The 57,671-nt window shown below is 44.9% G+C and carries 55 protein-coding genes and 1 tRNA gene (1 of these 56 running past the window's edge); 28 read left to right on the top strand and 28 right to left on the bottom strand.

Annotated elements, in window-relative coordinates:
- The 3 genes in view from R7Z78_RS19980 to tldD are tightly spaced (at most 33 nt apart) and all read left to right on the top strand, a layout consistent with a single transcriptional unit that may run on beyond the window.
- A protein-coding gene (locus R7Z78_RS19980; protein WP_104975638.1) for a YhdP family protein crosses the window boundary here: on the top strand, positions 1 to 2,477 show its 3' portion. It extends 1,405 nt beyond the left edge of the window; only the last 2,477 of its 3,882 coding nucleotides appear in the window; its start codon lies off the left edge, out of view; its stop codon occupies positions 2,475 to 2,477.
- 33 nt (positions 2,478 to 2,510) lie between these two features.
- Complete coding sequence (locus R7Z78_RS19975; protein ID WP_005381136.1) at positions 2,511 to 3,332, top strand: carbon-nitrogen hydrolase family protein; 822 nt, start codon at positions 2,511 to 2,513, stop codon at positions 3,330 to 3,332.
- 11 nt (positions 3,333 to 3,343) lie between these two features.
- A complete protein-coding gene (gene tldD / locus R7Z78_RS19970) occupies positions 3,344 to 4,789 on the top strand; it encodes a metalloprotease TldD (RefSeq protein WP_005381134.1) in 1,446 nt (481 codons plus the stop codon).
- Positions 4,790 to 4,855: 66 nt separating this feature from the next.
- Here tldD and R7Z78_RS19965 read toward each other — a convergent pair whose 3' ends face one another.
- Positions 4,856 to 6,232, bottom strand: a complete 1,377-nt coding sequence (locus R7Z78_RS19965) for a PhoH family protein (protein WP_005381133.1) — start codon at positions 6,230 to 6,232, stop codon at positions 4,856 to 4,858.
- 561 nt (positions 6,233 to 6,793) lie between these two features.
- On the opposite strand from R7Z78_RS19965, the gene rapA reads away from it, so the two are divergent.
- Positions 6,794 to 9,703, top strand: coding sequence for an RNA polymerase-associated protein RapA (rapA, locus tag R7Z78_RS19960; protein WP_104975637.1), 2,910 nt, complete (start codon positions 6,794 to 6,796; stop codon positions 9,701 to 9,703).
- 108 nt (positions 9,704 to 9,811) lie between these two features.
- Here the strand turns inward: rapA and R7Z78_RS19955 are convergent, their stop codons facing one another.
- Entirely contained in the window at positions 9,812 to 11,077 is a 1,266-nt protein-coding gene (locus tag R7Z78_RS19955) for an NRAMP family divalent metal transporter (protein ID WP_005381130.1), read from the bottom strand.
- 342 nt (positions 11,078 to 11,419) lie between these two features.
- Here R7Z78_RS19955 and R7Z78_RS19950 point away from each other — a divergent pair, with 342 nt between their 5' ends.
- Together R7Z78_RS19950 and R7Z78_RS19945 are read left to right on the top strand one after the other, a co-directional pair.
- Entirely contained in the window at positions 11,420 to 12,172 is a 753-nt protein-coding gene (locus tag R7Z78_RS19950) for a pseudouridine synthase (protein ID WP_053303451.1), read from the top strand.
- Positions 12,173 to 12,274: 102 nt separating this feature from the next.
- Complete coding sequence (locus tag R7Z78_RS19945; protein ID WP_104975636.1) at positions 12,275 to 13,237, top strand: D-2-hydroxyacid dehydrogenase; 963 nt, start codon at positions 12,275 to 12,277, stop codon at positions 13,235 to 13,237.
- 89 nt (positions 13,238 to 13,326) lie between these two features.
- On the opposite strand, the gene yjgA is transcribed toward R7Z78_RS19945, so the two are convergent.
- Positions 13,327 to 13,854 carry a ribosome biogenesis factor YjgA gene (gene yjgA / locus R7Z78_RS19940; protein WP_005381124.1) on the bottom strand — a complete coding sequence of 176 codons (528 nt, stop codon included), beginning with the start codon at positions 13,852 to 13,854 and terminating at the stop codon, positions 13,327 to 13,329.
- Positions 13,855 to 13,964: 110 nt separating this feature from the next.
- Here yjgA and pmbA point away from each other — a divergent pair, with 110 nt between their 5' ends.
- Positions 13,965 to 15,308: a metalloprotease PmbA gene (gene pmbA / locus R7Z78_RS19935; protein WP_054577139.1), complete on the top strand. Its 1,344-nt coding sequence runs from the start codon at positions 13,965 to 13,967 to the stop codon at positions 15,306 to 15,308.
- A 64-nt stretch (positions 15,309 to 15,372) separates the two neighbouring features.
- On the opposite strand, the gene mgtE is transcribed toward pmbA, so the two are convergent.
- From mgtE to R7Z78_RS19880, 11 genes are all read right to left on the bottom strand, one after another.
- Positions 15,373 to 16,731: a magnesium transporter gene (gene mgtE / locus R7Z78_RS19930; protein WP_005381121.1), complete on the bottom strand. Its 1,359-nt coding sequence runs from the start codon at positions 16,729 to 16,731 to the stop codon at positions 15,373 to 15,375.
- Positions 16,732 to 16,879: 148 nt separating this feature from the next.
- Positions 16,880 to 17,155, bottom strand: coding sequence for an HPr family phosphocarrier protein (locus tag R7Z78_RS19925; protein WP_005381120.1), 276 nt, complete (start codon positions 17,153 to 17,155; stop codon positions 16,880 to 16,882).
- Positions 17,156 to 17,157: 2 nt separating this feature from the next.
- Positions 17,158 to 18,021, bottom strand: a complete 864-nt coding sequence (gene rapZ / locus R7Z78_RS19920; RefSeq protein ID WP_005388424.1) for an RNase adapter RapZ — start codon at positions 18,019 to 18,021, stop codon at positions 17,158 to 17,160.
- A gap of 14 nt (positions 18,022 to 18,035) precedes the next feature.
- A complete protein-coding gene (ptsN, locus tag R7Z78_RS19915; RefSeq protein ID WP_005381116.1) occupies positions 18,036 to 18,482 on the bottom strand; it encodes a PTS IIA-like nitrogen regulatory protein PtsN in 447 nt (148 codons plus the stop codon).
- Between the two features lie 2 nt (positions 18,483 to 18,484).
- The gene (gene hpf, locus R7Z78_RS19910; RefSeq protein ID WP_005381114.1) at positions 18,485 to 18,772 is read right to left on the bottom strand and encodes a ribosome hibernation promoting factor; all 288 of its coding nucleotides are present in this window, start codon (positions 18,770 to 18,772) and stop codon (positions 18,485 to 18,487) included.
- A gap of 24 nt (positions 18,773 to 18,796) precedes the next feature.
- The gene (locus tag R7Z78_RS19905) at positions 18,797 to 20,266 is read right to left on the bottom strand and encodes an RNA polymerase factor sigma-54 (RefSeq protein WP_005381112.1); all 1,470 of its coding nucleotides are present in this window, start codon (positions 20,264 to 20,266) and stop codon (positions 18,797 to 18,799) included.
- A 50-nt stretch (positions 20,267 to 20,316) separates the two neighbouring features.
- Entirely contained in the window at positions 20,317 to 21,042 is a 726-nt protein-coding gene (gene lptB / locus R7Z78_RS19900; protein WP_005381111.1) for an LPS export ABC transporter ATP-binding protein, read from the bottom strand.
- A 1-nt stretch (position 21,043) separates the two neighbouring features.
- The gene (gene lptA, locus R7Z78_RS19895; RefSeq protein ID WP_005381109.1) at positions 21,044 to 21,538 is read right to left on the bottom strand and encodes a lipopolysaccharide transport periplasmic protein LptA; all 495 of its coding nucleotides are present in this window, start codon (positions 21,536 to 21,538) and stop codon (positions 21,044 to 21,046) included.
- Positions 21,519 to 22,082 (bottom strand): LPS export ABC transporter periplasmic protein LptC, encoded by a 564-nt coding sequence (gene lptC, locus R7Z78_RS19890; RefSeq protein WP_005381106.1) that lies wholly within the window; start codon positions 22,080 to 22,082, stop codon positions 21,519 to 21,521. The genes lptA and lptC overlap by 20 nt, the downstream gene beginning before the upstream one ends.
- Positions 22,083 to 22,168: 86 nt before the next feature.
- Complete coding sequence (gene kdsD / locus R7Z78_RS19885) at positions 22,169 to 23,140, bottom strand: arabinose-5-phosphate isomerase KdsD (protein ID WP_005381104.1); 972 nt, start codon at positions 23,138 to 23,140, stop codon at positions 22,169 to 22,171.
- A 29-nt stretch (positions 23,141 to 23,169) separates the two neighbouring features.
- A complete protein-coding gene (locus R7Z78_RS19880) occupies positions 23,170 to 24,135 on the bottom strand; it encodes a calcium/sodium antiporter (protein ID WP_005381102.1) in 966 nt (321 codons plus the stop codon).
- Between the two features lie 374 nt (positions 24,136 to 24,509).
- Between R7Z78_RS19880 and mlaF the strand changes: the two genes are divergently transcribed.
- The 8 genes from mlaF to R7Z78_RS19840 all read left to right on the top strand — a co-directional run bounded on the left by mlaF (position 24,510) and on the right by R7Z78_RS19840 (position 29,951).
- Positions 24,510 to 25,313, top strand: coding sequence for a phospholipid ABC transporter ATP-binding protein MlaF (gene mlaF, locus R7Z78_RS19875; RefSeq protein ID WP_005388422.1), 804 nt, complete (start codon positions 24,510 to 24,512; stop codon positions 25,311 to 25,313).
- Positions 25,303 to 26,094 (top strand): lipid asymmetry maintenance ABC transporter permease subunit MlaE, encoded by a 792-nt coding sequence (gene mlaE / locus R7Z78_RS19870; protein WP_005381100.1) that lies wholly within the window; start codon positions 25,303 to 25,305, stop codon positions 26,092 to 26,094. Before mlaF ends, mlaE begins: the two co-directional genes overlap by 11 nt.
- A 2-nt stretch (positions 26,095 to 26,096) precedes the next feature.
- Positions 26,097 to 26,585: an outer membrane lipid asymmetry maintenance protein MlaD gene (mlaD, locus tag R7Z78_RS19865; protein WP_005381099.1), complete on the top strand. Its 489-nt coding sequence runs from the start codon at positions 26,097 to 26,099 to the stop codon at positions 26,583 to 26,585.
- 2 nt (positions 26,586 to 26,587) lie between these two features.
- Complete coding sequence (mlaC, locus tag R7Z78_RS19860) at positions 26,588 to 27,226, top strand: phospholipid-binding protein MlaC (protein ID WP_017821301.1); 639 nt, start codon at positions 26,588 to 26,590, stop codon at positions 27,224 to 27,226.
- Complete coding sequence (locus R7Z78_RS19855) at positions 27,226 to 27,546, top strand: lipid asymmetry maintenance protein MlaB (protein WP_005381093.1); 321 nt, start codon at positions 27,226 to 27,228, stop codon at positions 27,544 to 27,546. Before mlaC ends, R7Z78_RS19855 begins: the two co-directional genes overlap by 1 nt.
- A gap of 3 nt (positions 27,547 to 27,549) precedes the next feature.
- Positions 27,550 to 27,804 carry a BolA family iron metabolism protein IbaG gene (gene ibaG, locus R7Z78_RS19850; protein ID WP_005381092.1) on the top strand — a complete coding sequence of 85 codons (255 nt, stop codon included), beginning with the start codon at positions 27,550 to 27,552 and terminating at the stop codon, positions 27,802 to 27,804.
- A gap of 9 nt (positions 27,805 to 27,813) precedes the next feature.
- Positions 27,814 to 29,070, top strand: a complete 1,257-nt coding sequence (gene murA, locus R7Z78_RS19845) for a UDP-N-acetylglucosamine 1-carboxyvinyltransferase (RefSeq protein WP_005388419.1) — start codon at positions 27,814 to 27,816, stop codon at positions 29,068 to 29,070.
- Between the two features lie 155 nt (positions 29,071 to 29,225).
- Positions 29,226 to 29,951 (top strand): 1-acylglycerol-3-phosphate O-acyltransferase, encoded by a 726-nt coding sequence (locus tag R7Z78_RS19840; protein ID WP_005381088.1) that lies wholly within the window; start codon positions 29,226 to 29,228, stop codon positions 29,949 to 29,951.
- Between the two features lie 85 nt (positions 29,952 to 30,036).
- Here R7Z78_RS19840 and R7Z78_RS19835 read toward each other — a convergent pair whose 3' ends face one another.
- From R7Z78_RS19835 to arcA, 6 genes are all read right to left on the bottom strand, one after another.
- The gene (locus R7Z78_RS19835) at positions 30,037 to 30,426 is read right to left on the bottom strand and encodes a RidA family protein (protein ID WP_005381087.1); all 390 of its coding nucleotides are present in this window, start codon (positions 30,424 to 30,426) and stop codon (positions 30,037 to 30,039) included.
- 130 nt (positions 30,427 to 30,556) lie between these two features.
- Complete coding sequence (pyrI, locus tag R7Z78_RS19830; RefSeq protein ID WP_005381086.1) at positions 30,557 to 31,018, bottom strand: aspartate carbamoyltransferase regulatory subunit; 462 nt, start codon at positions 31,016 to 31,018, stop codon at positions 30,557 to 30,559.
- Positions 31,019 to 31,033: 15 nt separating this feature from the next.
- Positions 31,034 to 31,963, bottom strand: a complete 930-nt coding sequence (gene pyrB / locus R7Z78_RS19825; protein ID WP_104975635.1) for an aspartate carbamoyltransferase — start codon at positions 31,961 to 31,963, stop codon at positions 31,034 to 31,036.
- 86 nt (positions 31,964 to 32,049) lie between these two features.
- Complete coding sequence (locus R7Z78_RS19820; RefSeq protein WP_005381084.1) at positions 32,050 to 32,145, bottom strand: hypothetical protein; 96 nt, start codon at positions 32,143 to 32,145, stop codon at positions 32,050 to 32,052.
- Positions 32,146 to 32,244: 99 nt separating this feature from the next.
- The gene (locus R7Z78_RS19815; protein WP_104975634.1) at positions 32,245 to 33,249 is read right to left on the bottom strand and encodes an ornithine carbamoyltransferase; all 1,005 of its coding nucleotides are present in this window, start codon (positions 33,247 to 33,249) and stop codon (positions 32,245 to 32,247) included.
- A 156-nt stretch (positions 33,250 to 33,405) separates the two neighbouring features.
- Positions 33,406 to 34,626, bottom strand: coding sequence for an arginine deiminase (gene arcA / locus R7Z78_RS19810; RefSeq protein WP_005381082.1), 1,221 nt, complete (start codon positions 34,624 to 34,626; stop codon positions 33,406 to 33,408).
- 583 nt (positions 34,627 to 35,209) lie between these two features.
- Here arcA and rraB point away from each other — a divergent pair.
- Together rraB and R7Z78_RS19800 are read left to right on the top strand one after the other, a co-directional pair.
- Positions 35,210 to 35,623: a ribonuclease E inhibitor RraB gene (rraB, locus tag R7Z78_RS19805; RefSeq protein ID WP_005381081.1), complete on the top strand. Its 414-nt coding sequence runs from the start codon at positions 35,210 to 35,212 to the stop codon at positions 35,621 to 35,623.
- A gap of 154 nt (positions 35,624 to 35,777) precedes the next feature.
- A complete protein-coding gene (locus tag R7Z78_RS19800; RefSeq protein WP_104975633.1) occupies positions 35,778 to 36,578 on the top strand; it encodes a glycosyl hydrolase 2 galactose-binding domain-containing protein in 801 nt (266 codons plus the stop codon).
- A gap of 19 nt (positions 36,579 to 36,597) precedes the next feature.
- Here R7Z78_RS19800 and R7Z78_RS19795 read toward each other — a convergent pair whose 3' ends face one another.
- The 5 genes from R7Z78_RS19795 to pepA form a co-directional block, all read right to left on the bottom strand.
- Positions 36,598 to 37,503, bottom strand: coding sequence for a bifunctional helix-turn-helix transcriptional regulator/GNAT family N-acetyltransferase (locus R7Z78_RS19795; RefSeq protein ID WP_104975632.1), 906 nt, complete (start codon positions 37,501 to 37,503; stop codon positions 36,598 to 36,600).
- A gap of 115 nt (positions 37,504 to 37,618) precedes the next feature.
- Complete coding sequence (locus R7Z78_RS19790) at positions 37,619 to 38,023, bottom strand: DUF2061 domain-containing protein (RefSeq protein WP_005381078.1); 405 nt, start codon at positions 38,021 to 38,023, stop codon at positions 37,619 to 37,621.
- Positions 38,024 to 38,225: 202 nt separating this feature from the next.
- On the bottom strand, positions 38,226 to 41,084 hold the full coding sequence (locus R7Z78_RS19785) for a valine--tRNA ligase (RefSeq protein WP_104975631.1): 2,859 nt from the start codon (positions 41,082 to 41,084) through the stop codon (positions 38,226 to 38,228).
- A gap of 96 nt (positions 41,085 to 41,180) precedes the next feature.
- Positions 41,181 to 41,630 carry a DNA polymerase III subunit chi gene (locus R7Z78_RS19780; protein ID WP_031777270.1) on the bottom strand — a complete coding sequence of 150 codons (450 nt, stop codon included), beginning with the start codon at positions 41,628 to 41,630 and terminating at the stop codon, positions 41,181 to 41,183.
- Positions 41,631 to 41,745: 115 nt separating this feature from the next.
- Positions 41,746 to 43,254, bottom strand: coding sequence for a leucyl aminopeptidase (gene pepA / locus R7Z78_RS19775; RefSeq protein ID WP_005381073.1), 1,509 nt, complete (start codon positions 43,252 to 43,254; stop codon positions 41,746 to 41,748).
- A 200-nt stretch (positions 43,255 to 43,454) separates the two neighbouring features.
- Between pepA and lptF the strand changes: the two genes are divergently transcribed.
- Together lptF and lptG are read left to right on the top strand one after the other, a co-directional pair.
- The gene (gene lptF, locus R7Z78_RS19770; protein WP_005381072.1) at positions 43,455 to 44,555 is read left to right on the top strand and encodes an LPS export ABC transporter permease LptF; all 1,101 of its coding nucleotides are present in this window, start codon (positions 43,455 to 43,457) and stop codon (positions 44,553 to 44,555) included.
- 3 nt (positions 44,556 to 44,558) lie between these two features.
- Positions 44,559 to 45,629 carry an LPS export ABC transporter permease LptG gene (lptG, locus tag R7Z78_RS19765; RefSeq protein WP_005381071.1) on the top strand — a complete coding sequence of 357 codons (1,071 nt, stop codon included), beginning with the start codon at positions 44,559 to 44,561 and terminating at the stop codon, positions 45,627 to 45,629.
- Between the two features lie 87 nt (positions 45,630 to 45,716).
- On the opposite strand, the gene R7Z78_RS19760 is transcribed toward lptG, so the two are convergent.
- A complete protein-coding gene (locus tag R7Z78_RS19760; protein WP_005381070.1) occupies positions 45,717 to 46,196 on the bottom strand; it encodes an RDD family protein in 480 nt (159 codons plus the stop codon).
- Between the two features lie 184 nt (positions 46,197 to 46,380).
- Entirely contained in the window at positions 46,381 to 47,649 is a 1,269-nt protein-coding gene (locus tag R7Z78_RS19755; RefSeq protein ID WP_005381069.1) for a DUF2254 domain-containing protein, read from the bottom strand.
- A 227-nt stretch (positions 47,650 to 47,876) separates the two neighbouring features.
- Here R7Z78_RS19755 and R7Z78_RS19750 point away from each other — a divergent pair, with 227 nt between their 5' ends.
- Positions 47,877 to 48,542 (top strand): SDR family NAD(P)-dependent oxidoreductase, encoded by a 666-nt coding sequence (locus tag R7Z78_RS19750; protein ID WP_005381068.1) that lies wholly within the window; start codon positions 47,877 to 47,879, stop codon positions 48,540 to 48,542.
- A gap of 190 nt (positions 48,543 to 48,732) precedes the next feature.
- Positions 48,733 to 48,817: transfer RNA gene (locus R7Z78_RS19745), tRNA-Leu, on the top strand.
- Between the two features lie 246 nt (positions 48,818 to 49,063).
- Here R7Z78_RS19745 and R7Z78_RS19740 read toward each other — a convergent pair.
- A complete protein-coding gene (locus R7Z78_RS19740) occupies positions 49,064 to 50,347 on the bottom strand; it encodes a carbohydrate-binding protein (RefSeq protein WP_005381066.1) in 1,284 nt (427 codons plus the stop codon).
- A 247-nt stretch (positions 50,348 to 50,594) separates the two neighbouring features.
- Between R7Z78_RS19740 and R7Z78_RS19735 the strand changes: the two genes are divergently transcribed.
- The 7 genes from R7Z78_RS19735 to R7Z78_RS19705 all read left to right on the top strand — a co-directional run bounded on the left by R7Z78_RS19735 (position 50,595) and on the right by R7Z78_RS19705 (position 57,281).
- Positions 50,595 to 50,900 carry a PTS sugar transporter subunit IIB gene (locus tag R7Z78_RS19735; protein ID WP_025767645.1) on the top strand — a complete coding sequence of 102 codons (306 nt, stop codon included), beginning with the start codon at positions 50,595 to 50,597 and terminating at the stop codon, positions 50,898 to 50,900.
- Positions 50,901 to 50,987: 87 nt separating this feature from the next.
- Entirely contained in the window at positions 50,988 to 52,322 is a 1,335-nt protein-coding gene (locus R7Z78_RS19730; RefSeq protein WP_005381064.1) for a PTS sugar transporter subunit IIC, read from the top strand.
- 51 nt (positions 52,323 to 52,373) lie between these two features.
- Positions 52,374 to 52,685: a PTS lactose/cellobiose transporter subunit IIA gene (locus tag R7Z78_RS19725; RefSeq protein WP_104976030.1), complete on the top strand. Its 312-nt coding sequence runs from the start codon at positions 52,374 to 52,376 to the stop codon at positions 52,683 to 52,685.
- A gap of 12 nt (positions 52,686 to 52,697) precedes the next feature.
- Positions 52,698 to 54,020 carry a 6-phospho-beta-glucosidase gene (locus R7Z78_RS19720; protein WP_005381048.1) on the top strand — a complete coding sequence of 441 codons (1,323 nt, stop codon included), beginning with the start codon at positions 52,698 to 52,700 and terminating at the stop codon, positions 54,018 to 54,020.
- An 18-nt stretch (positions 54,021 to 54,038) separates the two neighbouring features.
- Positions 54,039 to 54,794 (top strand): chitin disaccharide deacetylase, encoded by a 756-nt coding sequence (gene chbG / locus R7Z78_RS19715; protein ID WP_104975630.1) that lies wholly within the window; start codon positions 54,039 to 54,041, stop codon positions 54,792 to 54,794.
- A gap of 104 nt (positions 54,795 to 54,898) precedes the next feature.
- On the top strand, positions 54,899 to 55,897 hold the full coding sequence (locus R7Z78_RS19710) for a LacI family DNA-binding transcriptional regulator (protein ID WP_005381031.1): 999 nt from the start codon (positions 54,899 to 54,901) through the stop codon (positions 55,895 to 55,897).
- A gap of 130 nt (positions 55,898 to 56,027) precedes the next feature.
- Positions 56,028 to 57,281, top strand: a complete 1,254-nt coding sequence (locus R7Z78_RS19705; RefSeq protein WP_104975629.1) for an HD-GYP domain-containing protein — start codon at positions 56,028 to 56,030, stop codon at positions 57,279 to 57,281.
- Positions 57,282 to 57,671 lie beyond the last annotated feature (390 nt).

The raw sequence follows: 57,671 nt of genomic DNA, 5'->3' as shown, positions 1-57,671 counted from the left end.
CGGATAAAGTGACGGCAGCAACGCCTGATCTTCAAGTCTTGGGGGCATTCCGTCTTGATTTTCCAAAAGAACAAAGCCCATTTTTATCGTTCTATGCCGAAGCGGATCTCTACAACGCGGGTGAAACATGGCGCTATCTACCGACTCTGGCACTTGGACAAGACTTGACCGACTATCTTTCGACCGCGATTCAGGGCGGTAAAGTGAACACAGCGAAATTGTTGTGGTATGGCGAGTTAGGTGATTTTCCTTACAAAGAACATAATGGCATGTTCCAAGCTTGGGTTGGATTAAAAGACGCGAAATTTAGCTTTGATACGGCATGGCCAACCATCACGGATTTGCAGCTAGACTTGCTGTTTGAAAATGATGCCATGTATTTGGATTCAAAATCAGCCACACTAAATGGCGTTCATGCCAAGCGTATCACTGGGCGAATCCCTGAGTTGGCAGAAGGTGGACACATCGAGATTGAAGCGAAAGCAAGCGCGCCGGGTAATGAAGTCCGTGACTACATGATGGCGACGCCATTAGTGGATTCAGTCGGTGCCGCATTGACAGCGCTGCAAGTGAGTGGGCCCGTTTACTCTGAGTTTCAACTCAACATACCGTTTGATTTTGAGAAAGACTCTCGCGCTTGGGGTTATGCCGATTTAACAGAAAATCGTGTTGATATTGAAGCGCCGCCAATGACGCTTGAAAACGCCACAGGACGTATCACCTTCGACAATGATGTGGTTACCACATCGGGTTTGTCGGCCGAATTATTACAACAGCCTATCTCTCTTGATTTCCATGGAGAGAGTGCAGAGCAAGGCTACAACGTGACAATTAATACACTAGGAGATTGGGATGTCGAGCCGCTCAAACCCTATGTCGGTGAGCGTTGGTTAAACCTTGTTTCTGGCCATGCGCCGTGGCAAATGGATATTGACTTGCAACTCAATGATGTTGGTTTCACTTATCAGCTTGAAGTGCTGGCGCAGCTAAATCGTCTGGCTAGTCAATATCCTTATCCTTTAGCGAAAAAAATTGGTGAGTCTGGGCAAGCGAAACTGCAAGCATCCGGCAACCAAGAGAGTATTTCAGCACGACTACAGATCCCAAATGTGAAGTATCAAACTGAGATAGATATCGCTGGCGATGTCCCGGTTCTGACTGCGACTCATTTAATGGTTGGCAAAGGTGGCTTCCGGATTAGTCCTATTGTCGGGCACGATGCTTCGGTGCGTGTCGAAGAACTGAATTTAGACCAATGGGCGGAGCTTGCGCAGGTCTCTGAGAGCAAGCCTTCATCGTCTGTTTTGGCAAGCATGAAAACGCCGACCATTCCATTGCCGACACGCATTGAAGTTGAAACGCCAAACTTACAGCTCGGTGGGATTGAGTTTCATGATGTGGATTTTTCAGCAAGCAAGAAAAATTTGAGTTGGCAACTCGATGTGGACAGTCAAGAGGTTAAAGGGAAAGCTAACTATCTGAAACCCTATGATCTATCGGTCTCTCTAGAGCACTTGCATCTGTACATCCCAGGGTTTGAAGAGATGACCAAAGAGCGCAGTTCAATCTTTGCGAGTGAAGATCAAAACGCACCTTTGATTACCAATTTTGACCGCAAGTTTCACGCAGAGATGCCAAACTTAACTTTGAACATCGATGATTTTTGGCTGCAAGGTTACAAAGTGGGCAAAGTTAATGTTGATTTGCAGCGTCGCGAGAACCGCTTGGAGTGGAAAAATATCACCTTTAGTAGCGGCAAAAACCGCATTGATATGAGTGGTTGGTGGGACCTGACGAAAGAGAGTAGTCATTCCAACTTAACCATGAAAATGAAAGGTGATAACAACACCGATCTTATGGAGCGCTTTGGTATTACATCAGGCATTCAACAAGCACCATTTGAGATCAATGCCAATATGGAGTGGGACGGCGCACCTTGGTCAATGAAGACACAAACCTTGCAAGGAAACGTCTCAACGGAATTTGGTAAAGGCGTGATCAGTGAAGTTAGTGGTGCGGCACGCTTGTTAGGCTTGTTCAGCTTGGATTCTATCATCCGTAAGATGCAGCTCGACTTTACCGACGTATTCGATAAAGGCATGGCATTCAACTCGATCACGGGAACGGGCAAAATCCAAGACGGTGTGTTTATCACCAATGATATCGTAATGGATGCGTTAGCAGGGGAAATGCAAATCCGCGGCATCGCTAATATGAACAGCAGAATGGTTGATGCGGAAGTGAAATTCACACCAGACATCACATCAGGCCTACCAATGCTGACCGCGTTTGCCGTTGCGCCTCAAACTGCTTTGTATGTCTTGGCCATCTCTACGGTGATATCTCCGGTGGTTGAGGTCTTCACTCAAGTCAATTATGAAGTGAAAGGCCCACTAGATTCACCAACGGTGAAAGAAATTTCGCGAAGTAAAGGTGAATATAAGCTGCCAGAAAAACTGCGTGAACAGGCCAAATAACTCACCGAATATAATGGAATAGGGAGGAAACACATGGAGCGTGTTGGCATTATTCAAATGACTTCGGGTCCGGATATTAACGCGAATTTGGACTTCATTGAAAAACAGTGTGCTTTAGCGAGCAAGCAAGGTGCCAAACTTGTTCTTACTCCTGAAAATACAGTGCTATTTTCCAGTCGCGAAGCTTATCATCAACATGCAGAGCCACTTGGCAGTGGCATGATTCAACAGCGGCTCTGTGAAATCGCTAGAAAGAACCAGTTAACGCTAATTGTCGGAAGCATGCCCATTCAAACCGCAAAAGGTGTCACCACCACAACACTTGTATTTCCGCCGCACGGTAAATGCATTGCTCACTATGACAAACTGCATATGTTTGATGTCGACGTAGCCGATGGTTATGGTAGTTATCGTGAGTCGGATACGTTTATGGCGGGTAATCAAATAGTCGTTGCGGAAACTGATATCGGCAGTGTTGGATTGAGTATTTGTTATGATTTACGTTTCCCAGAACTTTATAAAGTATTGCGTCAAGAAGGGGCGGATATCATTGTGGTGCCCGCTGCGTTTACCGCTGTGACGGGGCAAGCTCACTGGGAAGTATTATTGCGAGCTAGAGCGATTGAGACACAATGTTGGATTTTGGCAAGCGGACAAACTGGAACGCATCCATGTGGACGAAAAACATGGGGACACTCAATGGTCGTTGACCCTTGGGGACGTATCCATAAACAGCTTCAGGATGAAGTAGGTTTATTGGTGACTGAGATAGATTTGTCACAAAGCCAACAAGTAAGGCAGAATATGCCGCTGACTCAACACAGTCGCTTTCAAAATGAATTGAGACGGAAATAAAAGAGCTAACTATGAGCACAAACCAAATAGAACAGGCACTCCTTGCCCCAAATGGTCTGACAGAACAAGACATTGCTGACACGCTTGCCAGCATTGCGACGCGCCAGATCGATTATGCGGACATTTACTTTCAGTCCAGCTGGCATGAGTCTCTGGTTCTAGAAGACAGCATCATCAAAGATGGCTCTTTTAACATTGATTGTGGTGTTGGTGTCCGTGCAGTAACTGGCGAGAAAACCGGCTTTGCCTACTCTGATCAAATCCAGCCTGAAGGCCTGAAGCAGAGTGCAATGGCGGCGCGCGGTATTGCTCAGCAAGGGCAGAATGGTAAAGTCCAAGCGTTTAAACGCACCGAAAACCAAGCGTACTACGCCGCTGTGAATCCACTAGCTGAATGGGAAAAGCAGCAAAAAACAGAATTGCTCAAATCTCTAGATGCTTACATCCGCACTAAAGAACCATTGATTAAAGAAGTCTCGATCAGCATCAGCGGTGTGCATGAGCAGATGCTTGTTGCGGCAACAGACGGTACTTATGCAGGCGATATTCGTCCTTTGGTGCGTTTGTCTATTAGCGTGCTCGCACAAAAAGGTGAACGACGTGAACGCGGTAGCGCTGGTGGCGGCGGCCGTTTCGGTTACGATTTCTTTTTAACGGAAAGCAATGGTGTGAAACAAGCTTTTCATTACGCAGACGAAGCGATTCGCATGGCGTTAATCAACCTTGAAGCAGAAGCAGCACCAGCTGGCATGATGCCAGTAGTATTGGGTTCTGGCTGGCCTGGCGTGTTGCTACACGAAGCGGTAGGTCATGGCCTAGAAGGTGATTTTAACCGGAAGGAATCTTCGGTTTTCTCTGGCAAAATGGGTCAACAAGTGACGTCTTCGCTGTGTACCATCGTCGATGATGGCACGTTAAAAGACCTTCGTGGTTCACTGAATGTGGATGATGAAGGGGTAAACGGCCAGTACAACACGCTTATCGAAAATGGTGTGCTGAAAGGTTACATGCAAGACAAGCTAAACGCGCGGTTAATGGGTGTGAACCCAACAGGTAACGGTCGTCGTGAGTCTTATGCACATTTACCAATGCCGCGTATGACCAACACCTACATGCTACCAGGTGAACATACGCCAGAAGAAATAATCTCGACGGTCGAGAAAGGGTTGTATGCGCCAAACTTTGGTGGCGGTCAGGTGGACATTACTTCGGGTAAGTTTGTGTTCTCTGCATCCGAAGCATACTTGATTGAAAACGGTAAAATTACGCGCCCTGTTAAAGGTGCGACGTTGATTGGATCAGGTATCGAAGCAATGCAGCAAGTCTCTATGGTCGGTAACGACCTAAGTATCGACAAGGGCGTTGGCGTATGTGGTAAAGCAGGTCAAAGTGTGCCAGTTGGGGTTGGTCAGCCGACCTTGAAACTGGACTCACTGACAGTAGGTGGCACTGAGTAACTCAGTTGAATCGTTATAAAAAGAGCGCTCATTAGAGCGCTCTTTTGCTTTGTGAGTCGGTGTCAATTACAGGTTTTCTTCAGCAAATTCCGCCAAGCGGCTACGAACCACGCCGTTGAGGTGAATATTCGCGCTGCCTTCAAAGTTCTTGAAGCGTTCAACCATGTACGTCAATCCTGATGTCACTGGGGTGAGGTAATGAGAGTCAATCTGCGCCAAGTTACCGGAGCAGACGATTTTGGTTCCTTCACCACAGCGGGTAATGATGGTTTTGATTTGTGATGCAGTGAGGTTTTGACACTCATCAAGCAGTACAAACGCATTTTGAATTGAACGGCCACGCATAAAGTTGATCGATTTAAATTGAATGTTGGCTTTATCGCAGATGTACTTCAATGAGCCTTCAGTGCAGTGATCGTGTTTATGTAGCGCTTCCAAGGTATCGGTCACCGCCGCTAACCACGGCATCATTTTCTCCTCTTCGGAGCCGGGTAAGAAGCCGATGGATTCACCGATATCTGGCGTGTTACGTGTTACGATAATTTTATCGAACATGCTTTTTTCAATGGTTTGCTCCAATGCTGCTGCCATTGCCAGTAATGTCTTACCACTACCCGCCGCACCCGTTAGAATCACCAAGTCAATTTCTGGATCGAGTAAGGCATCTAACGCCATTCCCTGGTAGATATTTTTAGGTGTGATGTCCCAAGCCTTACGATGCATTAGACGTTCGCGGCTCAGGTCGAGAAGCGTTAGCTTGTCTTCATTGATGGTTTCTACGCGACCAGCAAAGTCACTGTCTTCATCAATAACGTATTGGTTGATAAAGGTTGGGTCGAAGGGTTCGCGACTGAGTTTGTGGTAAGTTTTTCCGCCCAGTGCATAGCTTTCTACTTCCTCAATACCGCTCCAGAAATCACCTTCACGCAATTGAAAGCCTTTGGTTAGGTATTGAATGTCGTCAATCAGTTGGTCGGTTCTATAGTCCTCAACAAAGCGTACACCAGCCCCTTTGGCTCGCAGACGCATGTTGATGTCTTTCGTGATCAGTACCACTTCACGTGGTGCACGTTTATTTTGCAGATAAAGCACCGCGTTGAGAATACGGTTGTCACCGGCTTTGTCGGCGAAGGCTTTGACGGTTTCCTGCAGTTCAAAATCCGCCAAAATGGAAATAGTACCTTGGTCGGGGTTGTCTTTAGAAACAGGAATGCCTTCAGAGATTTCATCTGGCGTTGCTTCTTTAAACAAATCTTCCAAGGTGCGAATAGCCACGCGCGCATCTCTTGCAACGTCGCGCTTGCTGTCTTTGATTCGGTCGAGTTCTTCCAACACGGTCATGGGGATAACGACATCGTGTTCTTGGAAAGAGAAGATGGCAAAGGGTTCATGAAGAAGAATGTTGGTATCGAGTACAAACAGTTTCCGATCGGTATCGCCCATAGCGTCTCCTTGCCGTAGTACGGCTCTGCATGCGAGTTGTTAGGTCGTTTCCAAATAGGTGTGAAGTGACCTAACTCTGATTGCTTGCAATAGAGGTTGTCGGGCTGATGTCGGCTAGTGTGCAACCGAGTAGCAAGACAACTTACTGCAAACCCGTGTTGATCCTAATCGTGTACTAACGCGCTTAAATCATATGCAATGGTTTTAAACGCCCCTCATTAGAAGTATACGTAATATTTACGTTCTACAACTTAATAATTGGCATGAGTATTTTACAATTTGATTGCATTTAGAGTTTGGGAAAAAAAGTTTCTGCTTGGTGCGGTTTCGGCGTGACCTAAATCACAGCTTCAAGTAAGATTAGCGACCTTTTTCTGCGTATAGGCTACGTCCGATTTATCATGTTGAGCTGGCTTAAAAAATACTCAGTTCATACTGAAATGACGAATGCTATCGGCATAGCAGAAGCCAGAATCAGATCTAAACTATTATCCATGCCCACGGGCATGAGTAGACCAACAAGAAATACGAATCAAGAACTAATAACGAGGTAGTCAATTCATGACATTTGCTTTGGGGCAGCGCTGGATTAGCGATACGGAAAGCGATTTAGGTTTAGGTACCGTTGTAGCAATGGATGCTCGTACTGTGACATTGATGTTTGCAGCGTCAGAGGAAAACCGAGTTTACGCACGTAACGATGCACCTGTTACCCGAGTCACCTTTAATGTTGGGGATGTCATCGATTGCCAAGAAGGTTGGTCTCTAAAAGTAGAAGAAGTACTGGAAGATGAAGGTCTTTACACCTATTTCGGTACTCGTGAAGACACGCAAGAAACCGCTGTTGTTCTGCGTGAGATTTTCCTTAGCAACCAAATTCGTTTTAACAAACCTCAAGATAAGTTGTACGCCGGTCAAATCGACCGTATGGACAACTTTGTTCTGCGTTACCGTGCGCTAACCAACCAGTTTGAGCAGCATAAGAGCCCAATGCGTGGCCTATGTGGTATGCGTGCAGGTTTGATCCCTCATCAGCTTTACATCGCGCACGAAGTTGGCCGTCGTCACGCGCCACGCGTCTTGTTGGCGGATGAGGTAGGTTTGGGTAAAACCATCGAAGCGGGCATGATCATCCACCAACAAGTTCTGTCTGGTCGTGCCGAACGCATTTTGATTGTGGTGCCTGAAACACTACAGCATCAATGGTTGGTTGAGATGATGCGTCGTTTCAATCTGCATTTCTCTATCTTTGACGAAGAGCGCTGTATCGAAGCTTTTGCGGATGCAGAAAACCCATTTGATACTCAGCAATATGTGCTGTGTTCTTTGGATTTCCTACGCAAGAGCCGCAAGCGTTTTGAACAAGCACTGGAAGGTGAATGGGACCTACTGGTTGTCGATGAAGCGCATCACCTTGAATGGAGTCAAGATAAACCGAGCCGTGAATATCAAGTGGTAGAAGGTTTGGCTGAACGTGCTCCAGGTGTGTTGTTACTGACTGCAACGCCAGAGCAACTTGGTCGTGAGAGCCACTTTGCTCGTCTGCGTTTGTTGGATCCAGACCGCTTCTATGATTACGAAGCATTCGTTGAGGAAGAAGATCAATACGCGCCCGTAGCGGATGCGATTACTTCACTCTTTTCCGGTGAAAAGCTACCTAATGAAGCAAAAAACCAGATCACTGAGTTGTTGTCTGAACAAGACGTAGAACCACTTTTCCGTATTATCGAAAGTGAAGCGGACGAAGAAGCTAAAGCGTCGGCACGCCAAGAGTTGATCGATAACTTGATGGATCGTCATGGTACAGGGCGTGTTCTGTTCCGTAACACGCGCGCGGCCATCAAAGGCTTCCCTACGCGTAACGTGCATCTGATGCCAATGGATATTCCACCGCAATACACTACATCAATGCGTGTTGCTGGGATGATTGGCGGTAAGATGAGTTCTGAAGCACGTGCGATGAAGAACCTTTACCCGGAAGAAATTTTCCAAGAATTTGAAGGCGATGACGCGAGCTGGTGGCAGTTTGACTCGCGTGTGAATTGGTTGCTTGAAAAAGTAAAAGAGAAGCGCAGCGAGAAAATCCTCGTGATTGCTTCTCGTGCGAGTACCGCACTGCAATTGGAGCAAGCACTGCGTGAGCGTGAAGGTATCCGCGCCACCGTTTTCCACGAAGGTATGTCGATTCTTGAACGTGACAAAGCGGCGGCTTACTTTGCGCAAGAAGAAGGTGGAGCACAAGTTCTTATCTGTAGCGAAATCGGCTCTGAAGGTCGTAACTTCCAGTTTGCCAACCAACTTGTCATGTTCGACTTGCCATTTAACCCAGACTTGCTTGAGCAACGTATTGGTCGTTTGGACCGTATCGGTCAAAATCGCGATATCGACATTCATGTTCCTTACCTGAAAGGCACATCGCAAGCGATCCTAGCACGTTGGTTCGATGAAGGCCTGAACGCTTTTGCGGAAACCTGCCCAACAGGCCGTGCTGTTTACGATAAGTACTCCGATGATCTGATTGAAATTCTTGCCTCCGGTGATACCAGCACGCTAGATGAGATCATTGAAGCGTCAGCAAAAATGAATAAAGAGCTGAAATCCCAATTGGAGCAAGGCCGTGATCGCCTATTAGAAATGCATTCAAATGGCGGGGAAAAAGCACAACAAATCGTTGAGAAAATTGAATCAACTGACGGCGATACCAATCTGGTCACCTTCGCACTTTCTCTTTTTGACACGATTGGCTTGAATCAAGACGATAAAGGTGAAAACGCCCTGATTGTGACCCCATCTGAGCACATGATGGTGCCAAGCTATCCAGGTCTGCCATACGAAGGAGCGACGATCACGTTTGATCGTGATACGGCTTTATCTCGTGAAGATATGCACTTTATCAGTTGGGAACACCCAATGATCCAGGGTGGTATCGATCTTCTTATGAGTGAAGGGGTGGGGACGTCTGCGGTATCTCTATTGAAAAACAAAGCGTTACCAGTCGGGACTATTCTTCTTGAGTTGATTTACGCGGTAGATGCGCAAGCGCCAAAACGCAGTGGTATCGCGCGCTTCTTACCGAAAACGCCAATCCGTTTAATGATGGACTCGCGTGGTAATGATTTGTCTGCTCAAGTGGAGTTTGAAAGCTTTAACCGCCAGCTCAGCCCTGTAAACCGTCACTTAGGTAGCAAGTTGGTTACGTCGGTACAGAAAGACGTACACCGCTTAATTGAAGCCGGTGATGTTCTTATTGAAGAGAAGGTCGAAGAAGTACGCAAACAAGCTCATCAAGATATGCAGCACAGTTTGAATGCAGAGCTTGAGCGTTTGCAAGCACTGAAAGCGGTGAACCCAAATATTCGTGACGAAGAAATTGAAGCTATCGACGCACAAATTAAAGAGCTTACTGGTTATATCAACCAAGCTCAGGTTCAGCTCGACTCGCTGCGTTTGATTGTGGTGAGCCACAACTAAGTAAGTATTTATTGCTCATTAAAAAAGGTCTTCAGTTGAAGACCTTTTTCTTTATTTACGGTTTAGTTTCTTTATGCGGAATGCATTAATCACTGATAGCTATCTCATTTACATCAACCACTTCCACCAGATAAATACAGCCAAGAAGCCAAACAAGTAAATCAGGCCTGCAATCGACAACCACTTTAGTTTAGGTCCAACAGCCAAAGGCTCAGGTAACTCAGTTTTGCTCACTAAGGTGTAATTTAGCAGAGCAAAGAATGGCGTGGTCATAAAGGCGAGAATCATCGCAAAGTTCAGCATAGGCAATAACGCAGAAGCCCAGAAAACCACAATACCTAATGCAAGTAAGGAGACTACCAGCATGATCGCTGAAGTGGTTTTAGGGTTAGTGTCTGGTTGTGAGCGCAGTAGGCGTTGAGAATCCGAAATAACGCGCGAATAGCCATCAATAACGGTAATCGTGCTGCCAAAGATACAGAAAAACGCAATTACCGCGATTAAGTAACGAGACCATTCGCCAATCGTTGCCGCATATAAGCCAACCAATTGGTGGGAGAAGCCAACGCCAGAGCTTTCAAGCGCAACGCCAGAACCATAAAGCATCAAAGAGCCTAGCGATACAAAGATAATGGCAAGAAACGCCGTGCCAATATAACCGACATTAAAGTCAAATAGAGCAGAGCGGTATGTTACTTCTTGCTGGCTTGATTGGCGTTTTAGCCATGCTGAGGTTAAACAGGAGATCTCTATCGGTGCAGGCATCCACCCCATTGTCACAACGATAAAACCAATAGCCGCAATAGACCAAGGTGACGGCGGCTCGAAGTTGGCCACTTGTTCAACAGGGTTACCAAAGGCGATAGAAACAGCGAGTAAAGTCGCGATGGTTAACACCGACATGATCACTTTAGATAGCGTATCGAGCGCTTTGTAATGGCCAGCAAATAATATGATCAGGCAGGTGACAATCACAATGATGCTGAGTGATGCCATTGATAGTGAAAACGGAATGAAGTAGCCCAGCAAGCTAGCGCTAAACATCAACAAAGCGGCGGTATTGATGACGGCCGATACCACGCTCAGAAATAGAAATAGCCATAGATAAGGCCGACCTAATTTCGCGTAGCCCTCAACCAAGGTCAGCCCTGTCCCCATGGTGTACTGTACGCCCGCTCGGAAAAAAGGGTATTTAAACAGGTTTACGAGCAGAATCAGTGCAGCCAATTGCCAACCATAAATCGCACCAGCCTTGGTTGATGCCACGAGGTGAGAGCCACCGACCGCAGCAGATGCCATTAATATGCCGGGGCCTAGCGAACGAAAAAATAAGGAAAGTTTGGATTGGGGTTTATCTATAACGGCGGAGTCCATTGCTTATTGTCCTTTTTATCTTATGTATCTTTCTAAAGAGATACATACCGCAGTACATGACAAGCTGAGCGATCGCCCTATACTGCGCAACGGTAATGTCTTTTAAATGCTGTGTTTTGATGTATTTATTTTAAGTATTCTTTGCGAATATCATGCTGTGTGCATCTAGCACTCTATTCAGTTATGCGTCTTGTTGTCAAACTAAATTTACAACGTGCTATTTTTAGTTTTTATGCTAAAGGATTGACTTTGTTTTATTGGGTTGAACTTTTCTTCAGAATCCTGCATCTGGGTGCTATTTGGGTATATAATCGCGGCGTTTTTATTTTGTAGAGATCTCCCATGGCAATGCTTGAATATACCCCTCCCACCGACCCTTGGGTTGATATCGTTTTTGAGGATGACGACATTCTGGCAGTGAATAAGCCATCAGGGCTGCTGTCTGTCCCTGGTCGCCTTGCAGAGCATTACGACAGCATGTGGAGCCGCCTCAAAGAGTTGCATCCAGAAATTCAAGTTGTGCATCGCTTGGATATGTCGACATCAGGGTTGATGTTGCTGGCGAAAAACAAACCCGCGGAGCGAGCATTAAAAAAGCAGTTCCAATATCGCCTCACTCACAAGGTGTATTACGCACGTGTTTGGGGGCATGTTGAGTCGCAAGAAGGGAATATTGATCTTCCATTAAATTGTGATTGGCCAAATCGTCCACGACAAAAAGTATGTTTTGACGACGGCAAACCATCTCAAACTTTATTCCAAGTAGTGAAGCGTGAAGTGCACCCTGATGGCACCCATACGACCGTTGTGCGGTTACTCCCCATTACTGGTCGATCGCATCAGTTACGCGTGCATTTGATGGCGATTGGTCATGCGATTGTGGGTGATGAGTTTTATGCAAGCGAAGAGGCGTATCAGTTTTCAGAACGTTTAGAGTTGCACGCTGCGGAGCTAAGTTTTTATCATCCAGCTACGGATCAGCTGAGCAGTATTTTTGTACCCTGTGACTTTTATTCTGAAGCCGAGGCGATGATCTTTAACTATTTTTCGCCAGAGCGTACATTGCCTGATTATAAAACGTTGCCACACCCTTAATGCCAATTGCACTAACAGCGGTTCTTTCTAGTTCGCTATTTTTGGCTATTTCGTTACTGTGGTTGATGTATCCTGTCTTTCAGCCGTGAACAAGGAGTTGTTATGTCTTTGCCAAGCATCGTATTTTTAGATCGAGCGACCATCCCAGAACATATTGAGATCCCACGACCTAGCTTTCCGCACCACTGGCGTGAGTACGACCTAACTGCGCCTGGGCAGGTAATAGAAAGGTTAGCCGATGCCGATATCGTGATTAGCAATAAAGTCCTGCTTGACCAACATGTATTAGAGCAACTACCAAAATTACGGATGATCGCGGTTGCCGCAACTGGTTTTAACAACGTCGATGTGAACTACTGTGCTAATCATGATATTGCGGTTGCTAATGTACGTGGTTACGCGACGCGTTCGGTGCCCGAGCACGTGATGGCAATGTTATTCGCTTTAAGACGGAATTTATTTGGGTACCACCAAGATATTGCCGCAGGTGAGTGGCAGCGTAACCAGCAGTTTTGTTTTTTTACTCACCCAATCGGGGATATTGGTGGTAGCACGTTAGGTGTTGTTGGTAGTGGGTCACTAGGGCAAGCGACGGCGAATCTGGCTCAAGCGTTAGGAATGACCGTCTTGTTTTCTGAGCGTAAAGGGGCGGCAGAATGTAGACCAGGTTATGTGTCGTTTGAGGAAGTATTAAAACGCTCCGATGCGCTGACCTTGCATTGCTCGCTCAACGATCATACTCAGAATTTAATTGGTCAAGCAGAGTTGCAACAAATGAAGTCCAACGCCATTTTGATTAATACAGGGCGTGGAGGTTTGGTGGATGAGAGCGCGCTGGTGGATGCCTTAAAACAGCAAGAAATTGCAGCGGCTGGTTTTGATGTTTTTACACAAGAACCGGCAGATGAGAGCAATCCGCTGATTGCCAATATGAGTTTACCTAATTTGTTACTGACACCGCATGTTGCATGGGGCAGCGACTCATCTATCCAACGTTTAGCGGAAATCCTGATTGAGAACATTAACGCTTTCGAGCGCGGAGACCGCGTTAATCGCTTAGTGTAACGCTGACTGTAAAATCAAAGATAAAAAAAGCAGACATTGACGTCTGCTTTTTGCGTTTAAATCGAATGCTCATTGCGTGAGCCCTCGAATTAAAACTCTTCTTCGTTTAGACCTTTAAGGATCTGAAAGATTTCGCGGTACGCTTTTGCTGGTTTCCCAGCTTTTTTCTCTTTCGCTGCTTGGCGAGCAAGTTGGCGTAGACGCTGACGATCCGCTTCTGGGTACATTTCCATTACGTCATCAATGGCTTTGTCACCTTCTTCCACTACGCGATCACGCAACGCTTCAAGTTTGTGGAATACCGCCGTTAATTGAGAGTGCTTATTACGAATTTTATCCAGTGCGGCTTGGATTGGCTCTGGATCTTCGTAACGCATCAATTTACCGATACGTTGTAATTGGCGACGACGCGCTTCATTTTTAAAGCGTTGCGCGTCAGCAATTGCTTCTCGCAAATCTTCGCTCAATGGAAACTTTTCTAGAACTGAAGGTTTGAGGCCGACAAGCTCCTCACCTAGCTTTTGCAGTTCTTCCATGTCTCGCTTCATCTCGGATTTACTTACCCAGATGATCTCTTCTTCTGGTTCCCATGGCGCTTTTTGATTCTTACGTGCCATTTCAGTTGCCTGTGTTTTGATTAATATTATGACTATTTTAACAAGAATCATGGGGAGAAAGCGAAATTCTTGTTATCCTATTGTTCATCAAAGACAAGATGTGAAAGACAATGGATATTAAACAGCAGGTTGCTGAGCAACGTACCGAGCTAGAGCAAGCCGTCGCAAGAGCTTTAAAGCTTGCATCGGCAAAATCTGACGCCGCCGAAGTCGCAATTACTAAAAGCACTGGTTTAAGTGTTTCAACTCGTATGGGTGAAGTAGAAAATGTCGAGTTCAACAGCGATGGTGCGCTGGGCATTACCGTTTACCGAGGTCAACGCAAAGGCAGTGCTTCCACGTCTGATTTAAGTGAAGCTGCAATCGAGCAAACCGTTATAGCGGCGCTAGATATTGCACATTACACATCTGAAGACCCATTTGCAGGCCCTGCAGCAAAAGAATACATGGTGCAAGAGATACCTGAGCTTGATCTTTTCCACCCAGACGCACCCGATCCAGACTATGCTGCCAATGTGGCGATTGCAGCAGAAAAAGAGGCGCTAAGTTATAACAATGCAATCAAGCAAAGTGATGGCGCGAGTTATGATAGTCATTACGGCGTGAAAGTGTATGGCAATAGCCATGGCTTATTAGCTAGTTATGCGTCTAGCCGCCATAGTACTAGCTGTTGTGTAATTGGCGTTGGTCAAAACGGCGAGATGGAACGTGATTACAGCTACACCGTGGCACGTCATCGTGATGACTTATGGACCCCAGAAACGGTGGGTCGTAAGGCGGCAGAGAATACGGTTAACCGCCTAGATGCGCAGCGTCTAAAAACAGGTCAATACCCAATCATGTTTGCGGCTGATGTTGCGACAGGCTTGATTGGCCATCTCGTTATGGCGATCAGCGGTGGTAACCTGTACCGAAAATCTTCTTTCTTACTTGACCATCTAGGCAAACAAGTGCTTCCTGAATGGTTCAATATCTCAGAACGTCCGCATGTATTGCGTGGTTTGGCATCAAGTCCATTCGATAGTGAAGGTGTGTACACTCAAGACCGTGAGATCATTACCGACGGTGTGCTAGCAACTTATCTGTTAACCAGTTATGCCGCACGTAAAATGAAGATGACGCCGACAGGTCACGCTGGTGGGATTCATAACTGGTACGTGAAGTCGACAGGCCAAAACTTCGAACAAATGCTTAAAGAGCTCGGTACTGGTCTTCTAGTGACAGAAGTCATGGGACAAGGTGTGAACGTGGTAACGGGGGATTACTCTCGCGGTGCCGCAGGCTTCTGGGTTGAGAATGGTGAAATCCAATACCCAGTATCAGAAATTACCATCGCAGGTAATCTAAAAGACATGTTCACCAAGATTGTGGCGGTTGGTAGTGATATTGAAACGCGCTCACAAATCCAAACGGGCTCTATCCTACTGGATACCATGAAAGTGGCGGGTGAATAAGCTTTTCTAGCAATTCAGAATCAAAAAAGCCTGATGTGTTCATCAGGCTTTTTCGTTTTTTCTGTTAGGTAATCAGTATTGTGGCAAGCCCTAAGAAGACAGATAAACCAATCACATCCGTCACTGTTGTTAATGCCATACCACCAGCTAAAGCGGGATCGATGTTCATTTTTTTCAATAGGATTGGAATCGTTACTCCGGCAATACCTGCGACCAATAAGTTGGTCAGCATGGCGGCGGAAATGATTCCTCCGAGCATCCAGTTACCTTTCCAAGCAACAACAATACCACCAATAATTAGCGCCCACATGATGCCGTTAAGTAAGCCGATCGAGGCTTCTTTCATTAACAGTTCGCGTTTGTTTGAGTCTCCGATATGACCAAGAGCAAGACCACGAATCACTAGTGCGACGGTTTGGTTACCAGCGACACCACCCATGGACGGAACAATCGTCATCAATACCGCAATGGCGGCCATTTGGTCTAATGTGGCCTCAAACATGTTAGAAACGGAAGCAGCAGCAAGGGCGGCTAATACGTTAGCGCCAAGCCAGATACTGCGTTTGCGAGCTGATTTTACAACAGGCGCGAAAGTATCTTCGTCATCGTCCATACCCGCCATACTCATCATCGAGTGTTCCGCGTCTTCACGAATAACGTCAACCACGTCATCGATGGTGATACGACCGACCAAATGCAAGTTTTCATCAACAACAGGTGCAGATACCCAATTACGGCGTTCGAACAGACTCGCAACATCTGAGTCGCTAGTATCGACGGTGATGGCCTCGTCCGCGTCTTCCATTACATCAATGATTTTTACGTCTGGCTGAGTGGTAATAAGCGTCGTGATCGGCAGTTCACCGATGAGCTTACTCTCTTCATCGATCACATACAGGGCATCCGTAGCTTCTGGAAGCTCGCCTTTCATACGTAGATAACGCAAAACTACGTCCACATCTACGTCACCACGAATTGTGATGACGTCGGTGTTCATCAGCCCACCCGCGGTGTCTTCTGGGTAGGATAGGGCGGTTTCGACCCGTAGGCGGTCAGATGAGTCCATTTGCGACAGGACTTCGCGTGACAGGTTGTCAGGCAAGCTACGCAGTACGTAAGCCACGTCATCGGTATCCATGCCTTCTGTCGCTTCTGCAAGCGCTTCTGGTGCCATTTTGGATACGAGGCTGTCTTTGACGTCTTCGTTCAGCTCGTCAAGGATTTCACCATAATCTTCAGGGTCGGTGAGTTGCCAAAGAACTTCACGGCTCTTACGTGGGGAGGCTTCTAAAAGGTGAGCGATATCCTCAGGTTCCATGTCCTGTAATTGACGACGAACATGGACGAAGCGGCCATTTTCTAGCGCTTCTGTGACTTCTTGGAGGGCTTGGTGAGCTTGGTCGAATTCAATTTGCTCTGCCATTCATTCCTCCCAATTCCTGATATTTACAATGCGTTGAATAATAACTTAATTCTAGGCGCCTTTTAATAACAACTTATGATACTAAGCAAATTTATTTATTAGGTCAGGGAAGAGAAAGATAATGGGAGGTAAGAAAAAAGCGAGTAAACTACTCGCCTTCATCAAATTTATCTTCGATCAAATGGCAAACGGCATCCAGTGCTTCTTCCGCTTGCCCACCCGTTGCGTGGATCGTGACGTATTGTCCTTGAGCGGACTCTAGCATTAACAGGCCCATTACGCTGTCTGCTGTGGCGGTTTTGTCTTCTTCATTGTCGATGGTGATGACCGCTTCAAAGCTCTGTGCCAGTTCGACCAGTTTGACTGCTGCACGAGCATGTAAGCCAAGGCGGTTTTGAATCAATACTTTACGACTTAACTCCACGGCTACTCCTTAGCGTTTTTCTCTAGTGAGGTATGGCGAATTTGTACTTGGTGTCCTTTGTTGGCGAAGTATTCACCGATTTGCTGAGTTAAGTACACCGAGCGGTGCTTACCACCAGTACAACCGATTGCAACGGTCAGGTAGCTGCGGTTGTTTTTCTCAAGCAGAGGTAACCAATTCTCTATAAAGCTTTCAATTTGATATTTCAAACTTAACACCGATTGGTGTTGCTCTAAAAATGCGGCGATAGGAGCATCCAGACCTGTAAGCGGGCGTAGTGCTGGTTCCCAATGTGGGTTAGGTAAGAAGCGAACGTCAAATACGTAATCGGCATCGGAAGGCAGGCCGTATTTAAAACCAAAAGACTCAAATACCATAACGAGCCCTTTGCGATCTCTGCCTTCAACGCGCATACGCACGGTTTCACTCAATTCATGCAAAGACTGCCCACTACTATTTAGGACCAGATCTGCATGCGCTTTGAGTGGCGTCAAAATTTGTTTCTCACGCTCGATGGCTTGATCGAGCGAGAGGGAGGTGCCACCTAAAGATAACGGGTGAATTCGGCGTGTTTCGCTGTAGCGTTTGAGTAGCGTTTCTTTATTGGCGTCCAAGAAAAGCATGGTCACATCAAGCTCAGTTTTTAACTGTTCTAGTGTACTCGTCAGTTCTTTTAGCTTTTTAGGAATATTACGAATATCAATGCTGACTGCAACATTCTGTTTGCTGTCAGCAACAGAATGAACAAATGCGTCTAGCAAGTTAACTGGCAGGTTATCAACACAGTAGTAACCTAAGTCTTCCAGTACACGAAGCGCAATACTTTTACCGGCACCTGAGTGCCCGCTAACAACGATTAGTCGCATGGAGTTAGTCCTGCTTATTGGTGAATCATGATGTCGTAAAGTTCTTCATCACTCTGAGCATTACGCAGTAGTTTTAATACTTGCTTATCGCTCAGACGTTCTGCCATAGAGGATAGAGTCTTGAGGTGCTCTTTGCACTGTTCTTCTGGTACAAGGAGCGCAAAAAGAAGATCGACAGGTCGATTGTCAATCGCATCAAATTCGATTGCTTCATCACATTGCAGTAAGACAGCAATGGCCTTGTCGCTTGATTGCATTCTCGCGTGAGGGATCGCAATACCGTTTCCGATACCGGTACTGCCCATTTTTTCTCTATTGAGCATGCATTCGAACAGCTCGGTAGAATCTTGGCCCGTTTGATCAGCCACGATACGGCTGATCATTTCAAGGGCGCGTTTTTTACTCGTGCAGTGGACCGCACTTTTGGTGCAGTCCAATGACAGTATTTCGCTCAGTTGCATGATTAATGACTGTTTAGTTTTTCTTTGTGCTTATTAAGTTGGCGAACCAATTTATCTACCAGCGAATCGATCGCGGCATACATATTTTCGTCATCGGCTGATGCGTGGATTTCGCCTTGATTTATGTGAAGCGTAGCTTCCGCGATTTGAGTAATTTTTTCAACTTTTAGTACAACATGCACTTGATTGATGTGGTCGAAGAACCTTTCGAGCTTCTGAAACTTAGAATTTACATAGTCTTGCATTGAATCGGTAAGATCAACGTGATGGCCTTGAATATTGATTTGCATAGACTTTCCTTTTCAGTTAGTGCCTTATAATAGGCGTTTACGCTGACTTGAAGGGGCAATTCCCAAGGATTCGCGATATTTGGCTATCGTACGTCTTGCGACCTGAATCCCTTGGTCAGCCAGAAGAGCAGCAATCTTACTATCACTCAGTGGTTTGGCAGTATTCTCTGCTGCGACCAGTTTTTTAATGAGTGCACGAATTGCTGTTGACGAACATTCTCCGCCGTTGTCAGTACTAACATGGCTAGAGAAGAAGTACTTCAATTCAAAAATACCACGTGGTGTATGCATAAATTTTTGCGTTGTTACACGAGAAATCGTGGATTCATGCATGTCCACAGCCAAAGCGACATCATTGAGCACCATTGGCTTCATGGCTTCCTCACCATACTCGAAGAAATCTTGTTGATGTTCAACAATACATCTTGCAACTTTGAGTAGCGTCTCGTTTCTACTCTCTAAGCTCTTAATTAACCATTTGGCCTCTTGCAAATTGCTGCGGATGTACTGGCTATCCGCGCTATTACCTTTGCCTAATTGAGCATATTGTTGATTTACTTTTAATTTTGGCACGCTATCCGGGTTTATAGAAACGGTCCATTTGCCATTGTCTTTAAAAACGGATACGTCTGGAATTACGTACTCGGTATCATCAGGAGTGATGCGACTACCTGGACGAGGATCTAACTGTTGGATAAGCTTTAAGACTTCACGAAGATCGGCTTCTTTCAGCTTAGTCTCTTTGATGACGAGCTTGTAGTCTCGGTTGCCTAGGTGATCAATATGATCCGCAAGTATCATTTTGGCTTCAGCAAGCCACGGCGTGTCTTCTGGGAAGGTCGTCAGTTGCAGTAACAAACATTCTTGTAAGTTACGCGATGCAACGCCAAGAGGATCGAATTGTTGAATGCGTTTACGAACAGCTTCTACTTCGTCTAACTCTATCTCTTCATTATCGAAGCTCTCATGAATCTCTTCAGGCGACAAAGTTAAATAGCCGTAGTCGTCAACAGCGTCAATAATCGCTAATGCAATCGTGCGGTCGGTTTCACTGAATGGTGTTAGGTCAAGCTGCCACATGAGGTAATCATGTAATGATTCAGTGGTTTCGCCCTGGTAGACGGGCATATCATCATCAAGAGCTAAGCCAGTGCTACCAGTATTCGCGCTGTAGACGTCATCCCAAGTCGTGTCGATTTCAAGTTCAGAGCTAATTTCTGATTTCTCTATCACATCGGAGCTATCTGGAACGTCAATTTCTGTTGGTTCGCTAGCACTGTTGCTATCAGCAGCCTCGACCGCTGACTTATCTTCACCGTTTGCTAGAGGCTCGTCTTGGCCTTCTTCAACTTCCAATAATGGGTTTGAGTCCAACGCTTCTTGGATTTCTTGTTGAAGATCGAGTGTCGACAATTGCAATAAGCGAATCGCTTGCTGCAACTGTGGCGTCATGGCTAACTGCTGACCTAGCTTGAGTTGTAATGAAGGTTTCATTCAGTGTTACTTACCTTGTAATGCTCAGAATCTTACCGTTCCTAATATAATCATAGACGGAATTGTTCGCCGAGATAAACTTGTTTCACCTGTTCATTATTGAGAACTTCTGCCGGAGTTCCCGATGCAATTAGGTGCCCTTGGCTCACGATATAGGCTTTTTCACATACGTCCAGTGTTTCACGTACATTATGGTCAGTGATTAACACTCCGAGACCACGATCGCGCAGATGCTCAATGATTTTCTTGATGTCATTAACCGAAATTGGGTCAACACCAGCGAAAGGTTCATCCAATAAAATGAACTGAGGGTTAGCCGCTAAAGCTCGAGCGATTTCCACCCTGCGTCGTTCACCCCCTGATAGTGCCATACCAGCACTGGTTCTGATGTGCTGGATGTGGAATTCTTCCAACAAATCTTCCAGTTTATCTTGGCGCTCTTCCCTCGTCATTTCTTGACGAGTTTCAAGTACGGCCATGATGTTATCTTCTACTGAAAGCTTACGGAAAATCGACGCTTCTTGCGGAAGATAGCCAATGCCAAGGCGTGAACGGCTATGCATCGGTAAAATACTGATGTCATTGTCGTCAATGGTAATGGTGCCCTCATCACGAGGTACTAAGCCGACAATCATGTAAAACGAGGTGGTTTTACCCGCACCGTTTGGACCGAGTAGCCCAACAATCTGACCAGATTCAACTTCTAAGCTAACATCAGTGACGACTTTGCGTTTTTTGTAGCTTTTCGCCAAGTTTTTCGCACTCAGTACTGCCATATTAGTTCTCTATCTGATTGGGTTGCAAAATGGTCGTAACGCGCTCTTCCTTAGAGCTATCTGCGACTAGCTTTTGTTTACCAATTTGGTAACGAATCGAAGAACCTTTGATGGTGTTGTTGTCTTGTGCCAGCTGCGCTTGACCTTTCATGGTCAGTTCGTCTGTAGAAATACGGTAATCCAACTCCGTAGCTTGACCACTAAGTGTTTTACCATCGTCCATCAGCTGAGAAAACTTCGCAGGTTTACCAAATGCTTGAATCTGTTTAATTGCTTCGGTTTTAGGATCGCGAGTTACCACGATTCTATCAGCATCGATATTGATGCTCCCTTGCTTAAGAGATACATCGCCTTCAAAAACAACCTGGTTACTCTTCATATCCACCTGTTGGGTGTCAGAGTTTATGTAAACCGGCTGTTGAGTATCCGACTTGAGTGCCAGCGCTTGAGGCGCCGCCAATACCAGTGCCAGTAGGCTAAGGTGTAACGGTTTCATATCGACCTTGAACTTCATCTGTCAGAGTCGCAGTATGCTGTTTTAAGTTGCCTTGCATTGCGCCTCCAGTAGTTTCAAATTGTGGTCCAACCAACATCACTTGTTGGTCAGCTTTAAAATCACGATTGGTTAGATTAATGACCAATTTGTCTGTTGCCATGGTATCAAAACTCGCACCAGGCAGAAGATTTTGCATTAAGACTTTGTCATATAAAGTCAAAACTTGGTCTTCATCTAACACTGCTCTTGTGGCAGTCACCTTCCATTCAATGACGCTACCTTCACGGTAAACCATCAAAGTCGGGTTATTAAAAATAGTATCTCCACTCTTAGCATAATGGTCTAAGTTAGTGGAGCGAATGATGTAACTGCGGACACCATCTTCACCGTAGGTGATGTTTTCTAATCCAGAACCACTGAACATGGGCAGTTCAGAATCTGGTGCTACTTGAATTGCGTCGTTGCCTTTAGGGGTTAGTAGGTAATAACCGCACCACGCTACAACGAAGATCAAGAGCAAATAAATAAGGCGAGTAAAACTCATATAATGAAGGCCTATCGTTTAGCTCAGTACTTCCCTGACCATTGCCTTTATTCGTCTAATAAATGATTTAAATGTTTGTGCTGATATTACATCACGCCAGCTTTTAGTAAATCGTGCATGTTCAGTGCACCCACAATTTTTTCGTCTTTACATAAAATCAGAGCGTTAATGTTTTTATTCTGCATCAAGTTCAAACCTTCAACCGCCAGCATATCAGGGTGTGCTGTGGTTGGGTTTGTCGTCATGACCTCGCCAATTGCCGTCGTATGAATATCGATACGCTTGTCTAAGGTACGACGTAAATCACCATCGGTGAATATACCAAGCATAGCATCGTGCTCATCGACGATGGCTGTCATGCCTAACCCCTTTTCTGAAATTTCAAGCAGGGCATCGCGAATTAATGCGTCAGGAGAAACTTTAGGTAACGCTTCTCCAAAGTGCATAATATCAGACAACTTAAGTAGCAGTTTTCTCCCCAGTGCACCACCTGGGTGAGATAGGGCAAAATCTTCGGCAGAAAAACCACGAGCTTGAAGCAGAGCTACGGCTAATGCATCTCCCATCACTAATGTGGCAGTCGTACTGCTAGTTGGCGCCAGGCCTAACGGACAAGCTTCTTGAGGTACCGTAATTTGCAGGTGTAAGTCAGACAGCTTGGCCATATTTGATTCTGGCTTACCTGTCATGCTGATGATCTTAATATTCAGGCGCTTTAATACTGGAAATAGAGACAGAATTTCGTTTGATTCACCAGAGTTAGAAATTGCCAGCACAATGTCACCAGGGCTAATCATACCCAAGTCACCATGTGCGGCTTCGCCTGGATGAACGAAAAACGCCGAAGTCCCAGTGCTTGCCAGAGTGGCGGCAATCTTGTTACCAATATGGCCTGACTTGCCAATACCCATAACGACAACTTTGCCGTTGTTGGAAAGGATAAGTTCACACGCTTTTTCAAATTGATCATCAAAGTAGGTATCTAGCTCTTGCAGAGCAGCAACTTCGATATCAAGAACTTGTTTAGCAGCAGCGCGAAAATCAAATTGATTGGACATATCAGATCTCTACTTATTGATCGTGGTAATTAAGCGGTCATGTTTGCGAATAAGTACACTTGGTAACCTAAGAAGCACACAAACAAGATGGCACCTTCAATACGGTTAATACTGCGTGATTTACCCAAACACATCGCGACAAGTAACAATGAAACGCCTAACATGACCCAGAAGTCACGGCCCATCGCGTACTCACTGAGCACCGATGGATTAATGATGCCAGGAATCCCCATTACCGCCAGAATGTTAAACACATTCGACCCGATAATGTTACCGACAGCCATGTCGTCTTCACCCTTTAAAACTCCCGCAAGTGATGCGGCTAGTTCTGGCAGGCTAGTGCCAATGGCGATAATAGTTAGGCCGATAACAAGGTCGCTCATACCAAAGTGTTTAGCAATGATTACCGCGTTATCAACCAGCATGCTGGCTGCCAAAGGAAGCAGTATCAAGCCAATAACCACCCACATGATTGCTTTAGGGTTGCTGACGCCTTCTGGGATCTCTGACTCTTGGTCATCAAGAAAAACATCACCTGATTTTTGCTCTTTGCGGCTGATTTGCAACATAGCAAATAAAAATGCCCCAAAGAGTACAAACAATAAGACACCCTCATAAAAACCGAGATGGCTATTCCAAAGCAGAATACCAGCGAGTACGGTTACGGCTATCATGAGTGGAAGTTCTCGGCGTATGACGGCGGAGCTAATCGACAAAGGCTTGATCAGCGCTGTAATACCTAGGATTAACGCAATGTTCGCTATGTTTGAGCCTAATACGTTACCCACAGCTGTATCTGTTTTACCATCCCAAGCAGCGGTTGCAGATACCATCATCTCAGGGGCAGATGAGCCCATCGCAAGGATTGTCATGCCGATGACAAGCGGGGAAATACCGACGTTGCGGGCTATCGCTGCAGAGCCAAAAACAAGTTTATCTGCACTCCAAACAAGCAAAACAAGACCGACTATAAGCAACGCAACGGCTTCGAGCATGAGAATTCCTAAGTATTAAATAAGTAAAATGAATAACCGCTAATTTTGACCTTTTGCGGCCTAAAATGGAAGATAAACGAAGAATAAATTAAAGGTTAGTAACGAAAATGTATGTAAATCTCACTCATTTAAATGAGCAATTCTGGTCTAGGATTTAAACACTTCGTGCTAATTAGGTCATAAACCATGAGAAATTGCAGGGATATAGTCGACTTTATTTAATTGAACAGTGCTTTAAATTCAACGCCAATGTGCTTATGATTGCAGCCTAATAAATATACCGACGTTACTTTATTAAACGTAGAATTCAACTCCGATGAGTATCTGCTTGATGATTCCGTGAGTTGCAACGCTCCTACAGTAGAAGAGATGATATGTCGAACAACGATTTAGTCACCGTGAACAACCTCACTTTTTCACGGGGAGAACGCATGATCTTTGATGATATTGATCTGCATGTTCCTGAGGGCAAAGTGACGGCCATTATGGGACCATCGGGAATTGGTAAAACAACACTGCTGCGTTTGATTGGTGGTCAGTTGTATCCCGAGCAAGGAGAGATCTGGTTTGATGGCGACAATATTCCCTCTCTCTCGCGTAAAAAACTCTACCATGCTCGAAAGAAAATGAGCATGTTGTTCCAGTCAGGGGCTTTATTCACTGATTTGAATGTTTTTGATAATGTCGCCTTTCCATTGAGAGAGCATACCGATTTATCGGAAGATTTGATTCGCACCATGGTGTTACTCAAGCTCGAAGCTGTCGGTCTACGCGGCGCGGCGCAATTAATGCCGAGTGAGCTTTCAGGTGGTATGGCAAGACGCGCTGCTTTGGCTCGTGCAATCGCACTTGATCCTGACCTGATCATGTACGATGAGCCGTTTGTGGGGCAAGACCCAATCACTATGGGCGTTTTGGTTGAGCTAATTAGCAATCTAAACCAAGCGTTAGGTTTGACCTCTATTGTGGTTTCTCACGACGTACCTGAAGTCATGAGTATTGCTGACTGGGTATACCTGATGGCCGATGGAAAAATCATCGCCTATGGTACGCCAGAAGAGCTGACTCAAAACTCTGATCCTCGTGTCCAGCAGTTCTTACAAGGTGATGCCGACGGTCCTGTACCGTTTCGTTTCCCTTCTCAAAGTATCGAAAAGGACTTATTTGATGGTCGATAACTTCATTCACTTTGTCGCATCGTTGGGTCGACGCACGCTTTCTATTTGCGGAGCATTTGGTCGTGCGACTTTCATGTTGATTGGGGCGCTATTTTCTAAGCCACAACCGATCAGAAGCTTTCCTCTGCTTGTTAAGCAACTTTATTCTGTTGGTGTTCAGTCGCTGGCGATCATCGTCGTATCTGGTCTGTTCATTGGAATGGTTTTGAGTCTACAAGGCTATGTTGTGTTGGTGGATTACGGCGCAGAAGGCAGTTTGGGGCAAATGGTAGCGCTTTCGTTACTCCGTGAATTAGGACCCGTTGTTACTGCACTTTTGTTTGCTGGTCGTGCCGGTTCTGCGTTAACCGCAGAGATAGGTCTAATGAAAGCAACGGAACAACTGTCTAGCCTTGAAATGATGGCGGTAGACCCATTGAAACGAGTGATTGCACCACGGTTTTGGGCTGGGGTTATCTCAATGCCTTTACTGGCTATGATTTTCATGGCTGTGGGAATTTGGGGCGCTCAGCTTGTTGGTGTTGACTGGAAAGGCGTTGATCACGGCAGTTTTTGGTCAGCGATGCAGTCCTCTGTTGAGCTAGGGCAAGACATTGGTAACAGTATGATCAAATGTTTTGCGTTTGCAATTACGGTTACTTGGGTCGCTCTATTTAACGGTTATGATGCTATTCCAACATCGGAAGGGATCAGCCGAGCAACTACGCGCACTGTTGTGCATTCTTCTTTAGCAGTACTAGGATTAGACTTTGTACTGACCGCATTGATGTTTGGGAATTAATCATGCAACAAACACGTAAAACTGAATTATGGGTTGGCAGCTTTGTATTAGCGGGAATTTGCGCGATTCTTGTGATGATTTTTCAAGTTGCTGACGTAAAAAGCATTGGCTCTGGTGATACTTATACCCTCAAAGCCGAGTTCGATAATATTGGCAGTTTAAAAGTTCGTTCTCCCGTAAAAGTGGGGGGCGTTGTGATTGGTCGAGTAAGTAGTATTTCGCTTAACCCAGACAACTTATTGCCAGTTGTAACACTATCTATCAATAGCAAATACAATCAGTTCCCAGAAACGTCGAGCGTACAAATTTTGACATCTGGCCTGATTGGTGAGCAATACATTGGTTTAGTACCTGGCTTCGTTTTTGATGATGAAGTCATGCTGGTGGATGGTGATACCATCGAAGACACCAAATCGGCGCTTGTGCTTGAAGACTTAATTGGTCAAGTACTCTACAGCGTAGGTGGTTCAGACGACTCAAGTAAGGAATAACTATGTTAGCGAGATTACTACTTTCAGTTTGTGCTGTGTTTAGCGTCTTTGGAGCAACAGCAGCAGAGGTGGATAAAACTGAACCTTATAAGATGATGAAGCAGGTAGCTGAAGTCACGTTCGAAAGATTGAAAGCCGAACAGCCGAAAATCAAACAAGATCCAAATTTACTTAAAGTGATCGTTGAAGAAGAGCTAATGCCTTACGTCAACTACCGCTATGCAGGGTTAAAACTTCTTGGTCCAAACTTAAAAGGTGCTAAGCGTGAAGATGTACTTGAGTTTATCGATGCATTTCGTGCGTACCTGATTGCGTCTTATGCACAAGTGTTGACGCAATACTCTGACCAAAAAATTGAGTTTGGTCCTGAGCCTAGCATTGATGACTCTAAGCGTATTACAAGCATTAAAGTTGATATCATCGATACTCCGCGTCCAAACATCAAACTTGAGTTTAAACTGCGTAAAGACAACCACTCTGGTGAGTGGGAAGCATTCGATATGATTGCAGAGGGCATTAGTTTGCTTTCTAGTAAACAATCCGAATGGAACAGTAAAATTCGTCAAGAAGGTATTCTATCTGTTGCTAAAGACCTAGAAAAATTGGCCGCAGAACCGATCCGCTTCGAGGCGAAGAAATAATGGCCCAGACTCCCGCTCAGTGGCAATTGGATCAAAACATTCTTAAGCTAACAGGGGCACTTGATAGAGATACAGTGCCTTCATTGTGGGCGTATGCACAGCAATGGCAACCTGCTCAATCGGAGCTGGAATGCTCGCTAAAAGAGATAGAGCGCGTCGACTCTGCAGGAATGGTGATGTTAATCCACTTATTAGAGCATGCAAAAAAGCAAAACTGTCATATAATGCTCAGTTTCGTGCCGGCGCAACTGCGCACTTTGTTTCAACTGAGCAATGTTGAATCTTTAGTGGCCAAACACATACAGAATTATCAGGGGTAAATTGTGGATAGCGCAAAAGTACAACAGTTATTAGAAGAAGCACTAAACCTTCAAGAAGTGCATGTGAAAGGTGAAGGTAGCCACTATGAAGTGGTTGCTGTTGATGCTTGTTTCGATGGAATGAGCCGCGTTAAGAAGCAGCAGCTAATTTATGCTCCTCTGATGGAATACATCCAGCGTAACGACATTCACGCATTATCAATCAAAGCGTTCACACCAGAAGAGTGGGCTCGTGATAAGAAATTGATGTCGCTTTAAGGTTTATTGATGGAAAAGTTTCGAGTTATTGGGTCAGATAAACCACTAGTTGGTGAAGTGACCATTTCAGGTGCAAAAAACGCAGCACTGCCGATTTTATTTGCGTCTATCTTGGCGGAAGAGCCAGTAGAAGTGGCAAACGTACCACACCTTCGTGATATCGATACAACCATGGAATTGCTTAAGCGTTTAGGCGCGAAAGTAAGCCGCAATGGCTCTGTTCATGTTGATCCAAGCAGTATTACAGAATACTGTGCGCCTTATGACTTGGTGAAAACCATGCGTGCTTCTATTTGGGCTTTGGGTCCTTTGGTGGCGCGCTTTGGTCAAGGTCAGGTTTCTTTACCAGGCGGTTGTGCTATTGGCGCTCGTCCTGTGGATCTACATATTTCTGGTTTAGAGCAGCTTGGCGCAACCATTACATTAGAAGATGGTTATGTGAAAGCAGAAGTGGATGGTCGTCTAAAAGGCGCGCACATCGTGATGGATAAAGTCAGCGTAGGCGCGACGATTACCATCATGTGTGCCGCAGCGCTGGCGGAAGGCACAACAACACTAGATAACGCTGCGCGTGAGCCTGAAATCGTCGATACCGCTGATTTCCTAAATAAGCTTGGCGCAAAAATCTCTGGCGCTGGCACAGATACCATTACGATTGAAGGTGTTGAGCGCCTAGGCGGTTGTAAACACAACGTGGTTGCTGACCGTATTGAGACGGGAACATTCCTTGTCGCAGCAGCAGTATCTGGCGGTAAAGTGGTATGTCGCAACACTAATGCTCATTTGCTTGAAGCGGTTCTCGCCAAGCTGGAAGAAGCTGGCGCGCTTGTCGAAACGGGTGAAGATTGGATCTCCGTTGATATGACCGACCGCGAGCTAAAAGCGGTAAGTGTACGTACTGCGCCACATCCTGGTTTTCCGACGGATATGCAAGCTCAATTTACGCTTCTGAATATGATGGCGAAAGGTGGCGGCGTGATTACAGAGACTATCTTTGAAAACCGCTTTATGCACGTACCAGAACTCATGCGTATGGGCGCTAAAGCTGAGATCGAAGGCAATACGGTTATCTGTGGTGATGTTGAGTCACTCAGCGGTGCGCAAGTGATGGCAACCGATCTACGAGCTTCGGCTAGTTTGGTTATTGCAGGTTGCATTGCTAAAGGCGAAACCGTCGTTGATCGTATTTACCATATCGACCGTGGTTACGACAAAATCGAAAATAAACTGGCTGCACTTGGCGCAAATATTGAGCGAGTGAGCTAGGCAAGTTAAACTGCACCGCAGGTAACTTGGATATCAAGAGAGCCGAAACCTGAGTTTCGGCTTTTTTATATCACTCTCATGACCATATTTTCCCTTTATGGAAAGAGAGATATTAATATCTGTATCTGGCAAAAGCCGGTTCCTGGAGAACAAGAATGATTGCACTGTTACGTGTATTTGCTGTCGCTATCTTTGCGATTGTTATGTTTATTGGTGGTTGTGGTTACTGCCTATTAAGCCCTAGAAATCCTAAGCACGTTTTCACTTTTGGCCGTTTGTTTGCCAAGATGTCTCGTGTGTTTGGGATTAAGTTAGAGTTGCGTATCCCTGAAGATGCGTATTCACGCGGCCAACATGTATACATTGCTAACCACCAGAACAACTGGGACATGTTTACTGTTTCTGCGGCTGTGACTCCGAAAGTTGTGACAGTAGGTAAAAAGAGCTTGGCTTGGATGCCACTGTTTGGTCAGCTTTACTGGCTTACGGGTAACATTCTGATTGACCGAGCGAATCGTTCTAAAGCAAAAGGTACTATCGATCAGGTCGTGAGCAGCATGAAAGAAAGTGATGTTTCGGTGTGGATGTTCCCAGAAGGCACGCGTTCTCGTGGGCGTGGTTTGCTGCCATTCAAAACAGGTGCTTTTCATGCGGCAATTGGTGCAGGTGTGCCAATCATTCCTATCGTATGTAGCTCGACGAATAAAATTAAGCTGAACCGTTGGAACAATGGTCATGTGATTGTTGAAATGCTACCTCCAATCAGCACTGAAGGCTATGGTAAAGAGGGCATTCGCGAGTTAGCGAATATCTGTCGTGAACAGATGAAAGAGAAGCTTGAATCGTTAGATGAAGAAGTCAAACAGCGTAATGCTGCTTAAGTTTTACTGCGATATCATCACGAAAAGACAATAAAAAACGGGTAGCCTGAGCTACCCGTTTTTTTATGTTTGTCAGCAAGTGCAATTATTTGCGAACAGCGATTGCTTCAATCTCGATGCCAACATCTTTTGGTAGGCGAGCCACTTCTACACAAGAGCGTGCAGGGTAGTTTGCTACGCCGTGCTCATCAAAGAACTTGCCGTAAACTTCGTTCACTGTGCCAAAGTCATTTAGGTCTTTAACAAAAACCGTTAGCTTTACAATATCAGATACTTTAAGACCTGAAGATTCAACTACAGCCTTTACGTTTTCTAGAGACTGACGAGCTTGTTCTGCGATATCAGCAGACACTTCACCTGTCGCTGGGTTTACTGGGATTTGGCCTGAAGTAAGAACCATGTTACCTAGATCTACGCCTTGAACGTAAGGACCGATTGCTGCTGGTGCAGACTCAGTGTGAAGTACTTTCGTCATTTGATTTTTTCCATCAGTTGTAGGGAATAAAGATTCTCAGTTTGCCTCTAAACCCTCGGTAGGTAAAGAGCAAAATACCCTGGCATTGCAGGGTATTTTAAACGTATCACAGCCTAGTCGTGCGGCGTGTTTATCGCTCGGTTACGATCTCACGTGAGAACACTTTCTCGCAGTATTTACACTTTAGGCGGATTTCTTGTTTTTTCTCGAACACGCTAAAGCTGCTTTCTACTGGTTCATTATGAGAAATACAGTTTGAATTTGGGCATTCAAATACATCATTGATGCGCTCAGGAAGCTCTAACGCGAGCTTTTTCACCACTTCATAATTCTCGATTTGATTCACGGTCGCGTGAGGAGCATACAACGCTAGCTTGCTCGCTTGCTCTTCATTGATAAACACATTTTCGATTTTGAGTAGATCTTTATGACCGAGTGCTGATGATGGCAAGTTCAGTCCAATCGTTACGCGTTGTGATGAATTGTGCATATCGAACAGTCTTAATACTTTGATGCCGATTTGCGCAGGGATGTGGTCGATGACCGTACCATTTTTGATTGCTTCTACCTGCAATTGAGTTTCTTTAGCCATGATTTTTCCCCTCGATTACAGTGTTTCGTTTAGAACAAGTGCCAGCAGTGCTTGGCGAGCATACACGCCATTTTGAGCTTGCTGGAAGAAGTAAGCATGAGGCGTTTTATCAACATCAGTTGTGATTTCATCCACACGTGGTAGTGGGTGCAGCACTTTCAAGTTCTCACGCGCGCCTTCTAGTAGTGCCGCCGTTAGGATGTAAGCCGACTTAATATGTGCGTATTCCGATTCGTCAAAACGTTCTTTCTGTACGCGTGTCATGTACAGAATATCCAGTTCAGGAATCACACTTTCCATGTCTGTGTGTAGGCTATATTGAATGCCAGATTCGTCTAGTTCTTCGCAGATGTAATCTGGCATTGCCAGCGCATCTGGTGCAACAAAGAAGAAGCGGATGTTGTTAAACTTTGCTAAGGCTTGAGTCAGTGAGTGCACTGTGCGGCCATATTTTAGGTCACCTACGAATGCGACGTTCAGGTTGTCTAGACGCCCTTGTGTTTCCGCGATGGTGTATAGGTCGAGTAGCGTTTGAGTTGGGTGTTGGTTTGCACCGTCGCCCGCGTTGATCACTGGCACGCCATTTGAAAATTCAGATGCCAAGCGAGCGGCGCCTTCTTGTGGATGACGCATCACAAAGGCATTGACGTAAGAAGAGATGACTTGTACTGAATCTGCGAGTGTTTCGCCTTTTTTCGCCAGAGAGGTATTACCATCATTATCAAAGCCAATCACGTCACCACCAATGCGCTGAATCGCTGTTTCAAACGATAAACGTGTACGTGTTGATGGTTCAAAGAAACAACTTGCAACGACTTTGTTTTTAATCAGTTCTGGTCGAGGTGCTTTTTTAAGGCTACCTGCTGTTTCTACGATAAGTTCCAGTTCTTCGCGTGAAAGCTCTGGAATAGAGATGATGTGCTTCTGGTAAAGCGAGTTCGCCATGATCTTCTTCCCTATAACATTGATGACTACATCCAAATAACCGAAAGGAATTTTGGACATAAAAAAACCTCCCCAATGGGGAGGTTTTAAAATTCAATAGAATTAACGAAAATAACACCACGTAAGCGTAGTCGCTTAGCGAGAGCAAATCGCGTTTTTACGTCAGCAATCAGCGTGGTCATTTCTTAATCCTCAGACAAATTGCCGAGCATTATACGCTTAACTTTCGTGAGCGCAAGCGATTACATCATGGTTTTTATCGGCTGTTTTTGCGCACTGGTTTAGCTTCCTAGCGTCGCAACCATCACGGCTTTGATGGTATGCATACGGTTTTCAGCTTCGTCGAATACGATGGAGTATTCCGATTCAAATACCTCTTCTGTTACTTCAAGGCCTTTCATACCGTATTTTTCAGCGACTTCTTTGCCGACGGTGGTTTCATCATTGTGGAAAGCTGGAAGGCAGTGCATGAATTTCACATGTGGATTACCCGTTTGCTCAATCACGTCCATATTGATTTGATAAGGTGTCATTAACGCTACACGTTCATCCCATGCCTCGGCAGACTCACCCATAGACACCCAAACGTCGGTGTATAGGAAGTCACAACCTTTCACACCTTCCTCAACGCTTTCTGTTAACGTGATTTTTGCACCGGTTTGTTGCGCGATAGTTTGACAAGTTGCCACGAGCTCTTCTTCAGGCCAGAACGCTTTTGGCGCGACAAGGCGAATATCCATGCCCATTTTCGCTGCGCCCACCATAAGTGAGTTACCCATGTTGTTGCGCGCATCACCTAGGTAAGCGAAGGTTATTTCATGCAGCTGTTTACCACGGCCGTGCTCTTGCATGGTCAGGAAGTCAGCAAGGATCTGGGTCGGGTGGAACTCATCCGTTAAACCATTCCACACTGGAACACCAGCATACGTACCAAGCTCTTCAACAATGGATTGGGCAAAGCCTCGGTATTCAATCCCGTCGTACATACGACCAAGAACACGAGCGGTGTCTTTCATCGATTCCTTATGACCGATCTGCGAGCCAGAAGGGCCGATGTAAGAGACTTGAGCACCTTGGTCAAAGGCAGCGACTTCAAACGCACATCGGGTACGAGTCGAAGATTTCTCAAAGATTAGTGCGATGTTTTTACCTTGAAGTTTCTTCTGCTCTGTTCCTGCATATTTAGCTTTTTTCAGCTCTGCAGACAGTTCGAGCAAAAACTGGATTTCTTTGGTTGAGAAGTCCAATAGCTTCAAAAAGTTGCGGTTACGTAAATTGAAAGCCATAGCTCGTCCCTTAGTACATGTGATTAGATTAATAGAATTCATTAAAACATATAAATGCTTTTATTGTGAATAATTATTTTCAAATAAAGCTAAAAAAGGTTGATGTATTCACATCAACCTTAGTTTTGATTCACCTAATGTAAAGGGACGAGTAAGTTATATATCGTCTCGCTCTATTGGACAGCTCATACAGCGAGCGCCACCGCGACCACGACCAAGCTCGTTACCAGGTACTGTCAGTACTTTGATGCCAGCTTTATCGTATTTTTCGTTGGTGTATACGTTGCGTTCGTAACCAATTACTACGCCCGGTTTTACAGTTAGAACGTTATTGGCATCATTCCATTGTTCGCGTTCCGCTTCATAGCTGTCGCCACCAGTGGTGATGATTTTCAGCTGATCTAAGCCAAGAGCGGACTCAATCGCGTGCAGATAGTTATGTGAGGCTTCAACATGCATTTCACCGTTGCCTTTTGGTGTTAAGCGCCATGTGTCGAGATCTTTGCGCATGATCTCTGGGTAGACAGAGAAAGTATCTACATCCATATGGGTCATCACAGTGTCTAAATGCATACATGAGCGGTGTTTAGGCAGATCAATTGCAATCACCTCGGTAGCTTGGCCTGCTTTAAATAGGCTCGCTGCAAGGTTCTCTACGCCTTGCGCGGTCGTACGCTCAGACATACCGATCAGAACTGCACCTTTACCAATAACCAACACATCACCGCCTTCGACATTAGCATTATCATAATGCAGATCATCGTCACCGAAGTATTTGATAAAATCTTGGCCAGCAAAAATTGGGTGCCAACGATAAATCGCACGTAGGTGGTTTGTTTCACGTTGGCGTGCAGGCATCATCATCGGGTTAAGAGAAACGCCGCCATAAACCCAACATGAGGTATCACGAGTAAAGAGGTGATTAGGCAGTGGCTCAATAACAAAGTCGAGAGGACGCTTCATTTTTGGCAGCATAGAAGATGAGGAGATCGGTAGCTCTGAGTATGCTAAGCCACCTAAAAAGATGCAGGCAAGATGTTCATCATCCATTTCTGAAAAGTATTGGCGTAGGTCTCGCGCAAATGTTGGCCCGTAGCGAAAGTCAGAAATCTGAGTGTTCAGCAGCCATTGTTTTGCTTCTGGAACGGCGAGGGTTTCGACCAGTAAATCGTGGAGGAGAAGCACTTCAACGTCTTGCTCGCGCAGCGTACGTGCGAATGCATCGTGCTCTTCACCTGCCGCTTCTACAGCAAGAACGTCATCAAATAGCAACTCATGACAGTTTGACGGAGTTAAGTGGGTTAGGGCGCGTTCAGGGCGATTTAATAGAACTCGTCGAAGTTGACCAACTTCTGATCCAACGTACAGCTTGCTCATTTTGTATCCTTACAAATTTTCCAGCCATTAGTTATGACAAGCTTCCTAGAAAGATGCAAGTTATCAAGCTTTGTTTATATTCTGTTGTTTCTGGTTTTGTTAGTGTTTTATTTTTATTTTGATTCTTAATAAATTTATTATTAGATATAAATGCTGTTTTACTAAAATTAGAGTGCGTGCGTTTTTATTCTAATTTTCCCGTTGAGAAAGAATACACGCACAGTGCATAAAACGTGCATTTTTATTCTAAATTATGCATTATTAAAGTGAATTTATTCGTTATGCTTCTTCGTTTTACACGTGAGTGTATTCAAGAAAGCATCATAAACACGCATAGAAAGAGAAAATAACCACATTAAGTGTCAATTAGGATGTTCTGAATATTAAAAAATGCCATTCTTTGTTAATTTTTTGTTTCTTTGTGTGGTCGGTTTAATATTTAGATTCAAATAACCGATAAGAATCGCAGTGGTATGATGTTTGTTTGTGGCTTTTCATCGCAATCCATGCCATATTTCACCGGATCAGCATACTCAGTATCGGGTATTGTGTTTCCATCAAGTAACTAATCTGGAGCCAAAACATGTCTCACGAAGATGAATATCTATCAGTAGAAGAATTAATTGAGATTCAAAAGGAAGAGACTCGCGATATCATTGCAGCATTGCTAGAAGATGGCAGCGATCCAGATTCGCTATACGAAATTGAGCACCACCTGTTTGCAGAAGATTTTGACACGCTAGAAAAAGCGGTAGTTGAAGCATTCAAGATGGGCTTTGAAGTTCTTGAAGCAGAAGAAACTGAAGATGAAGATGGTAACAAGTTGCTTTGCTGTGATGCGACTATGGAGTCCGCACTAGACGCAGAAGCGATTGATGCGCAAGTTGAAAAATTGATTCACTTGGCAGAAAAATACGACATCATCTATGACGGTTGGGGTACGTACTACGAAGGCGAAGATGCGCTTTACCCTGAAGAAGATGAAGACGACGAGTAATCAAAGCTCACTACTTTTGGAAAAACCAGCGTTTAACGCTGGTTTTTTTATACCTTGAAAAACTGACGAATGTGGAGGCGATAAATAATTCACATTGAGTTTATAGGGGATTTCTCCCTATAATGCGTGAAAATTGATCTAGCTCAAGGTGTATATGCAACTCTCACTCGCCGGTTTATGGCAAGTCTCTCCACTGACGGACCTTTCTATCCCACAGGATGACATTACTTTCCCTGCTCCTTTGAGTCAGGTATTGCCAGCTGAACTGACAGAAGAAGCAATTCGTCAGCAAGAGTGGCACCTGATGCATGACATTGAAGTGGACGAATCCATGATGGCATTCCCAGCGGTAGAAATGGTGTTGGGTGGTGTGGATTACCATGCAGAAGTGCGTTTGAACGGAGTAGCATTGTTTGACTGTGACGGTTCTCAAAATGTCTACAAGAAAGACATTCGCCCGTTCATGCAGATGGGGCGCAACCGTTTTGAGATCCTATTCCTTGAGGAAGAAGAAGATCTTCTGTTGGATGAGGATAAACCGGAGTTGTGTTCACTTGCAGATCATGAATACCAAAAGAGTGACGAGCGCTTAGGGGTATGGCAAGAGCCGTATCTGCAGTTTATTCGCAATGTGCGTTTAGACCGCGTGGCTACTGAACAGATTTGGCACCACGGTGGTGGTTGTGAGTTTAAGGTGGATTTGTACTACCAAACTTTTGCGCCGGGTTTAGTATCGGCATCGGTTAAGTTCAATGGCATGACTTACCATATTCCTATTGATGTCCGAGCGGAGCATGCGAGCGCTTTATTCCAGATCGAAGCGCCAAAGTATGCCGATCTTACTGATCCTGATCCAAGTGATCTCTACCAGTTGTCTGTTGAGTTGGATGGGCAGCACCAAAACTTCACTGTTGCCTTGAGCCAGGAGCTTTGTGTTACCCATGTTGTGCTTTAACGTCTAATAATATTATCTATTACAGCATCTTAATCATTACGACTTCACATGCATCATGCCCTGTTTGTCCAAGCGGGGCATCGAGATGCTCAAAGCCTAGCTTTTCATACAAGCTTACCGCTTCTCTCAGACATTCAGTTGTCTCTAAATAGCACTGCTGATACCCAAATTGTTTCGCCAATTGTAAGCTCAATGCGACGATGCGTTTGGCTAAACCGTGTCCTCGTGTTTGAGGTAAGAAGTACATCTTTTGTAGTTCACACACATTTGGCTCGCCCGCTAAAGGGGCAAAGCCACCGCCACCAACGATCTCTCCGCGATGTTCAATGACCCAATAGGCGGCCCCGCATTGATTGTAAACCGAATACATATCATCAAGCGTTGGATCGGCCACACCATAACCTTTGTCTGCGGTTAAGCCGTATTCTGCAGAGACTTTACGAATCACATCTGCGACTTGCGGGTTGTCTGCTTTAGTAAGAGGTCGAAGAACGTATTCCTCAGACTGACACACTTTTGTTAGCCCTTTTAGGTAAGTCTCTAGACCAAGTTTGAGTTGCTCTTGCTCGCTGTCATCGAGTTGGGTAAGCAGTTGTTCAAAGAAGTGGTTTTGCTGTTGGTCCAGTTGTGATAACGCCTGTTGGCCTTGCTCTGTAATCGCTACGAGTTGACTACGTTTGTCTTTTGGGTTTTCGATGCTCTCGACCAAACCTAATTTAATCAAACCAGTAACGGTTCGGCTCGCGTTGGACTTGTCGACATTAAGCTGCTGTGCCAGCTGATTGATGGTCAATGGCTGCAATTGGATTTCACCCAATGCGTGCGCTTGCACTGGAGTGAGAGCGACATCGCTGCATTGTTTATCAAGCATACCAAGCAATCGGACGGCTTGACGGGAGTAGTGTCGAAGTTGACGAGCGTTCATTATCACTTACCTCTAAAAATAAAGTTGCGCACCGCAATTAAATTAATTGCGGTGCGCAACCTTGTCAATGGTAAATGTCATTTTTCTCGTTAGGAGACGTAGTGAGCCTCCATGTTTAAGCGTGGTGATGTAAACAAAACTGCGGTGCTGGAGCTTTTTCTGATGATTTACGCATCCATACTTTCTCGTGGAAGTAGTAAGCCACCGTGTTCAAACTCGGCTCTAGCATCGCCATTACGCCGCCGACGAATGCATCACCTGTTAGTAAGTAAACCACGGTAAAAGCGACGCTGAAGTGCACGGTCGCAAAGCTTGCGGTTTTTAATTTGGTCATCCACTGACGAGCTTTAAGTGCTGGGACTTTTGCCCATGCCTTTTCATGAAAGTAGAAGGCTACGGTGTTCACTGAAGGCTCAATCATGGCAATTAAACTACCAATTAGAATGTCGCCTGTGAGTACGTAAGCGACACTAAATGCGATAGTAAAATGCAGTGCTGCGAAAGTTAGTGTCTTTTTCATGATAATTACTCAATCGTGTTTGTTTCGATGAGTTCATTATCGATAATAATTCTCATTAATGATAATGGGTAATGAGTATTGTTGTGATAGGGGGAAGCTATTGATGATGGTTTTGGTGAAATGTATACAAAAAAGGTTGGCCATGATGACCAACCTTTTGAACCAAAAGTGAGAAGTGTTAATTCTTCTCTTTCACTGAGGCTTAAAGCGCAGCGATCGTTGTCTTCTGCTCTTCTAGCTTAGCTAGCGTTTCTTTGTAGCCTTCAAGCTTCTCACGCTCTTTAGCAACAACTGCTTCAGGTGCTTTCGCTACGAAGCCTTCGTTACCTAGTTTGCCTTCGATACGCTTGATTTCGCCGTGAGTTTTCTTGATTTCGCCATCTAGACGAGCAAGCTCAGCATCTTTGTCGATCAGACCTGCCATTGGGATCATCAACTCAGACTTACCAACCAGTGCTGTCGCACATGCAGGAGTTTGTTCGCCAGTTTCAAGCACGCGTACTGCTTCTAGCTTCGCTAGTGACATCAGTACTTGCTTGCTTGCTTCTAGACGAGAGGCATCTTCTGCATTTGCTGCTTTCAGCATAACGTCAAGCGGCTTACCAGGGTTGATGTCGTATTCAGCACGTAGGTTGCGGATGCTAGTGATGAACGCTTTCACCCACTCGATGTCGTCTAGCGCTTCTTGGTGGAAGTTCGCTTCGTCAAACTGAGGCAGAGTTTGTAGCATGATTGTCTCGCCCTCAACACCGTCAACTAGTGGCTTGATGCTTTGCCAGATAGTTTCTGTGATGTAAGGAATCACAGGGTGAGCTAGACGTAGCGTCTTCTCAAGTACCGTGATTAGTGTACGGCGAGTACCACGCTGTTGCGCTTCAGTACCTTTCCATAGAACGGGTTTAGTTAGCTCTAGGTACCAGTCACAGAATTGGTTCCAGATGAATTCGTAAAGTGTGTTCGCAGCCATATCTAGACGGAAGTTGTCGATATGGTTGTTGAACGCTTTCGCTGCTAGTTCAAACTGAGACTCGATCCATTTGTCTGCTAGTGAGTATTCAATCTCACCACCGTTGAAGCCACAATCTTGCTCTTCTGTGTTCATCATTACGTAACGGCTTGCGTTCCATAGTTTGTTACAGAAGTTACGGTAACCTTCAAGACGCTTCATATCCCAGTTGATATCGCGACCTGTTGATGCCATTGCTGCAAGAGTGAAACGCAGTGCGTCTGTACCGTATGCTTCGATACCGTTTTCAAACGTCTTACGAGTGTTCTTCTCGATCTTCTTCGCTAGTTGAGGCTGCATCATGTTGCCACAACGCTTCTCTACGAGAGACTCTAGGTCGATACCATCGATCATGTCGATTGGGTCAAGTACGTTACCTTTCGACTTGGACATCTTGTCGCCGTTTTCGTCACGGATTAGACCAGTAACGTAAACCGTCTTAAATGGTACTTGTGGTTTGCCGTTTTCGTCTTTCACGAAGTGCATGGTCATCATGATCATGCGCGCAACCCAGAAGAAGATGATGTCGAAACCAGTTACTAGTACGTCTGAAGGGTGGAATACTTTCAGATCGTCAGTTTGCTCTGGCCAACCTTGAGTACCGAACGTCCATAGTGCAGAAGAGAACCACGTATCCAGTACGTCTTCGTCTTGGTGAAGTTCAATGACTGACTCTAGGTTGTTGTTCTTGCGAACTTCTTCTTCAGTGCGACCTACGTAAACATTACCTTGGTTGTCGTACCAAGCTGGGATGCGGTGACCCCACCATAGCTGACGAGAGATACACCAGTCTTGAACGTCACGCATCCAAGAGAAGTACATGTTTTCGTATTGCTTAGGAACGAATTGGATGTCGCCGTTTTCTACTGCTTCAACTGCGGTTTTCGCTAGAGGCGCAGTACGTACGTACCATTGGTCAGTTAGCATTGGTTCGATAACAACGCCACCACGGTCGCCGTAAGGAACTTGTAGATCGTGATCTTTCACTTCTTCAAGTAGACCTAGCTCGTCGAATTCAGCAACGATAGCTTTACGAGCGGCAAAACGCTCCATACCGTGGTATTTAGCTGGTAGCTCAGTGCTGTAAGCGTCGCTTGCTTCGCCGTTAGTGTTGAATACTTCTGCTGAGTCGCGGATGTTCGCGTCGAAAGTCAGAATGTTGATCATTGGTAGCTGGTGGCGCTTACCTACTTCGTAGTCGTTGAAGTCGTGCGCAGGTGTGATTTTCACACAGCCAGTACCTTTTTCCATATCTGCGTGCTCATCGCCCACGATTGGGATGCGACGATCAACGATAGGAAGGATGATTTCTTTACCGATAAGATCTTTGTAACGTGGATCTTCTGGGTTAACTGCAACACCCGTATCGCCTAGCACGGTCTCTGGACGAGTCGTTGCAACAACGATGTAGTCTTTGCCATCCGCTGTTTTAGCGCCATCTGCTAGTGGGTAGCGGAAGTGCCACATGTGGCCTTTAGTGTCTTTGTTCTCTACTTCTAGATCTGAAATCGCTGTGTGTAGCTTTGGATCCCAGTTAACTAGACGCTTACCGCGGTAGATTAGATCGTCTTCGTATAGACGTACGAAGACTTCTTGAACGGCGTTAGATAGACCATCGTCCATCGTAAAGCGTTCACGATCCCAGTCTACAGATGCGCCAAGACGACGAAGCTGCTTAGTGATAGTGCCGCCAGATTCGCCTTTCCATTCCCAGATTTTGTCGATGAAAGCTTCACGACCGTAATCGTGTTTTGTTTTGCCTTCTTCTGCAGCGATCTTACGCTCAACAACCATCTGAGTTGCGATACCAGCGTGGTCAGTACCTACTTGCCAAAGGGTGTTTTTACCCTTCATACGTTCACAACGGATAAGCGTATCCATGATCGTATCTTGGAACGCGTGGCCCATGTGTAGGCTACCAGTGACGTTCGGTGGCGGGATCATGATGCTGTATGATTCTTTAGTAGTGTCACCGTGTGGCTTAAAGTAGCCTTTCTCTTCCCAAGTCTGATACAGAGCTTGTTCGATTGAAGTTGGGTTGTATGTCTTTTCCATAGCGCTCTTTTAATGGATACGTTGATGGTTGAATCTTAGTCAATCTTTATAAGTGAGGGATCTTAACAAGATCGCCTTAACTATAAGGATTGACCGTTAAGGATATTGAATTTCGATCGTTTGCAGCTGGTAACCTGCTTGACGGTAAATTTTATATCTTTCTCTTGCGAGTTGTTTAGCTTTTTCTTCGCAGGGCACGAAGTCTACCACTTGAGCAAACTTGTTCGCAAAGGTTGTCTCATTTTCCGCCAAATTAATTACCAGCTGACGGTTCCAATTAGGTTTTACACCTTCATGGCCGATTTCAATATTGGTGGCGTATTTCGGTCCCTCGCCTACGAGGTTATGTGCCATGAACTTGTCTGCATCAACTTGCCAAAAGGCTTCAGCGAGCTGCTCGGCGTGTGGTTTGTCTTGGCAGTTTAAATACACTTTAGCGCCTTGGCGAGCAAAGTGCTGAGCCAAAAACACGATGTATTCTTCAAAGCCAGCCACCGTTGCTTGCGGGCTCTCTTCGTTAATGATGTAGAAGGTTGCAGTTTGCATCATTCTCTCACTTGCCTTGGGTCTCTTCCTAAGACCATCTTAAGTCCCACTTTCATTTTAGAAAATTAGGATAATAAAAAAGGGCCTTGCGGCCCTTTTAGATTCTGTTCAGAAATTACTCTTCTGTCTCTTGGCCGCTGCGGTTCAAAAGGAATTGGACAAGCATTGAGACAGGACGGCCCGTTGAGCCTTTCGCTGCGCCTGATTTCCACGCGGTACCTGCGATATCGACGTGTGCCCAGTTGTACTTCTTCGCGAACTTAGATAAGAAGCAACCCGCAGTAATTGTGCCACCAGGGCGACCACCAATGTTTGCCATATCCGCAAACGGGCTTTTCAACTGTTCGTGGTACTCGTCTGCCATTGGTAGACGCCATGCACGGTCACTCGCTTGCTCAGAAGCGTTTACTAGCTCATGAGAAAGAGGGTTGTGGTTAGAGATTACGCCGCTGATATGGTGGCCTAGTGCGATAACACAAGCACCAGTTAGCGTTGCAACGTCAACCACGCAGTCTGGTTCGAAACGCTCTACGTAAGTCAGTGCGTCACAAAGAACAAGACGACCTTCCGCATCCGTGTTCAGAACTTCTACAGTTTGACCAGACATGGTCGTTAGGATGTCACCTGGACGGTAAGCGTTGCTGCCAGGCATGTTTTCACAGCCCGCTAGAACACCAATAACGTTGATTGGTAGGTTTAGCTTCGCTAGCGCTTTCATTGTACCGAATACCGATGCCGCACCACACATGTCGTACTTCATCTCATCCATACCTTCGCCCGGCTTTAGAGAGATACCGCCTGAGTCGAAGGTTAGACCTTTACCTACGAGCACAATCGGTTTTGCATCTGAGTCAGGGTTACCTTTGTACTCGATGATAGACATCATAGATTCGTTTTTAGAACCACGGCCTACTGCTAGGTAAGAGGTCATACCCAGTTTTTCCATCTCTTGCTCACCAATGATCTTGGTGGTTACGGTTTCGTAATCGTCAGCAAGACGACGAGCTTGAGAGGCTAAGTAAGCTGGGTTTGCTACGTTTGGTGGCATGTTGCCAAGGTCTTTTGAGGCTTTGACACCTGATGCGATAGCAAGACCATGAGTGATTGCTTTTTCACCCAAGTTCAATTCACGACGCGTTGGTACGTTGAAAACAAGCTTGCGCAGTGGGCGGCGAGTCTCAGGTTTCACGCTCTTGAATTGATTAAATGTGTATAGACCATCTTTAGTCGCTTCTACAGCCTGGCGCACTTTCCAGTATGTATCACGACCCTTAACATGCAGTTCAGTTAGGAAACATACCGCTTCCATTGAGCCTGTCTCGTTAAGTGTGCTGATCGTCTTTTGAATGATTTCCTTGTACTGGCGCTCGCCAAGTTCACGCTCTTTGCCGCAACCGACAAGTAAAACGCGCTCTGACAAAACACCTGGTACTTGATGCAGTAGCAGCATCTGACCAGGTTTACCCTCTAGATCACCACGGCGAAGTAGTGAACTGATGTAACCGTCACTGATTTTATCAAGTTGTTCGGCTACTGGAGAAAGGCGACGTGGTTCAAACACACCAACAACGATACATGCGCTACGTTGTTTCTCTGGACTGCCACTTTTTACACTGAACTCCATGCGTACTCCTACATCCTGAAGACAAATTGCTCTAAATGTTAGATAATGATCGCTTACTTGTTGAATTTTAGCTCCAGGCTTACATGCAGAGCTGATTAAGCGACTAACATCTAGTTTATAATTTTTAAAAAAATAAATGGTTCAACGGGAAACTATAGTGATTCGACCAAAAAAACAAGTTTTGTATAGGTAATTTCAGCGTGATTATTGTTAGATATTTGATCCGCGAAACACTCAAGAGCCAATTTGCGATTTTTTTCGTACTTTTTTTGGTGTTTGTAAGCCAGAAATTCATAAGTGTTCTTGCTGATGCTTCTGATGGGGATATTCCTGCTGGATTGATTTTCTCGATTGTTGGTTTGAACATGCCAGCAATGGGTCTGTTAATGCTGCCTTTAAGTCTGTATATCGGCATATTGATCACATTTGGTCGTCTGTATGCAGAGAGCGAAATTGTCGTAATGAACGCGACAGGTATTGGTAATAAATTCTTGGTTCAAGCGGCCTTATACCTAGCGTTGATTACTTCAGCGGTGGCGGCTTTCAATGCGTTGTGGCTATCGCCGTGGTCTCAAGACCGCGTTGAGCAGCTTTATGAGCAGGTAGCGTCAGAAAACAGCGTTGACCTACTTAAAAAAGGTCAGTTCCAAGGTACACCAGACGGTTCATCGGTTGTGTTCATCGATGACATTAAAGACAATACCTTGAGCAACGTTTTTGTTGCGCAGATGCGCCCTCGAGATTCAGTGTTACCGAGTGTGATGTTCTCATCTTCTGGTGAAGTAAAAGAGCTTTCGGACGGTCGTCAGATCATCACTATGAAAGAAGGTACGCGTTATGAAGGTGTGCCTACTCGCGTTGAATATATGATCACGAAATTCGATGAATACGAAGGTGTTATCGGCCAACGTGAGGTCAAAAAGAAAGGGCGAGACTGGGAAGCATACCCAACGGTTGACTTGATAGGTCACCCAGATCCAGAGGCGCAAGCGGAGCTACAATGGCGAATTTCGTTATTTGTGTGTATTCCACTCTTAACAATGCTCGTTATTCCTTTGTCTGCGGTGAATCCGCGTCAGGGACGGTTTGCCAAAATGGGGCCTGCGATTCTGATCTATCTAGCGTATTTCTTGGCGATCAGTGCAACCAAATCTGCATTAGAAGATGGTGACATCCCGGCTGCTATTGGTATGTGGCCAATCAATGCGATGTTGCTGATTGTTGCTATCATGGCGAATATGATGGACAGCGTTGCTGCTAGACGAATAAAAGACAAATTCCGCAAGAAGAGGCTCGCGTAAGCTGTGTTCAAAATCTTAGACCTTTACATCGGTAGAACCATCATCTCTACCACTGCCTTGGTTTTAGCGACGTTTGTTGGCTTATCGGGCATCATCAAATATGTAGAACAGCTACGTAAAGTAGGGCGAGGTGTGTACGACCTCACTCATGCGTTGTACTTTGTGTTACTCAGTGTGCCGCGTGATATCGAAATGTTCTTTCCAATGGCGGCATTACTCGGTGCCCTGATCGGCTTAGGTATGTTGGCTTCAAGCTCTGAGCTGGTGGTGATGCAAGCTGCTGGTTTCTCTAAGCTGGATATCGGGTTATCGGTACTAAAAACGGCCGTCCCACTCATGATTGTCGTTATGGCGTTAGGCCAATGGGGCGCTCCTGAGGCCCAGAAGATGGCCCGTGACTTACGTGCGTTTGCGATATCAGGTGGTAGCATTGTGTCTGTGCGCTCAGGTGTGTGGGCTCGTGACGCAAACGACTTTATCTTTATCGGTAAAGTCGAAGACGACAAGCTTTATGCTTTAAATATGTGGCGTTTTGATGATGATAAGAATCTACAAAAAGTTATTTTCGCCGAAGAAGTCGACTACCAACAAGATAACAACTGGCTGATGCGCTACGTACAAATTACGGACATGGAAAATGAAAACGTAATTTCAAAGCAAGACATCGAACAGATGGAGTGGCACACCTCTTTGGCACCAGATAAGCTAGCTGTGGTGACCGTGAAGCCAGAAGAATTGTCACTGAGCGGTTTGTATGATTATGTGACTTACCTGAAAGCATCGGAACAAGATGCATCTCGCTATGAGTTGGCGTTTTGGCGTAAGTTGACTCAGCCGCTTTCAATTGCTGTGATGATGTTAATGGCGCTATCTTTTGTTTTCGGTCCACTCAGAAGCGTGACCATGGGGGCAAGGGTATTGTCGGGCGTGGTTGCCGGGTTTACTTTTTACATATCCAGTGAGTTCTTTGGTCCATTAAGCTTGGTGTATGGCATATCCCCAGTGTTTGGTGCTTTGGCCCCGAGTTTGGTGTTCTTAGCTATTGCGATTGCACTGCTACGAAGAAAGCTATAACTGAAGCATCATCGAATAAACCAAGTTTTACCGAACCAAATGTAAAAGGAAGGCATTACGCCTTCCTTTTTTGTGTTCCTAGACAAGTTAATTTGCCTTAGGTAATACAACAACCTCTGTTTTGGCCCAAATGTCGTGGAAACCACGTTTCTTCGGATCAATCGGTACAGTCAAATTTGCCAAGCCAAAGCCAGATGTCGAAATACGAATCAGAGCTTGAGTTACCGTAATTGGTGCTCCGTCTTTGGCATTGCGAACTCGAAGCTTCCAAGCGCGCATCCCAAGAGTTTGTCCTGCTCGCGTCCAGAAGAACACAAAGAAATATATCCACACACCCGCAAGGTAAAGTGTAAATAGAGGGCTCAATACAGGGTGCTTTCCGAGCATATCTGCGGCATCAGCGTACTCGCCATAGCTCAACAATCCTGCTGCATTTAGTGCAAACACAACGGCCATAACAATACCTGCGGCCATCATTTCAATTGCGATAATAATCAATGTGTCGTAAATCAACGCTGCAAGTCGACGAAAGAGACCAGCAGGTGGAAGAGTTGTAGACGTTGTCATTATTCCATCACTTACCTTAAAAATTGTGCGTCAGAATATAGATTCCCTCACCAAGAGAAAAGAGACCTAACGCACAGAGTCTTTAATTGTGTATAAACTAAGTGACTTTTCTGCCCTACGTTATCAGCACATGTCATGATACACGAGGCCGTGCAGCAATATGTTTCAACTGAATTCGATTCTCTTAACCATTGGCTCTTTGGTCTGTGACCAGATTAGATAGCTGAGAGAGTTGGTGTTTCTCATCTTCGGTATAATGTTGGCTTAATGAAAGCTCTAAAGCTTTTTCTGACAGCTTGATTGCTGGTGACAAAAATAACTTAGGGTGCATACTAGAGAGAGCTAGCAAGGCCTTTTGTAGGCGAATCTGTATTTGGAGTTGCGCTGCACCATCGTGTGCTATCGGCAAAAAGACATCATCAAACAAATCCTGGCAGCTCAATGCGGGCACAAATAGTCTAGGATATCGAGTTTTGGTAGGCGGCTCACTGAGTAGGTCTCCCCATAATGAAAGTGCTCGTACAGAACGCCCAAGAACGTCAATTGCGGTGCCATTATCATTTACAGCCGGAGATAGTGCTCGTGAGGCGATTTCCGCCATAACGACTAAACCAAAGCGAGGGTCCTGATCATATGAACGCTCTGTTCGAATCGTGAAGGCTGCCGTTACTTCGCTTTCGTCTGGCAATTCTCCACAAACACAAGCCAATGGTTGACCTACGTACACAAAACTTCCCGGTTGTCGCTCAAGGTAGATGGTGCATTGGTTTGCTTCAGCAATACTATCGAGATGATGCATATCAACATGCTGTAAGTAGCCAATTTCTTGGCTCAAAATAGGTTTACTTCCTCTGGGTTTATGTTCTGGGTGGCTCCACGGGTGAGCACCTAGCCAACGCTCTTTGCCCCGTTTTCTTATCGCATCTAACAAGGCTTGCTCCACGTATGAAGTGGTTTCACTGACCCTTCCTAGTACGGAAAGGTGCTGAATCCAACGTAGCAGAGTGAGTATGATCATCACGATTACGGCGATAGTTACGATGAACAGATAAATTTGTGCTTGTTGATGATAGGCCCCAATACCTAGCGCGATAATTCCTACCAAACTAAATAGAAAAGAGCCAAGAAAGGTTGCTAAGGCATTTTGTGTTGTGCTGTCTTCCATCAACAGTTTTGTCGCTCGCGGCGTTACCCCTGCACTAGCGGCACTGTACGCTGAGACCATAATATTGAGAGAGAATGTAGTCACTGCAAGCATGGAGGTTGCGAGGATATTTAATATGTTGTTCAACAAATCCTTGCTGACGTTGATGGCAGGGGGCAGAGTAATGAACTGGTTTAAAACAATCGACATTAAGGCGGTAGCAACAGCAAGTAATGCGTAGAGTGACGTCCGGACCCACAGTTTTCGCGTCATCTGTTTCAGTAACCACTGCCATTTTGACCCAGTCATTCTTTGCTCCTATTCAGTTCTCACTAGAAAGTCGATAGAAAATTCAGAAAGTTATTCTTGCTTAAGCATAGGTTAAATGCCCGTCGTTCTGCTTGATATTTCATGCATCACGAAAGTAAGAAAGCTGCTTGCTTCAAAGAATGGTGCTCTTGAGGTGTGAATTACCACGATTCTGTTACCTTAATTGATAGATGAATTAAAAGTATGTGGTTGAAAAGAGGTAGCGCATGATTGTAATTACAGGTGCAAGTAGCGGTTTAGGGGCGGAACTAGCAAAGCGTTATGATGCGGAAGGCAAAGAGACGTATGTAATAGGAAGAAATACAGAAAAACTATCCGCACTAGCAAAACAACTCTCTCATAACGTTGGTTATCAAGCTTGCAACCTCTCATCGCACCAAAATGTGAAACAGCTCTTTGATGGGGTGAAACAGTCCCCTGAAATGGTCATTCATAGTGCGGGAAGTGGTTATTTTGGCTTACTGGAAGAGCAGGAGCCGGAAGAGATTCAAAAGTTGATTGATAACAACCTGAATTCTGCGATTCATGTGTTAAGAGAGTTAGTAAAGCGTTACAAAGATCATCCAATAAAAGTGGTCATGATCATGTCCACAGCCGCGCAACAACCTAAAGCGCAAGAGTCTACGTATTGTGCAGTGAAATGGGCCATCAAAGGATTAATTGAGTCGGTTCGTTTGGAGCTAAAAGGAAAACCTATGAAAATTATCGCGGTTTATCCTGGTGGAATGGATACGGAATTCTGGAAAACAAGCGGCAATACGATGGACACGAGTCACTTCATGCAAGCAGAAGATACCGCAGAGATGCTCCATAATGCGTTGTCGAGCATTGGGAATGGTTATGTTTCTGATATTACAGTGAATAGAACTTAAAAAGAGTTTCGTATACTCATTTTCATCTGGAAGAGTAGTAGAAAATGGAGCGTACGTTTCTTATGAGTACAGCTTTGTCACACTTTGTGGCGAAATTATCAGCAAACGATAGTTATTTAAGGTATTTCTGCTTGCGCAGGTCAAAAGCTTACGTATAATGCCAACCATCAAAGGGCAATAGCCCAAAGATGCCGGTGTGGTGAAATTGGTATACACGACGGATTCAAAATCCGTTGCCTTCGGGCGTGGCGGTTCAAGTCCGCCCACCGGTACCATATCAGAAAGGTCGCTTTTATAGCGGCCTTTCGTCGTTTTAGGTGCTCGTAAATATCAAAAGGAAGTTAGCGTTGCCTTCGCGGTGACGGCAGGAATGCCAGTCCAATCAACTCCGTCCACCGGTACCATATTTTAAGACAGAGCCTCGATGAAAGTCGGGGCTTTGTTGTATCTGGATCTTCAAAACAAAAAAGCGCGAGGGGTATGCCTCGCGCAAACTACTACATGGTGATAGTAGGAACAGCCTATAGAGCTGTGAACAAGGTATTTTGAGTGTTCGGAGTCCAGTCTGCTTGGGACACGTGCGGTACATCAACTAGATAACGCAAACCTTGATAAGTCACCACATCACCTTGTTTATAGGAAACATTCTGAGTCCAGTTAGTGGCTGGGTCTGCATTTGTCCAGAGGCTAGAGGTTGGAGACGGTGCCCAATCTTGTTGTGCAGTATGGTTTGTTACAGCCTGGTATACAGTACCTAGGTGTAAGACGTAATCGCCAGCGTCGTAGTTATGACCAACTTGCCAGTTCGGTGTGTAGTTATCCATTGTGTCGAAGTCATAACCCGCTTGTTTTGCTAACTGTATAAACTTAGCGAGCTTAGGTAAGTTTTGCGTTGCCCCCATGCCACGCTTACCATCTTCAAATAGGAACTCGTGAGTTAAAACGATAACTTTATCGGCGTGTAAAGGTGTACCACATGGGAACTCTTGAGCTTTGGAGTTGATCGGGTTAATCGTTGTTGGTGCACAAGTGTTTAACGCGGAATCCACATATCCAAGAAATGCTTCTGCTTCTGTAAGGCTGTTTGCTGGCATTTCAATGCCCCAATTTTCAGGTGCCCAGTCCACATCCCAACCGTGAGTTTGATAGCCGTTATTCGCTAGGATATTTTGAACCTCGATAGCTGCTTTTACACTGTTGGATGGGTTGGATGTATCGCATACATATCCTGGTTCCCAAGGTTTCAGGTCATCAGACGTGGCACATAACCCATCTGCTTTGAAGTCTTTCGTCACGCGCCAACCGTTGGTGTAGGGCAGTCTAGCAAACTCTGTTGCCTTGTAGTTCGGGTAGCTTGTAATGTTCGGCAAATACTTTGCTAACACAGATAAGTTTTCCGTAAACATTGAGGCATCGTAAACAGGGTCTTGATACGAGTTAAGCTGGTGGTCCCCGGTCGCATTACACTCCGCAGCACTGTTCGGTCCAAATTCATCCACGCAGTTGTGCACCATGTGATCGTAACTGTGGTTCGCAACAATATGACCAGTGTCTAATGCGAGCTTTAAGGCTTCTAGGGAACGGTCTTCATTCTCATCACCAATTCCATCTAAATGCCAAGCATTAAAGTAAAACGTCGCTTTGATATCTTCCTGGTTAAGTACTTGAATAACGTCAATAGATGCATTGATTGGTCCATCATCAAACGTTAGATAAATGGTGCCTTTAGAGTCGGTTTGAGCAAATGAGTGTTGTGATAGTGCGGCACTTACAAGCGTTGCAATAGCCAATTTATTAAATTTCATTCTCTATTCCTTTTAAGAAATTAATAACGACGTTGTCAGTAGTAAAATATTGATAATTTGAAACTTAATGTGATGTCTTAAATTATTTTATGACTTTTATCCTAGACCTAAATAATTACAAAAAAATAGGTGGTATTTTCTAAATTGGGATTGTGTTCACGAATAATGCAACCGGTTGCGCTTTTTTGTCTTGGTTATTTTTGCTACAGTTTTTACAGGTTGAAATTTACACAACGGGAGTAAGACTATGAAAAAGATCCTTTTATGCTGTAGCGCAGGGATGTCCACCAGTATGCTTGTTAAGAAAATGGAGCAAGCTGCTGAAAATAAAGGAATTGAGTGCAAAATTGATGCAATGTCAGTGAATGCGTTTGAAGATGCAATTAAAGAGTACGATGTTTGTCTTCTCGGGCCTCAAGTACGTTTTCAGCTAGAAGAGCTAAGAAAAACGGCGCAAGAGCATGGTAAAAACATTGATGCTATTTCTCCTCAGCATTATGGAATGATGAAGGGAGAAGAAGTACTAGAGCAAGCATTAGAATTAATTAACTAAACTATAGTTTTAAATTAAAAAGATAACTGTACATCAAATATAAATATTTGATGCGGGATTCTTTTGCCTAAAATAAGGATGGACTCTATGAAGCTTTATGACGCAATTATAGGCGCAGTCGAAAAGCATATAGCCCCTATAGCAGCTAAAGTGGGGAATCAGCCCCATGTTCGCGCAATGAGAGACGGTTTTATTGTCGCAATGCCGTTTATTATTGTCGGTAGTTTCATTTTGATTTTTGCATTCCCCCCATTTGCCGAAGATACAACCTTTACTTTTGGTCGAATTTGGCTCGATTTCGCCACTACACATTTTGATACCATAATGATGCCCTACAACATGTCGATGGGGATCATGACCATTTTTGTTTCGCTGGGCGTTGCTTATAGTTTAGCTAAGGCTTACAAGATGGATGGGATCACGAGTGCTGTATTGTCACTAATGTCTTTTTTACTCATTGCGGCCCCAGCTAAAGATGGCGCGTTGTCTATGTCTCACATGGGCGGAACCGGGATCTTCACCGCAGTGATGTGTGCATTTTTCTCGGTGGAGCTCTACCGTTTTATGAAAAAGCACAATATTACGATTCGCATGCCAGAGCAGGTGCCACCGGCGATTGCGCGATCATTTGAAGTATTGCTACCAGTCTTAGCGATATTCATTACCTTATATCCACTTAGCCTTTTCGTACAAACCCAGTACGACATGCTGATTCCAGATGCTGTTATGGCTATCTTTAAACCGCTAATTAGTGCGTCTAACTCATTGCCTGCCATTATTGGCGCTTTATTGCTTTGCCAGCTGCTTTGGTTTGCGGGTATTCATGGTGCTGCAATTGTTGTTGGACTGCTTTCTCCAATCTTTTTGACCAACATTGGTGCCAACATTGAAGCCTTTGTTGCAGGTGAACCGATTCCAAATGTATTTACTCAACCGTTCTGGGATTTTTACATCTTTATTGGCGGCTCTGGTGCAACACTTGCTCTTGTTATGCTGATGTCGTTTAGCCGTTCTGTTCACCTTAAGAGCATTGGTCGAATGAGTGCGGTGCCTGGCTTTTTCCAAATCAACGAACCAGTGATCTTCGGTAGCCCTGTTGTGATGAACCCGACCTTGTTTATCCCGTTCGTCTTCGCTCCAGTCATCAACGCTACGATTGCGTATTTTGCTGTGCATGTCGGCTTTGTGGGTATGGGTGTCGCTACAACACCTTGGACAACACCGGCACTGATAGGTGCTTCGTGGGGTAGCGGTTGGACCTTTGCGCCAGTATTGCTCGTCATTGGTTTATTAATTCTTGATCTAATCATCTACTTCCCATTCTTCAAAATGTTTGAGAAGCAAATGTTGGAGCAAGAACTACCAACGACGAAGGAAACTAAAGGTGACACGCAGCCGTCAGGCGAAGGCGTTACTGCTTAACTGTGCTTAATGGGCCGCAATTACCGCGGCCCGATTTTCGGAGAGAAAATGATGGAACAAGAATTGGTTGTAATGGAGATCATTTGCAATGCTGGTGAAGCCAGAAGTTTAAGCTACGAGGCATTGCGTTTATCTCGAGAACAAGATTTTGAAGCGGCTGATGAGAAGCTCTCTCAAGCAAGAGAGTGCATTAATAAAGCCCACTTAATACAGACTCAGCTTATTGAAGAAGATCAGGGAGAAGGGAAAGTCCCGATTACGTTAGTGATGGTGCATGCTCAAGATCACCTAATGACTACGATTTTGGCTCAAGAGATGGCTGTAGAAATCGTCGCACTGAACAAAAAAATCTCGAACAAATAAAGGGGGATGAAAATGTCTAGAGAGGCGATCAAGCTTGCCATTATTGGCGGTGGTAGTAGCTATACCCCGGAATTGGTTGAAGGGGTTATTAAGCGCTTAGAATATTTACCCGTTAAGAAAATCCATTTTGTGGACATTGAGTCAGGAGCTGAGAAGCTTGAGATCATCAAAGGATTGGCTCAGCGAATGGTCGATAAAGCCGGAGCAAAAATTGAGATAAAAGCCGGTTTCGATCGCCGTGCTGCGATAAAAGATGCGGATTTTGTGATGACGCAGTTTCGTGTTGGTGGCCTTGCTGCACGCGCTAACGATGAGCGAATCCCAATCAAGTACGACGTCATCGGCCAAGAAACAACGGGCCCTGGTGGTTTTGCTAAAGCACTGCGAACCATTCCGGTCATTCTTGATATCTGTAAAGACATTGAAGAGTTGGCTCCAAACGCATGGATGCTCAATTTCACCAACCCAGCGGGTTTAGTTTCCGAAGCGGTCAGTAAGTACACCAAAGTAAAGAGTATTGGTTTATGCAATGTGCCCGTTTCAATGGAAATGATGATTGCAGAAATGATGGAGTGCGAGCCAAAAGAGCTGCAACTTGAGTTTGCTGGGTTAAACCATCTCGTGTGGGTACACAAAGCATGGCTCAATGGGGAAGATATTACTCAAACGGTATTAGAGAAAGTCGGTGATGGTGCCAACTTCAGTATGAAGAATATCTGGGAAGAGCCGTGGGATCCGGCATTTCTAAAAGCACTGGGGGCGATACCATGTCCTTATCATCGTTACTTCTACCAAACTGATGCCATGCTTGCTGAAGAGAAACAAAGTGCCGATGAAAAAGGCACTCGTGCTGAGCAGGTAATGGAAACAGAAAATGCGCTATTTAAGCTCTATCAAGATCCTACCCTCGATCATAAGCCGAAAGAGTTAGAGGAGCGGGGTGGTGCTTATTATTCTGATGCATCACTGAACCTAGTTGATTCAATTTATAACAATCGTAATAGTATTCATGTTGTTAACGTTTTAAATAATGGAGCGATCAACGGCCTACCTGACGATGCTGTGATTGAATGTAGTGCCGTGATTGGTAGCTGGGGGGCGAAACCTCTTGCGGTTGGCGAGTTGTCAAACAATATCAAAGGATTACTCCATCAAGTTAAAGCGTATGAGCAGCTAACAATAGAAGCTGCTGTCGAAGGTAATTATGACAAGGCGCTTATGGCATTAACCAATAACCCATTGGTGCCTGACATTGGCCGCGCCAAGTCAATCCTGGATGATATCCTAGCGGTGAACGCTCCGTATTTACCTCAATTTAAACTAACGACGTTGTAAGACTAAGGAAGGGCGCCGATGAAAGTCATTTTTAATGCTGATGATTTTGGTTTAACGAGAGGTGTAAATAGCGGCATCGTTAAAGCTCATCAGCAAGGTGTGGTTCATTCAACCACCATGATGGTGGGTATGGATGCTGAGCAACATGCCTTAGAACTAGCTCGCCATAATCCAGACTTGAAAATTGGCGTTCATCTTAGGTTTACAGCAGGTGTGCCTATAACGAAGCATCCTAACTTGACCAACGGCCGAGCGCACTTTATCAACTATGACGAACTTTGGAGTAAGCAGGACTTCGAAACTCAGGTCATTTATGATGAAGCAAAAGCTCAGGTGGAACATTTTTTATCGCTTGGGTTAGAGCTAAGCCACTTAGATAGCCATCATCACGCGCATACTCACCCTCAAATTTTGCCCGTTATTAAAGACGTAGCGAATGAATACAGAGTGCCACTGCGGGGCACTGGCTTGTGTCAAGAATCGATGACAATCAGGTATATCTTTACTGATGAGTTTTATGATCAAAAAGTGAGCTTGGATGGCTTAATGGCACATCTATTGAGCTTAAAAGCTGACTATGACTTGGTTGAGGTGATGTGCCACCCGGCAGAGGCCGATCAGGCGCTTATCTTAAAGAGTGGCTATGCGCTTCAGCGAGAGCTAGAGTTACAAGTTCTTACCTCTCCCATTTTAAAAGAACAGTTAGCTCATCATGGCATAACTGTCACGGATTACTCTGAGCTTGTTTCTACCAATCAAATGGTCGGTGTATGATTAAAGGCTGCCAGCTTCGCCCCCTATAGCACCTTACGAATTGCTGGCAGCCGTTCTACATAAACGAATATTTAATAACAATTGCAGTTGGACCCAATAGCATTATGGCAAGGATTAAAGATGTAGCCGAACTCGCCGGTGTAAATCGCTCTACCGTTTCTCGAATTATTAATGGAGAGGGGAAATTTCGCGAGGAAACTCGAAAAAAAGTAGAGCAAGCTATGGCGCAATTGAATTATCGTCCTAGTGCAATTGCTCGTTCACTCGCAACCTCATCCAGTAATATGGTTGGGTTATTGGTGACTTACTATACGGGGGGCTTCTTTGGCGAGATGATGGAGCAGGTTCAGACCGAGCTGGATATTCATAAGAAGTTTTTGATTACAGCTCAAGGCCATCATTCTGCACAAGGTGAAAAAGAGGCAATTCAGCGTTTTAATGATTTACGTTGTGACGGCTATGTACTTCATAGTCGTTATTTGTCAGATGATGACTTACGTGAATTAGCTAAACAGCCAACACCTTTCGTTCTCCTGGATCGCTACGTGGAAGGAATAGAAGAGCGTTGTGTTACCTTTAACCATCATCATGCAAGCCGTATTGCCGTTGAGCACCTTTTAGCTGGTGGTCATCGAAAGATTGCTTGTATTGCCGGTCCATCCCAACGTCATAACAGTGTATTGAGAAAGCTTGGGTATATTGATGCAATGAAGGATGCTGGTATAGATATTGATGAAAGCTGGTGTGAAGAAGGGAATTATGGTCGGCAAAGTGGTTATGATGCAATGGCTGCAATTTTACAACGACACCCTGATGTGACGGCTGTCTTTTCGTGCAGTGAAGAAATGACGGTTGGCGCAATGCAGTACTTACACGAGCACAGTATTTCTGTACCAGAGCAAATCTCATTAACTAGCTTTGACAGTGTTGATCTTTGTGAAAGTCTTTACCCTACAGTATCAGCAGTGCACTTTCCTATCAGTGATATGGCCCGTGTAGCGGTACAAACGTTAATGGGGCTAGTCAAAGATCAAGAAGTAATAGACAAGCCAGTGTTCGAGGCCAAGCTTAAAATACGCAAAGCAGATCGCTCCTTAAAGTAGCTTACTTCTATCTAATTAAGTGAGTCGCTTAGAAATAACGGTTTGATGTTTTGATAGTTACTGATGAATTTATTCACAAAATTTACTAGTATTCTAACTCTCTTAAGAAATATAAATCAGTAGTGAATAAGTGGCAGCCATTAAACTAACGGTCGATCGTATTCAACCCGGATTACATATCCGTCTTCCGCTAAAGTGGAACGATCACCCCTTTCTACTCAATAGCTTTAAGATTAAAGACCAAGAGCAAGTCGAGATGATCCGCCACCTCGGCGTAAAGTTCGTTTACTTTAATCCAGAGCAAAGCGATGCCGTTCCACTCCCTGTTGATCAAAGACAAGCTGACAGAGTAACAAATGAAGCGTCGTTAGATCATGAAACTCAAAAAATGTGGCAAGAAAAACAGAACCGCATAGAAAAGTTAAGTGCATACCGTCGACGCGTGATTCAGTGTGAAAAAGAGTTTGAGCGCTCTCTGGCACGTATGCGTTCAGTCATGACTAAAATCCGTAACCGTCCGACAGCAGCAGTTGATGAAGCAAAGCTTCTTATTGAAGATATCGTCGAGAAGTTAATGTGCGATGATAATGTTACGTTACATCTGATGAACGGAAAAAATGAGTTTGAAGATATTTATTTCCACTCATTGAACGTGGCTGTTATCTCTATGATGATTGGCTGTGCTAAAGGGTACTCAGCAGCACAGTTGAAAGAGCTTTCCTTTTCCGCACTATTCCATGATATCGGGAAAATAAAAATCCCGACTGCAATATTAAGAAAGCAACTACCTCTAACAGAGCCAGAAACCAACTACTTAAAGTTGCATACTAAATATGGCGTCGATCTTGCGAGTCAAATCGAGGCTTTTCCCGAAGTCGCGAGAATTGTGATTGCGCAGCACCATGAGCTAAGAGATGGGTCTGGTTATCCTAAAGGCCTGAAAGGAGATGAGATCAACGAGTTTGCTCAAATTATTGCTGTAGCCAATGCGTTTGATAACTTGTGTCATACACCGATAGTCTCAGATCAAAAGATTCCTTATACCGCACTCTCTCATTTATATAAGAACTGTAAACACCTATATAAAGAAGAGAACCTGAACATCCTAATTAAGTTTATGGGCGTGTTTCCTCCGGGTACCGTAGTTCAGCTTTCTAATAATATGGTCGGCCTGGTTATCTCAGTGAATGCATCGCATTTATTATTCCCGAATGTCTTGGTTTACGATCCATCAGTACCAAGGACGCAAGCGCCAATCATTGATCTTGCCTCAAAAGATATAAAGATAGTTAACGCGATTCATCCGTCAAAATTACCGGATAAAGTAAAAGAGTATCTAAATCCGCGTTCGCGTATTTCTTATTTCTTTGATAGTGATGAGTAGTTATCCACAGCTTTTTGTGGGTAAATTGTATAAATCCTGAGTGTTATTTCTGGGTAATTTTAGGGTTGGATGGAAAGTATCCATTTGGCATGTTTTTTTAGAAAAAATGCACTTTTAGTATTGCCAAAGAAAATCTTCTCCCTATAATGCGCATCCATCGACACGGCAGACGCCACAAGGCTTTAGCAGGGTCGAAGAGGTAAAAAGCTTCTACAAAAAATTAGTTTAAAAAAGTGTTTGACACTAACAACTAAATCGCTAGAATGCACCTCCGCTTTGAGAGAAAAACTTCTCGTAAAGCAAGCTCTTTAACAATATAGACCTATCAATCTGTGTGGGCACTCGTTGATGATAATCCAATTAGATACTTCGGTATCAAATTAGGTTTCA

Origin of the sequence: Vibrio sp. 1167, assembly GCF_033340375.1 — a bacterium.
Taxonomy (GTDB): domain Bacteria; phylum Pseudomonadota; class Gammaproteobacteria; order Enterobacterales; family Vibrionaceae; genus Vibrio; species Vibrio alginolyticus.
The sequence above is the reverse complement of the archived record's forward strand: the minus strand, read 5'-3'. Positions and strand labels throughout refer to the sequence as shown.

Coding starts and splice junctions, on each gene's coding strand:
- R7Z78_RS19760 (WP_005381070.1), bottom strand. CDS start 46,196: ATGACAACGTCTACAACTCTTCCACCTGCTGGTCTCTTTCGTCGACTT.
- R7Z78_RS19880 (WP_005381102.1), bottom strand. CDS start 24,135: ATGCTCGAAGCCGTTGCGTTGCTTATAGTCGGTCTTGTTTTGCTTGTT.
- tldD (WP_005381134.1), top strand. CDS start 3,344: ATGAGCACAAACCAAATAGAACAGGCACTCCTTGCCCCAAATGGTCTG.
- hpf (WP_005381114.1), bottom strand. CDS start 18,772: ATGCAAATCAATATTCAAGGCCATCACGTTGATCTTACCGATTCAATG.
- R7Z78_RS19780 (WP_031777270.1), bottom strand. CDS start 41,630: ATGCAAACTGCAACCTTCTACATCATTAACGAAGAGAGCCCGCAAGCA.
- ptsN (WP_005381116.1), bottom strand. CDS start 18,482: ATGCAACTGAGCGAAATACTGTCATTGGACTGCACCAAAAGTGCGGTC.
- R7Z78_RS19725 (WP_104976030.1), top strand. CDS start 52,374: ATGGAACAAGAATTGGTTGTAATGGAGATCATTTGCAATGCTGGTGAA.
- R7Z78_RS19720 (WP_005381048.1), top strand. CDS start 52,698: ATGTCTAGAGAGGCGATCAAGCTTGCCATTATTGGCGGTGGTAGTAGC.
- R7Z78_RS19955 (WP_005381130.1), bottom strand. CDS start 11,077: ATGGACTCCGCCGTTATAGATAAACCCCAATCCAAACTTTCCTTATTT.
- murA (WP_005388419.1), top strand. CDS start 27,814: ATGGAAAAGTTTCGAGTTATTGGGTCAGATAAACCACTAGTTGGTGAA.
- lptC (WP_005381106.1), bottom strand. CDS start 22,082: ATGAGTTTTACTCGCCTTATTTATTTGCTCTTGATCTTCGTTGTAGCG.
- arcA (WP_005381082.1), bottom strand. CDS start 34,626: ATGAGCAAGCTGTACGTTGGATCAGAAGTTGGTCAACTTCGACGAGTT.
- R7Z78_RS19800 (WP_104975633.1), top strand. CDS start 35,778: ATGCAACTCTCACTCGCCGGTTTATGGCAAGTCTCTCCACTGACGGAC.
- R7Z78_RS19790 (WP_005381078.1), bottom strand. CDS start 38,023: ATGAAAAAGACACTAACTTTCGCAGCACTGCATTTTACTATCGCATTT.
- lptB (WP_005381111.1), bottom strand. CDS start 21,042: ATGGCAGTACTGAGTGCGAAAAACTTGGCGAAAAGCTACAAAAAACGC.
- R7Z78_RS19735 (WP_025767645.1), top strand. CDS start 50,595: ATGAAAAAGATCCTTTTATGCTGTAGCGCAGGGATGTCCACCAGTATG.
- pyrI (WP_005381086.1), bottom strand. CDS start 31,018: ATGGCTAAAGAAACTCAATTGCAGGTAGAAGCAATCAAAAATGGTACG.
- R7Z78_RS19815 (WP_104975634.1), bottom strand. CDS start 33,249: ATGGCTTTCAATTTACGTAACCGCAACTTTTTGAAGCTATTGGACTTC.
- R7Z78_RS19905 (WP_005381112.1), bottom strand. CDS start 20,266: ATGAAACCTTCATTACAACTCAAGCTAGGTCAGCAGTTAGCCATGACG.
- R7Z78_RS19965 (WP_005381133.1), bottom strand. CDS start 6,232: ATGGGCGATACCGATCGGAAACTGTTTGTACTCGATACCAACATTCTT.
- R7Z78_RS19975 (WP_005381136.1), top strand. CDS start 2,511: ATGGAGCGTGTTGGCATTATTCAAATGACTTCGGGTCCGGATATTAAC.
- mgtE (WP_005381121.1), bottom strand. CDS start 16,731: ATGGCAGAGCAAATTGAATTCGACCAAGCTCACCAAGCCCTCCAAGAA.
- kdsD (WP_005381104.1), bottom strand. CDS start 23,140: ATGTCCAATCAATTTGATTTTCGCGCTGCTGCTAAACAAGTTCTTGAT.
- mlaD (WP_005381099.1), top strand. CDS start 26,097: ATGCAACAAACACGTAAAACTGAATTATGGGTTGGCAGCTTTGTATTA.
- pyrB (WP_104975635.1), bottom strand. CDS start 31,963: ATGGCGAACTCGCTTTACCAGAAGCACATCATCTCTATTCCAGAGCTT.
- R7Z78_RS19740 (WP_005381066.1), bottom strand. CDS start 50,347: ATGAAATTTAATAAATTGGCTATTGCAACGCTTGTAAGTGCCGCACTA.
- mlaE (WP_005381100.1), top strand. CDS start 25,303: ATGGTCGATAACTTCATTCACTTTGTCGCATCGTTGGGTCGACGCACG.
- R7Z78_RS19840 (WP_005381088.1), top strand. CDS start 29,226: ATGATTGCACTGTTACGTGTATTTGCTGTCGCTATCTTTGCGATTGTT.
- rapZ (WP_005388424.1), bottom strand. CDS start 18,021: ATGCGACTAATCGTTGTTAGCGGGCACTCAGGTGCCGGTAAAAGTATT.
- R7Z78_RS19750 (WP_005381068.1), top strand. CDS start 47,877: ATGATTGTAATTACAGGTGCAAGTAGCGGTTTAGGGGCGGAACTAGCA.
- pmbA (WP_054577139.1), top strand. CDS start 13,965: ATGGATATTAAACAGCAGGTTGCTGAGCAACGTACCGAGCTAGAGCAA.
- rraB (WP_005381081.1), top strand. CDS start 35,210: ATGTCTCACGAAGATGAATATCTATCAGTAGAAGAATTAATTGAGATT.
- R7Z78_RS19730 (WP_005381064.1), top strand. CDS start 50,988: ATGAAGCTTTATGACGCAATTATAGGCGCAGTCGAAAAGCATATAGCC.
- R7Z78_RS19795 (WP_104975632.1), bottom strand. CDS start 37,503: ATGAACGCTCGTCAACTTCGACACTACTCCCGTCAAGCCGTCCGATTG.
- R7Z78_RS19710 (WP_005381031.1), top strand. CDS start 54,899: ATGGCAAGGATTAAAGATGTAGCCGAACTCGCCGGTGTAAATCGCTCT.
- mlaC (WP_017821301.1), top strand. CDS start 26,588: ATGTTAGCGAGATTACTACTTTCAGTTTGTGCTGTGTTTAGCGTCTTT.
- R7Z78_RS19945 (WP_104975636.1), top strand. CDS start 12,275: ATGTCTTTGCCAAGCATCGTATTTTTAGATCGAGCGACCATCCCAGAA.
- R7Z78_RS19755 (WP_005381069.1), bottom strand. CDS start 47,649: ATGACTGGGTCAAAATGGCAGTGGTTACTGAAACAGATGACGCGAAAA.
- pepA (WP_005381073.1), bottom strand. CDS start 43,254: ATGGAGTTCAGTGTAAAAAGTGGCAGTCCAGAGAAACAACGTAGCGCA.
- rapA (WP_104975637.1), top strand. CDS start 6,794: ATGACATTTGCTTTGGGGCAGCGCTGGATTAGCGATACGGAAAGCGAT.
- R7Z78_RS19785 (WP_104975631.1), bottom strand. CDS start 41,084: ATGGAAAAGACATACAACCCAACTTCAATCGAACAAGCTCTGTATCAG.
- R7Z78_RS19820 (WP_005381084.1), bottom strand. CDS start 32,145: ATGACCACGCTGATTGCTGACGTAAAAACGCGATTTGCTCTCGCTAAG.
- lptA (WP_005381109.1), bottom strand. CDS start 21,538: ATGAAACCGTTACACCTTAGCCTACTGGCACTGGTATTGGCGGCGCCT.
- R7Z78_RS19855 (WP_005381093.1), top strand. CDS start 27,226: ATGGCCCAGACTCCCGCTCAGTGGCAATTGGATCAAAACATTCTTAAG.
- R7Z78_RS19835 (WP_005381087.1), bottom strand. CDS start 30,426: ATGACGAAAGTACTTCACACTGAGTCTGCACCAGCAGCAATCGGTCCT.
- chbG (WP_104975630.1), top strand. CDS start 54,039: ATGAAAGTCATTTTTAATGCTGATGATTTTGGTTTAACGAGAGGTGTA.
- mlaF (WP_005388422.1), top strand. CDS start 24,510: ATGTCGAACAACGATTTAGTCACCGTGAACAACCTCACTTTTTCACGG.
- R7Z78_RS19950 (WP_053303451.1), top strand. CDS start 11,420: ATGGCAATGCTTGAATATACCCCTCCCACCGACCCTTGGGTTGATATC.
- yjgA (WP_005381124.1), bottom strand. CDS start 13,854: ATGGCACGTAAGAATCAAAAAGCGCCATGGGAACCAGAAGAAGAGATC.